This is a genomic window from Nonomuraea sp. NPDC023979, assembly GCF_040639085.1.
Lineage (GTDB): Bacteria > Actinomycetota > Actinomycetes > Streptosporangiales > Streptosporangiaceae > Nonomuraea > Nonomuraea ceibae.
On sequence record NZ_JBEZZG010000006.1, the window covers coordinates 281,081 to 334,319 of the forward strand.

At 71.9% G+C, this 53,239-nt stretch carries 52 protein-coding genes and 1 pseudogene (1 of these 53 only partly in view); 29 read left to right on the forward strand and 24 right to left on the reverse strand.

Translation table 11 applies throughout. The features are described from left to right. Positions 1-1,317 carry the 3' portion of a transglycosylase domain-containing protein gene (locus AB0G11_RS14870; protein ID WP_357586274.1) on the forward strand. It extends 795 nt beyond the left edge of the window, so only the last 1,317 of its 2,112 coding nucleotides appear in the window; its start codon lies beyond the left edge, outside the window; it ends in the stop codon at positions 1,315-1,317. A 147-nt stretch (positions 1,318-1,464) separates the two neighbouring features. Here AB0G11_RS14870 and AB0G11_RS14875 read toward each other — a convergent pair whose 3' ends face one another. Continuing rightward, the gene (locus AB0G11_RS14875) at positions 1,465-3,429 is read right to left on the reverse strand and encodes a thioredoxin domain-containing protein (protein WP_219505016.1); all 1,965 of its coding nucleotides are present in this window, start codon (positions 3,427-3,429) and stop codon (positions 1,465-1,467) included. 85 nt (positions 3,430-3,514) lie between these two features. Between AB0G11_RS14875 and AB0G11_RS14880 the strand changes: the two genes are divergently transcribed. After that, on the forward strand, positions 3,515-4,666 hold the full coding sequence (locus tag AB0G11_RS14880; RefSeq protein WP_219505015.1) for a hypothetical protein: 1,152 nt from the start codon (positions 3,515-3,517) through the stop codon (positions 4,664-4,666). Here AB0G11_RS14880 and AB0G11_RS14885 read toward each other — a convergent pair. The 3 genes from AB0G11_RS14885 to mca are packed head-to-tail and all read right to left on the reverse strand — an operon-like array spanning position 4,663 to position 6,049. Next, the gene (locus tag AB0G11_RS14885) at positions 4,663-4,956 is read right to left on the reverse strand and encodes a GNAT family N-acetyltransferase (RefSeq protein ID WP_219505014.1); all 294 of its coding nucleotides are present in this window, start codon (positions 4,954-4,956) and stop codon (positions 4,663-4,665) included. The two genes, AB0G11_RS14880 and AB0G11_RS14885, sit on opposite strands and share 4 nt — an antisense overlap. Then, positions 4,946-5,122: a hypothetical protein gene (locus AB0G11_RS14890; protein ID WP_219505012.1), complete on the reverse strand. Its 177-nt coding sequence runs from the start codon at positions 5,120-5,122 to the stop codon at positions 4,946-4,948. Before AB0G11_RS14890 ends, AB0G11_RS14885 begins: the two co-directional genes overlap by 11 nt. A 42-nt stretch (positions 5,123-5,164) precedes the next feature. Then, the gene (gene mca / locus AB0G11_RS14895; protein ID WP_308125748.1) at positions 5,165-6,049 is read right to left on the reverse strand and encodes a mycothiol conjugate amidase Mca; all 885 of its coding nucleotides are present in this window, start codon (positions 6,047-6,049) and stop codon (positions 5,165-5,167) included. A gap of 135 nt (positions 6,050-6,184) precedes the next feature. Between mca and AB0G11_RS14900 the strand changes: the two genes are divergently transcribed. From AB0G11_RS14900 to AB0G11_RS14960, 13 genes and pseudogenes are all read left to right on the forward strand, one after another. Further along, on the forward strand, positions 6,185-6,604 hold the full coding sequence (locus tag AB0G11_RS14900) for a DUF4307 domain-containing protein (protein ID WP_219505010.1): 420 nt from the start codon (positions 6,185-6,187) through the stop codon (positions 6,602-6,604). Positions 6,605-6,712: 108 nt separating this feature from the next. Next, positions 6,713-7,213: a transcription elongation factor GreA gene (greA, locus tag AB0G11_RS14905; protein WP_219505008.1), complete on the forward strand. Its 501-nt coding sequence runs from the start codon at positions 6,713-6,715 to the stop codon at positions 7,211-7,213. A gap of 41 nt (positions 7,214-7,254) precedes the next feature. Beyond that, the gene (locus AB0G11_RS14910; RefSeq protein WP_308125747.1) at positions 7,255-8,469 is read left to right on the forward strand and encodes a C40 family peptidase; all 1,215 of its coding nucleotides are present in this window, start codon (positions 7,255-7,257) and stop codon (positions 8,467-8,469) included. 72 nt (positions 8,470-8,541) lie between these two features. Continuing rightward, positions 8,542-9,063, forward strand: a complete 522-nt coding sequence (locus AB0G11_RS14915; RefSeq protein ID WP_219505006.1) for a hypothetical protein — start codon at positions 8,542-8,544, stop codon at positions 9,061-9,063. Between the two features lie 247 nt (positions 9,064-9,310). Continuing rightward, positions 9,311-11,104 carry a phosphoenolpyruvate carboxykinase (GTP) gene (locus AB0G11_RS14920; protein ID WP_357586276.1) on the forward strand — a complete coding sequence of 598 codons (1,794 nt, stop codon included), beginning with the start codon at positions 9,311-9,313 and terminating at the stop codon, positions 11,102-11,104. A 59-nt stretch (positions 11,105-11,163) separates the two neighbouring features. Then, complete coding sequence (locus AB0G11_RS14925) at positions 11,164-12,087, forward strand: TIGR04222 domain-containing membrane protein (protein ID WP_357586278.1); 924 nt, start codon at positions 11,164-11,166, stop codon at positions 12,085-12,087. Positions 12,088-12,304: 217 nt separating this feature from the next. Then, positions 12,305-13,129, forward strand: a pseudogene (locus tag AB0G11_RS14930) (TIGR04222 domain-containing membrane protein); the annotation flags it as partial. A gap of 171 nt (positions 13,130-13,300) precedes the next feature. Further along, positions 13,301-14,617, forward strand: coding sequence for a serine hydrolase domain-containing protein (locus AB0G11_RS14935; protein WP_357586280.1), 1,317 nt, complete (start codon positions 13,301-13,303; stop codon positions 14,615-14,617). Between the two features lie 113 nt (positions 14,618-14,730). Further along, complete coding sequence (locus AB0G11_RS14940) at positions 14,731-15,528, forward strand: DUF692 domain-containing protein (protein ID WP_308125746.1); 798 nt, start codon at positions 14,731-14,733, stop codon at positions 15,526-15,528. Then, entirely contained in the window at positions 15,525-15,878 is a 354-nt protein-coding gene (locus AB0G11_RS14945) for a hypothetical protein (protein WP_357586282.1), read from the forward strand. The genes AB0G11_RS14940 and AB0G11_RS14945 overlap by 4 nt, the downstream gene beginning before the upstream one ends. Positions 15,879-16,078: 200 nt before the next feature. Beyond that, the gene (locus tag AB0G11_RS14950) at positions 16,079-16,585 is read left to right on the forward strand and encodes a hypothetical protein (RefSeq protein ID WP_357586284.1); all 507 of its coding nucleotides are present in this window, start codon (positions 16,079-16,081) and stop codon (positions 16,583-16,585) included. Between the two features lie 53 nt (positions 16,586-16,638). After that, a complete protein-coding gene (locus AB0G11_RS14955; RefSeq protein WP_049573692.1) occupies positions 16,639-17,400 on the forward strand; it encodes an isoprenyl transferase in 762 nt (253 codons plus the stop codon). 260 nt (positions 17,401-17,660) lie between these two features. Then, the gene (locus AB0G11_RS14960) at positions 17,661-18,929 is read left to right on the forward strand and encodes a PhoH family protein (protein WP_219505104.1); all 1,269 of its coding nucleotides are present in this window, start codon (positions 17,661-17,663) and stop codon (positions 18,927-18,929) included. Here the strand turns inward: AB0G11_RS14960 and AB0G11_RS14965 are convergent. From AB0G11_RS14965 to AB0G11_RS14975, 3 genes are read right to left on the reverse strand one after another with little or no spacing between them, the layout of a single operon-like run. After that, positions 18,919-19,431: a hypothetical protein gene (locus AB0G11_RS14965; RefSeq protein WP_357586286.1), complete on the reverse strand. Its 513-nt coding sequence runs from the start codon at positions 19,429-19,431 to the stop codon at positions 18,919-18,921. The genes AB0G11_RS14960 and AB0G11_RS14965 overlap by 11 nt on opposite strands. Then, positions 19,428-20,852 carry a HAMP domain-containing sensor histidine kinase gene (locus AB0G11_RS14970; protein WP_246644893.1) on the reverse strand — a complete coding sequence of 475 codons (1,425 nt, stop codon included), beginning with the start codon at positions 20,850-20,852 and terminating at the stop codon, positions 19,428-19,430. Before AB0G11_RS14970 ends, AB0G11_RS14965 begins: the two co-directional genes overlap by 4 nt. Continuing rightward, on the reverse strand, positions 20,852-21,526 hold the full coding sequence (locus tag AB0G11_RS14975; RefSeq protein WP_219504991.1) for a response regulator transcription factor: 675 nt from the start codon (positions 21,524-21,526) through the stop codon (positions 20,852-20,854). Before AB0G11_RS14975 ends, AB0G11_RS14970 begins: the two co-directional genes overlap by 1 nt. Positions 21,527-21,853: 327 nt before the next feature. Between AB0G11_RS14975 and AB0G11_RS14980 the strand changes: the two genes are divergently transcribed. After that, positions 21,854-22,495: a lytic transglycosylase domain-containing protein gene (locus tag AB0G11_RS14980; RefSeq protein WP_308125745.1), complete on the forward strand. Its 642-nt coding sequence runs from the start codon at positions 21,854-21,856 to the stop codon at positions 22,493-22,495. A gap of 70 nt (positions 22,496-22,565) precedes the next feature. Beyond that, the gene (locus AB0G11_RS14985; protein WP_219504987.1) at positions 22,566-24,563 is read left to right on the forward strand and encodes a glycosyltransferase family 2 protein; all 1,998 of its coding nucleotides are present in this window, start codon (positions 22,566-22,568) and stop codon (positions 24,561-24,563) included. Here the strand turns inward: AB0G11_RS14985 and AB0G11_RS14990 are convergent. Genes AB0G11_RS14990 through AB0G11_RS15010 form a run of 5 tightly spaced genes read right to left on the reverse strand, consistent with a single transcriptional unit; the run spans position 24,548 to position 30,667 of the window. Then, entirely contained in the window at positions 24,548-25,705 is a 1,158-nt protein-coding gene (locus AB0G11_RS14990) for a tannase/feruloyl esterase family alpha/beta hydrolase (protein WP_357586288.1), read from the reverse strand. The two genes, AB0G11_RS14985 and AB0G11_RS14990, sit on opposite strands and share 16 nt — an antisense overlap. Further along, a complete protein-coding gene (locus AB0G11_RS14995) occupies positions 25,702-26,700 on the reverse strand; it encodes an alpha/beta hydrolase (protein ID WP_357586290.1) in 999 nt (332 codons plus the stop codon). Before AB0G11_RS14995 ends, AB0G11_RS14990 begins: the two co-directional genes overlap by 4 nt. After that, a complete protein-coding gene (locus AB0G11_RS15000; protein WP_219504981.1) occupies positions 26,697-27,968 on the reverse strand; it encodes an MFS transporter in 1,272 nt (423 codons plus the stop codon). The genes AB0G11_RS14995 and AB0G11_RS15000 overlap by 4 nt, the downstream gene beginning before the upstream one ends. A 30-nt stretch (positions 27,969-27,998) precedes the next feature. Further along, the gene (locus AB0G11_RS15005) at positions 27,999-29,921 is read right to left on the reverse strand and encodes a GAF domain-containing protein (protein WP_357586292.1); all 1,923 of its coding nucleotides are present in this window, start codon (positions 29,919-29,921) and stop codon (positions 27,999-28,001) included. Then, positions 29,921-30,667 (reverse strand): SDR family NAD(P)-dependent oxidoreductase, encoded by a 747-nt coding sequence (locus tag AB0G11_RS15010; RefSeq protein ID WP_219504979.1) that lies wholly within the window; start codon positions 30,665-30,667, stop codon positions 29,921-29,923. The genes AB0G11_RS15005 and AB0G11_RS15010 overlap by 1 nt, the downstream gene beginning before the upstream one ends. A 244-nt stretch (positions 30,668-30,911) precedes the next feature. Between AB0G11_RS15010 and trpD the strand changes: the two genes are divergently transcribed. From trpD to AB0G11_RS15025, 3 genes are all read left to right on the forward strand, one after another. Continuing rightward, positions 30,912-31,961 (forward strand): anthranilate phosphoribosyltransferase, encoded by a 1,050-nt coding sequence (gene trpD, locus AB0G11_RS15015; RefSeq protein ID WP_357586293.1) that lies wholly within the window; start codon positions 30,912-30,914, stop codon positions 31,959-31,961. A gap of 61 nt (positions 31,962-32,022) precedes the next feature. Next, positions 32,023-32,451 carry an Hsp20/alpha crystallin family protein gene (locus AB0G11_RS15020; protein ID WP_219504975.1) on the forward strand — a complete coding sequence of 143 codons (429 nt, stop codon included), beginning with the start codon at positions 32,023-32,025 and terminating at the stop codon, positions 32,449-32,451. A gap of 69 nt (positions 32,452-32,520) precedes the next feature. After that, on the forward strand, positions 32,521-32,838 hold the full coding sequence (locus AB0G11_RS15025) for a MerR family transcriptional regulator (RefSeq protein ID WP_219504974.1): 318 nt from the start codon (positions 32,521-32,523) through the stop codon (positions 32,836-32,838). Here the strand turns inward: AB0G11_RS15025 and AB0G11_RS15030 are convergent. The 4 genes from AB0G11_RS15030 to AB0G11_RS15045 all read right to left on the reverse strand — a co-directional run bounded on the left by AB0G11_RS15030 (position 32,835) and on the right by AB0G11_RS15045 (position 37,840). Beyond that, positions 32,835-34,223 (reverse strand): class II fumarate hydratase, encoded by a 1,389-nt coding sequence (locus AB0G11_RS15030; RefSeq protein ID WP_357586295.1) that lies wholly within the window; start codon positions 34,221-34,223, stop codon positions 32,835-32,837. The genes AB0G11_RS15025 and AB0G11_RS15030 overlap by 4 nt on opposite strands. A gap of 29 nt (positions 34,224-34,252) precedes the next feature. Next, complete coding sequence (locus tag AB0G11_RS15035; protein WP_357586297.1) at positions 34,253-36,013, reverse strand: protein kinase; 1,761 nt, start codon at positions 36,011-36,013, stop codon at positions 34,253-34,255. A gap of 35 nt (positions 36,014-36,048) precedes the next feature. Beyond that, positions 36,049-37,161, reverse strand: a complete 1,113-nt coding sequence (locus AB0G11_RS15040; RefSeq protein WP_219504968.1) for a serine/threonine-protein kinase — start codon at positions 37,159-37,161, stop codon at positions 36,049-36,051. A 70-nt stretch (positions 37,162-37,231) separates the two neighbouring features. Beyond that, positions 37,232-37,840: a superoxide dismutase gene (locus AB0G11_RS15045; protein ID WP_357586299.1), complete on the reverse strand. Its 609-nt coding sequence runs from the start codon at positions 37,838-37,840 to the stop codon at positions 37,232-37,234. Positions 37,841-38,350: 510 nt separating this feature from the next. Between AB0G11_RS15045 and AB0G11_RS15050 the strand changes: the two genes are divergently transcribed. Further along, complete coding sequence (locus tag AB0G11_RS15050; RefSeq protein WP_357586301.1) at positions 38,351-38,539, forward strand: DUF5999 family protein; 189 nt, start codon at positions 38,351-38,353, stop codon at positions 38,537-38,539. 34 nt (positions 38,540-38,573) lie between these two features. Here the strand turns inward: AB0G11_RS15050 and AB0G11_RS15055 are convergent, their stop codons facing one another. Next, entirely contained in the window at positions 38,574-40,226 is a 1,653-nt protein-coding gene (locus AB0G11_RS15055) for a fumarate hydratase (RefSeq protein WP_357586303.1), read from the reverse strand. Beyond that, on the reverse strand, positions 40,180-41,097 hold the full coding sequence (locus AB0G11_RS15060; protein ID WP_357586305.1) for a DMT family transporter: 918 nt from the start codon (positions 41,095-41,097) through the stop codon (positions 40,180-40,182). Before AB0G11_RS15060 ends, AB0G11_RS15055 begins: the two co-directional genes overlap by 47 nt. A gap of 68 nt (positions 41,098-41,165) precedes the next feature. Between AB0G11_RS15060 and AB0G11_RS15065 the strand changes: the two genes are divergently transcribed. Further along, complete coding sequence (locus tag AB0G11_RS15065) at positions 41,166-42,530, forward strand: PLP-dependent aminotransferase family protein (protein ID WP_357586307.1); 1,365 nt, start codon at positions 41,166-41,168, stop codon at positions 42,528-42,530. 22 nt (positions 42,531-42,552) lie between these two features. Continuing rightward, positions 42,553-43,509 (forward strand): Gfo/Idh/MocA family oxidoreductase, encoded by a 957-nt coding sequence (locus AB0G11_RS15070; RefSeq protein WP_357586309.1) that lies wholly within the window; start codon positions 42,553-42,555, stop codon positions 43,507-43,509. Here the strand turns inward: AB0G11_RS15070 and AB0G11_RS15075 are convergent. Together AB0G11_RS15075 and AB0G11_RS15080 are read right to left on the reverse strand one after the other, a co-directional pair. After that, positions 43,493-44,653, reverse strand: coding sequence for an MFS transporter (locus tag AB0G11_RS15075; protein ID WP_357586311.1), 1,161 nt, complete (start codon positions 44,651-44,653; stop codon positions 43,493-43,495). The two genes, AB0G11_RS15070 and AB0G11_RS15075, sit on opposite strands and share 17 nt — an antisense overlap. A gap of 44 nt (positions 44,654-44,697) precedes the next feature. Beyond that, on the reverse strand, positions 44,698-45,339 hold the full coding sequence (locus tag AB0G11_RS15080; protein ID WP_219504954.1) for a DUF998 domain-containing protein: 642 nt from the start codon (positions 45,337-45,339) through the stop codon (positions 44,698-44,700). 98 nt (positions 45,340-45,437) lie between these two features. On the opposite strand from AB0G11_RS15080, the gene AB0G11_RS15085 reads away from it, so the two are divergent. Continuing rightward, positions 45,438-46,085 (forward strand): DUF1707 domain-containing protein, encoded by a 648-nt coding sequence (locus tag AB0G11_RS15085; RefSeq protein WP_219504953.1) that lies wholly within the window; start codon positions 45,438-45,440, stop codon positions 46,083-46,085. 9 nt (positions 46,086-46,094) lie between these two features. Here the strand turns inward: AB0G11_RS15085 and glpX are convergent, their stop codons facing one another. Next, positions 46,095-47,129 carry a class II fructose-bisphosphatase gene (gene glpX / locus AB0G11_RS15090; protein ID WP_219504952.1) on the reverse strand — a complete coding sequence of 345 codons (1,035 nt, stop codon included), beginning with the start codon at positions 47,127-47,129 and terminating at the stop codon, positions 46,095-46,097. A gap of 81 nt (positions 47,130-47,210) precedes the next feature. Here glpX and AB0G11_RS15095 point away from each other — a divergent pair, with 81 nt between their 5' ends. The 3 genes from AB0G11_RS15095 to AB0G11_RS15105 all read left to right on the forward strand — a co-directional run bounded on the left by AB0G11_RS15095 (position 47,211) and on the right by AB0G11_RS15105 (position 48,715). Next, a complete protein-coding gene (locus AB0G11_RS15095) occupies positions 47,211-47,810 on the forward strand; it encodes a TetR/AcrR family transcriptional regulator (protein WP_219504951.1) in 600 nt (199 codons plus the stop codon). Positions 47,811-47,821: 11 nt separating this feature from the next. Next, complete coding sequence (locus tag AB0G11_RS15100) at positions 47,822-48,358, forward strand: DUF4245 domain-containing protein (RefSeq protein ID WP_357586313.1); 537 nt, start codon at positions 47,822-47,824, stop codon at positions 48,356-48,358. A 120-nt stretch (positions 48,359-48,478) separates the two neighbouring features. Further along, on the forward strand, positions 48,479-48,715 hold the full coding sequence (locus AB0G11_RS15105; protein WP_219504949.1) for an exodeoxyribonuclease VII small subunit: 237 nt from the start codon (positions 48,479-48,481) through the stop codon (positions 48,713-48,715). A 26-nt stretch (positions 48,716-48,741) separates the two neighbouring features. On the opposite strand, the gene AB0G11_RS15110 is transcribed toward AB0G11_RS15105, so the two are convergent. Beyond that, positions 48,742-49,149 carry a nitroreductase family deazaflavin-dependent oxidoreductase gene (locus AB0G11_RS15110; protein ID WP_219504948.1) on the reverse strand — a complete coding sequence of 136 codons (408 nt, stop codon included), beginning with the start codon at positions 49,147-49,149 and terminating at the stop codon, positions 48,742-48,744. A gap of 88 nt (positions 49,150-49,237) precedes the next feature. Between AB0G11_RS15110 and AB0G11_RS15115 the strand changes: the two genes are divergently transcribed. Next, positions 49,238-49,882: a TetR/AcrR family transcriptional regulator gene (locus tag AB0G11_RS15115; RefSeq protein ID WP_308125743.1), complete on the forward strand. Its 645-nt coding sequence runs from the start codon at positions 49,238-49,240 to the stop codon at positions 49,880-49,882. On the opposite strand, the gene xseA is transcribed toward AB0G11_RS15115, so the two are convergent. Together xseA and AB0G11_RS15125 are read right to left on the reverse strand one after the other, a co-directional pair. Continuing rightward, entirely contained in the window at positions 49,824-51,035 is a 1,212-nt protein-coding gene (gene xseA, locus AB0G11_RS15120) for an exodeoxyribonuclease VII large subunit (RefSeq protein ID WP_219504946.1), read from the reverse strand. The genes AB0G11_RS15115 and xseA overlap by 59 nt on opposite strands. Positions 51,036-51,061: 26 nt before the next feature. Further along, positions 51,062-52,045 (reverse strand): hypothetical protein, encoded by a 984-nt coding sequence (locus AB0G11_RS15125; protein ID WP_219504944.1) that lies wholly within the window; start codon positions 52,043-52,045, stop codon positions 51,062-51,064. Positions 52,046-52,146: 101 nt separating this feature from the next. Here AB0G11_RS15125 and AB0G11_RS15130 point away from each other — a divergent pair, with 101 nt between their 5' ends. Then, positions 52,147-53,112, forward strand: coding sequence for a 4-hydroxy-3-methylbut-2-enyl diphosphate reductase (locus AB0G11_RS15130; RefSeq protein ID WP_219504942.1), 966 nt, complete (start codon positions 52,147-52,149; stop codon positions 53,110-53,112). The last annotated feature ends 127 nt before the right edge of the window (positions 53,113-53,239 follow it).

A 53,239-nucleotide genomic window follows, 5' to 3' on the forward strand; every position in this document is an offset into this window, starting at 1 on the left:
ATGCTGGAGCAGGTCACCGCCGAGCTCAACCGGCGCGGCTACACCGACGAGGACATCAACGGCGGCGGCCTGAAGATCGTCACCACGTTCGACAAGGACCTCATGACGGCCGCCGAACGCGCCGTCAAGGAGACGCTGCCGGACAACCTGCCCAAGAAGCTGCGCACCGGCCTGGCCGCCGTCGACCCGGCCACCGGCGAGGTCGTCGCCTTCTACGGCGGCAGCCCCAGCAAGTCCAAGTACGACAACGCGTTCTCGGCCAAGGTGATGGCCGGCTCCACGTTCAAGCCCTACACGCTGGCCGCCGCGCTCGACAACGGGTTCGGCCTGTCGACCAGGGTCAACGGCAACTCGCCGATGCGGGTGGCGTCCGACCCGGACAACCCCATCCCCAACGACAGCGGCCGCTCCTACGGCCGGATCGACCTGGTCTCCGCCACGCAGAACTCGGTCAACACCGCGTTCGTGGACCTCGCGCAGAAGGTCGGCCCCGAGAAGGTCGCCGCCACCGCCGAAGCCATGGGCATCCCGGCCGCCCAGCTCGCCCCGCACGTCCAGGCCGCCACGTTCCCGCTGGGCGTGGCCTCGGTCAGCGCCGTGCAGAACGCCTCCGGCTTCGCCACCTTCGCCAACGGCGGCGTCCACATGGAGACGCACGTCGTCAGGAGCGTCACCGACGCCGACGGCATGAAGGACGTCGTCAAGCCCGAGGCCACCCGCGCCGTCAACGAGCAGGCCGCCGCCGACGCCGCCTACGCGATGCAGCAGGTCGTTCAGTACGGCACGGGCACCGCGGCGCGGCTGTACGACCGGCCGGTCGCGGGCAAGACGGGCACCACCGACGACTCCCGCGCGGTGTGGTTCAACGGCTTCACGCCGCAGCTCGCCGTGGCCGTCGACATGTTCCGCGACGACAACAAGACCGTGAGCATCCCCGGCTACGGCGTGCAGTTCGGCGGGCAGCTCCCGGCGCGGATCTGGCGGGCGTTCATGGCCGAGGCGATGGAGGGCGAGCCGGTCGAGCGCTTCCCCGAGCCGTCGCGCTACGGCTACCAGCCCGACTACGGCGAGCCCCGGCACGACCAGCGGCGGCCCGAGACGCTGCCCACCGACGGGCCGGAGCAGGAGTGGACGGAGACGCCCGACTCGCCCGACGCCACCGAGCCGCCGATCCCCGAGCCCACCACCGAGCCCGAAACGCCCGACGAGCAGTCGCCGACCGTCCCGGACGAGCAGCAGGGTCCGCCGACACAGGCGCCGGCCGAGCCCACGGGCGGCCCGCCCGACGACGGCGGCCGCCCGGAACCCGTCCTCTAGCCGGGCCGCCCACACGTCCTGATCGTGTGGGGACCGGCGTCCCTCCGGCCGCTGTGGAACGTTCTGCGGCTCATCCGCTGCCTCTCCCCGTCGGTGCGTTTCACCCCGACGTTAGAGAGCGCGTGTTGGGAACCTGTTGGTGCCCGGTCAGCCCCCGGAGCGGTCCAGCTGCGCCCGCAGGTCGGCGGCCGTGGTGACCGGCAGCTTGCAGGCGAAGCCCTCGCACACGTACGCGGCCGGCGCCCCGGCGACCAGCCCGCGCTCCTGGAGCAGCGGCACGGCGTCAGGCGTCGACCCGGAGCCCAGCGCCACGACGGCGCCCGGCGCCCCCGCCAGGTAGGCCGCCTTGTGCAGCTCGGCGGTGCGCGGGTCGTCCGGCGGACCGACGACCGCCACCTCGACCGGCCCGTCGAGCGCCGCCCGCGCCACGGCCAGCCCCCACCCGGCGAACCGGGCGTGCTTGCCGGCCAGGACCGACACGGTGCCGAGCGCGGCGTGGGCCGCCTCGCGGTGCCGGGCCGAGCCGGTCAGCGCGGCGTAGGACAGCAGCGCGCCCGCCGCCGCGTACTGGCCGGACGGGGTGGCGTTGTCGGTCGGGTCCTGGGGCCGCTGGAACAGCCGCTCGGCGTCGTCGGCGGTGTCGTAGAAGCCGCCCGTCCCGTCGCCGAACCTGTCGAGCACGGTGCCGAGCAGCGTCTCCGCCAGCCGGAACCAGCGCGTCTCACCGGTCACGCCGTGCAGCGCGATCAGGCCCTCGGCCAGGTTCGCGTAGTCCTCCAGCACGCCCGCGTTGGCCCCCGCCCGCCCGTCGCGGGAGGTGCGCAGCAGCCTGTCGCCCTCGACGTGCACCTCGTGGAGCAGCACGGCGGCCGAGGTGGCGGCCTCGACCAGGTCGGGCCGGTCGAACACGATCCCGGTCTCGGCCAGCGCGGCGATCGCCAGCCCGGTCCAGCCGGCCACCACCTTGTCGTCGCGGCCCGGCCGTACGCGCTCCTCGCGGGCGGCCAGCAGCCGGGCCCGCACGCTGTCGAGCCGGGCCGTGTCGGCGGGGTCGGACAGCAGTTGCAGCACCGACGTGCCGTGCTCGAACGTGCCCGTCACCTCGAACACCCCGGCCGCCCAGGCGCCGTCGTCGTCGCCGAGCACCTCCCGGAGCTGGTCGGGGGTCCAGACGTAGAACTTGCCCTCCTCGCCCTCGCTGTCGGCGTCGAGCGCCGAGGCGAACCCGCCCTCGGGCGTGCGCATCTCGCGCAGCAGCCAGTCGGCCGTCTCCAGCGCGATCCGCCGGGCCAGCGGGCCGCCGCCGGCAACCCACCAGTGGGTGTAGACGCGCAGCAGCAGCGCGTTGTCGTAGAGCATCTTCTCGAAGTGCGGCACCACCCAGCCGGCGTCGACGCTGTAGCGGGCGAACCCGCCGCCGAGCTGGTCGTACAGGCCGCCCCTGGCCATCGCCTCCAGCGTGCGGCCGCTCATCTCGCGCTCGCCCGAGCGCAGCAGGAACTCCAGCACCATCGACGGCGGGAACTTCGGCGCGCCGCCGAAGCCGCCGCGGACCGGGTCGTACGACTCGCGCAGGTTGGCCACGGCCTGCTCCAGCGTCCGCGCCGTCGGCAGCGGGCCGCTGGGCAGCGTGGTGCCGGAGCCGAGCACCTCGACGACCTTCGCGCCCTGCTGGAGCACGGTCTGCCGGTCCTCGGTCCAGGCCTGGTGCAGCCCCAGCAGCAGCCGCTGGAACTGCGGGCGCGGGAAGTAGGTGCCGCAGTAGAAAGGATGCCCCTCGGGGGTCGCGAACACCGTCATCGGCCAGCCGCCCTGCTGCGTCATGGCCTGCGTGGCGCTCATGTAGACGGCGTCGACGTCGGGCCGCTCCTCGCGGTCGACCTTGACGTTGACGTAGTGCTCGTTCATCAGCCGGGCGGTGGCCTCGTCCTCGAAGCTCTCGTGCGCCATCACGTGACACCAGTGACACGCCGAATAGCCGACGCTGATCAGCAACGGGACGTCGCGGCGCCGGGCCTCGCTCATCGCCTCCTCTCCCCACGGCCACCAATCGACCGGATTGGCGGCATGCTGCAGCAGATAAGGGGAGGTCGAGCCGGCGAGCCTGTTCACACAGCCAGGCTCTCACACGCCCGGGACCCACCCGTTATCGGCGGACCGGTGTTTGCGAAGGCGGCGGGGGCGTAGTTTACGGATCGTGGATCTCGACTTCGTCTGCGCGCACGCCGGCCGCGCCCCGGCCGCGCTCACCCGGCGCGACGTCGCCCGCGCCCTGCTGGCCGTGGCCTCCGGGGTGGCGCTGGTGGCGCTGCCCGACCTGCGGCGGGCGATGATGGCCGCGGGCAACCCGCTGTCCGCGCGGTTCTGGGACTCGGCCAGATCGGCGCTGAGCTCCATCGAGTCGGGCGCCGCCACGGTGGGCGACGTGCAGCGCTGGGTCGAGTCGACGGGCACCGAGCCGATCCTCATGACGCCGAGCTACTTCGTGTGGCCGGAGGAGGACGAGCGCGGGCCGGTGGCGCAGGAGATGTTCGGGCGGCTGGTGGCCTACCTGGAGGAGCGGGTGCGCTCGGGCGAGATCGACCCCGACGCGCTGGCGGCCGGCGACCAGGGCGCGCGGCGCGCGTACGAGGAGCTTCAGGAGCGGTGGCTGGCCACGCCGCTGGCCGACGGGCGGGTGCCCGGGTTCGCGGTCAGCGACGAGCAGGACGAGGAGCTGTTCGCGGCGTTCGACGAGGAGGAGGCGTTCGCGCTGTCGGAGCTGCGGCGCATCCTCGGCGAGCTGGACAAGCTGCCGGAGCTGCCGATCGCGGAGCTGGACCGGGCGGCGACCCGGCTGCGCGAGCTGCTGGGCGAGCCCGGCTATCCGGGCAACGTGCTGCGGGCCTGCGCGGGGTTCGACGAGCGGCCGCTGCCGGTCGACGAGGCGGAGTTGTGGCTGTCGGTGGCGGCGGGCATCGCCGGGCCGGTGTCGGACCTGTCGGAGGAGAGCGACCTGCTGGAGGAGTTCGCCGACCTCGACCGGGAGGTGAGCGTCGAGGACTCGGTGCTGGCCAACCTGTGCGCGCTCCAGCACGCCGACTGGCTGGCCGCGGTGGCCGCGCTGACGCGGCTGGGGCCGGGCGCGCCCGCGTCGCCGGAGCGGATCGCGGTGCTCATCGCCGAGTCGGAGGACATCGACGGCTACGACGAGGACCCGGGCGACCTCGACGCGACGGAGGCGCTGTTCGTGCCGGTGGTCGCGCTGTGGGCGCAGCTCGGCATCGTCGACGAGGACGAGAGGCTCACGCCGCTCGGCTGGTGGGGCCTGCCGATGGCGCTGGAACGCGCCTGGTCGCCCGCCGACTAGCTGCCGGGCTGGTCGCCGAGCAGGCTCTTGAAGTCGGGGTGGCGCTCGATGTAGGAGGCCACGTAGGGGCAGAGCGGCTGCACGGTCAGGCCGGTGTCACGCGCCGCCTCCAGGGCGTGCTTGACCATCCGGCCCGCCAGCCCCTGCCCCTCGTGCTCGGGCGCGACCTCAGTGTGGGTGAAGACGATCTTGGTGGGCAGCAGGCGATAGTCGGCGAACCCGGCGACCTTGCCGTCGACGAGAACCTCGAACCGGCTCTCCGCCGAGTTGTCGACAACTTCAATCGGCATTTTTCACGCTTTCCTGCTGCCGAAGCTCGGCCTCGTAAGGCACCTCGATCTTCGAGATCTGCTTGTTCATCGACTTGATCAGCAAATAGAGCGCGAAGCCGATGAGAGCCACGACGGTGAAGCCGAGGATGCCCGGACTGATGTCACCTGCTGCTAGAACGGTCACACCTCCAGTCTGCCACCTGGGGGTGGTGCTCCGACCGGCGCCTCAGTGGCAGGCGGGGGAGGTCTCCTCGGCGTGGATCCCGGCGAACAGGTCGTCCTCCGGCAGCTCGGTGTCGACCAGCGAGCGCGCCAGGTGGTAGTCCTCCGTCGGCCAGATCTCCTCCTGCAGCTCACGCGGGCAGACGAACCACCAGCCGTCGGGGTCGACCTGGGTGGCGTGCGCCTTGAGCGCCTCGTCGCGGATCGCGAAGTACTCGCCGCACGGCACCTTCGTGGTCACCTCCCACTTGGCCGGCCGGTCCTCCCAGCGGGAGATCCAGTCGGCGTACGGGGAGCCCATGTCGCGCGCGGTCATCGCCTCGTGCAGCGCCTCGAAACGGGCCCGGTGGAAGCCCATGTGGTAGTAGAGCTTGAGCGGCTGCCACGGGTCGCCGGTGCCCGGGTAGCGGTCGGGGTCGCCGGCCGCCTCGAACGCCTCCACCGACACGCGGTTGGTCATGATGTGGTCGGGGTGCGGGTAGCCGCCGTCGTCGTCGTACGTGATGATCACGTGCGGCCTGAACTCGCGCACGGCCGCCACCAGCGGCGCCGAGGCGTCCTCCAGCTTCTGCAGCGCGAAGCAGCCCTCGGGCAGCTCCTCCTCCTCGCTCTCCGGCAGCCCCGAGTCGACGAAGCCGAGGAAACGCTGCTGCACGCCCAGGATCTCGCGGGCCCGGTCCATCTCCGCGCGGCGGACCTCGGCGATGTTGGCCACGATCTCCGGCCGGTCCATCTTCTCGTTGAGCACGGAGCCGCGCTCGCCGCCCGTGAGCGTGCAGACCAGCACGTCAACGCCTTCGCGGACATATCGCGCCATCGTGGCGGCGCCCTTGCTCGACTCGTCGTCGGGGTGGGCGTGGACGGCCATCAGCCTCAGCGGTGCACTCACGGGCTCGATGTCTCCTCAGTAGGGACCGATCAGTTGCCCAGAGAGGTTAGTTTCTGCTGGGCGGTCGCGAGGGCGTGACCCCCGCGGGCGACAATTGTCTCGGATAACGCTCAGGGAGTGCAGGGAGATTCCGCCATGGCCACCAGAGATGTCGGGAACGGACCCGTTCTCGGCACACCCGCCGACTTTCCGGACCGTCCCGAGCGGGGCGGCCGGCTCGTCGTGCACGTCGTGATCGGGGTGCTCGTGGCCATCGTCGCAGGTGGCTGGGGTTACGTGATGTGGTCGATGACGGGCACCGCGACGGGCGCCAAGGCGCAGGTGGTCTCGTTCCGGATCGAGGATCAGGCCCGGGCCGAGGTAACCTTCACGGTGCACAAGCCCGACGACCGCTCGGCGGTGTGCCGGATCAGGGCCACGGACGTGAACCACGGGGAAGTAGGCAGCAAGGAAGTAAGAATTCCGGCTGGTGAGGGTAGTAAGCCCCGCAAGGAGCGCCTGGACACCAGTGCCCAGGCGACGTCTGTCCACGTCCAGTACTGCAATCTCGTATAGTGAGACATTTGGGGAAGCGTTCCAGCCGTTGACTTGTTAGCCTTTCGCAATTCAACCGTACGCGACCTTCAGTGATCTCAGGGCCCCCTAAGCAAGCAAGGAGAACCCGTGGCCGACTCTCGCGATGAGAACGTCACATGGCTGACGCAGGAGGCGTACGACCGCCTGAAGGCCGAGCACGAATATCTCTCGGGGCCCGGGCGCGTCGACATCGCCAAGAAGATCGAGGCCGCCCGTGAAGAGGGCGACCTCAAGGAGAACGGCGGTTACCACGCAGCCAAGGACGAGCAGGGCAAGATGGAGGCCCGGATCTTCCACCTCCGTCAGATCCTGGACAGCGCGCAGGTCGGTGAGGCACCCAAGACCGAGGGCGTGGTCGGCCCCGGCATGACCGTGACGATCCGCTTCGAGGGCGACGACGACGAGGTGACCTTCCTGCTGGCCTCCCGCGAGGAGAGCGGCGCCCCGATCGACGTCTACTCGCCCAAGTCCCCGCTGGGCGCGGCGATCAACGGCAAGAAGATCGGTGAGAAGGCGACCTACAGCATGCCCAACGGCCGCCAGAACACCGTCGAGATCCTCGAGGCTGTGCCGTACATCGGCAACTGACCCCCGCAGACCGGCACCGCCGGGCCCACGACGGCCCGGCGGTGTTCACGCGTGCCCCCTCGGGCATCCGGCAGGACCTCAGCTTCCTGGTCAACACCCCCAGGCGGCGTGACCACCGCAGGCTGATCCCGTTCATCGTGGTGGCGCTGGTGGCCGTGCTGACGGCTGACGTGCTGCTGCTGGCGGAGATCGAGCGCCCCGCGCCGCAGCCCGTCGCCGCCGAGCCCGTACGTCCCCGCCCGGCGCCCCGGCAGAGCCTGATGGCCGGCACGAGGACGGTCGAGCCGGTCAAGCCGCTCGGCACGCTGCACAAGCCGCACCTGTTCGTGGTGACGCGCAAGCCGTTCACCGCCAAGCAGTTAGCCAAGATCGCCAAGGTGCCCGGCGTGCGGGCGATGGAGCTCGCCGACGCCGCCAGCATCACGCTCGACGGCAAGCGGGTGCAGACGCTCGCGGTGTCGCCGTCCACGTTCCGGGCCTACACCCCGAAGGTGACGGCCGCCTCCGACCCGCTGTGGTCGAACGTGGCCGCCGGGGACGTGGCCGTGTCGTTCGTGCTCGGCAACGACGGCGGGCTGACGCTGCACAGCAGGGTCAGCGGGCCGCGCGGGCCGCTGCGGATCGGCGCCTACGCCACCACCGGGCTCGGCGCGGTCGACGCGGTGGTGTCGCGGGAGACCGGGCGGGCGCTCGGCCTGCCGCGCGACAACGCGCTCATCATCAGCGCGCCCAAGACCAACTCGGCCGAGCTCCAGCGCCGGGTGATGAAGCTGCTGCCCAAGGGCACCCAGTCGGCCATGGTCAACCCGGTCCTGCCGCCGACGCGGGCGCGCGAGCGCAACTGGCCGACCGGCTCGTTCATGACCGGCGAGCAGCTCACGGTCGCGCTGGAGGCCGCCGCCTCCAAGCTCGGCCGTCCGTACGTGTGGGGGGCCGAGGGGCCCGACACCTTCGACTGCTCGGGGCTGGTCCAGTGGGCCTTCGCGCGGGCGGGGGTGCGGATGCCGCGCGTGACGCACCAGCAGTGGCTGACCGGCCCGCAGGTGCCGCTCTCCCAGGCGCAGCCCGGTGACCTGCTGTTCTGGCGCAACGACCCCACCAACCCGGCCTACATCTCGCACGTGGCCATCTACTGGGGCAAGGGCAAGATGCTGCACGCGCCGCGCACGGGCGACGTGGTCAAGATCGCACCGATCAGCACCCGCAACCTTGCCGGCGTGGTGCGGGTGAGCCCGCAGGCCGCCGGGCGGGTCTGAGCGGTTCTCCCTACGGATACCCGATGGGCTTCGGCGCGTGCATTCGGGACGCAACTGTGTAATGGTGATTACATGGCAAGCGATGATGTGACGGCGCAGATACGCGGCTGGTTCACCGGGCGGCTCCCCGAGGGCTGGTTCACCGGTGCGCCCGAGGTCATCAGGGACCGCGAGGAGATCGCGGTGCTCGGCACGCTGCCCGACCCGCCGGCCGGCGCCGACGACGCCGAACGGGCCGCGCTCGTCGAGGGGCTGATCCGGCGCTTCCGCGAGGAGACCCGCGAGCGGCGGATCGAGATCGCCAAGGAGGCCGAGCACCGGTTCCGGCAGAAGGTCTCGTGGGGCGTCGTCTGCGGCGGCGAGACTGTGATGTTCACCACACTCTCTGTGCCCGTTATGACCAGATTGCGGCAATCTGAGCGGCAAGTTCTCGACACGCTCGTGGCCGCCGGCGTGGCCCGCAGCCGCAGTGACGCCCTCGCCTGGTGCGTCCGTCTCGTCGGCCGCAACACCGACACCTGGCTGGCCGAGTTGCGCGACGCGCTCCAGCACGTCGACCGCGTTCGCTCCGCCGGCCCCGATCTGCATTCCTGAGGCACGCAGGGAAAACCGTCCGGGCAATGGACTAAACCATTTCGGAAATTGGTTTAGACCATCCCGATTGGACTGAACCAGTGCCCGGACGAGTTTCTTTTAAATCGTGTCCCGGTGGGTAGGCTCCCCCAATCGTCGAGGCCGCTGCCTGCGGCGACACCCGAGTCAGAGGTCTATGCCAATTGGCTTTCGGGTGCCGTCGTCGTTAATGATGAGCGGGCCCTGAGAGAGTGGAGGAGCCGCAGTCGTGTCCGTTTCCGTGGAAGTCCACGCGCCGACCAGCAATCGCGAATTGGCCGCGTGGGTGAAAGAGATAGCGACCCTTACCGAGCCGGACCGGATCGAGTGGTGCGACGGCTCCGAGGAGGAGTGGACGCGCCTGACCAACCTCCTCGTGGAGCAGGGCACGTTCGTCCGCCTGGCCAAGCGGCCCAACAGCTTCTACGCCAAGTCCGACCCGAGCGACGTGGCGCGGGTGGAGGACCGTACGTTCATCTGCTCCGAGCGCGAGCAGGACGCCGGCCCGACCAACAACTGGATCGCTCCAGCCGAGATGCGCCGCACCTTCGGCAAGCTGTTCAAGGGCTGCATGCGCGGGCGCACCATGTACGTGGTGCCGTTCTGCATGGGACCGCTGGGCGGCGAGATCTCCCAGCTCGGCGTCGAGATCACCGACTCGCCGTACGTCGCGGTCTCGATGCGGATCATGACCAGGATGGGCGAGCGGGCGCTGCGGCTCATCGAGGAGCGCGGCGAGTTCGTCAAGGCCGTCCACAGCGTGGGCGCGCCCCTGGAGCCGGGCCAGGACGACGTGGCCTGGCCGTGCAGCTCCACCAAGTACATCAGCCACTTCCCGGAGACCCGCGAGATCTGGTCCTACGGCTCCGGCTATGGCGGCAACGCGCTGCTCGGCAAGAAGTGCTACGCGCTGCGCATCGCCAGCGCCATGGCCCGCGACGAGGGCTGGCTGGCCGAGCACATGCTCATCCTCAAGCTCACTCCGCCCACGGGCGAGACCCGCTACATCGCCGCCGCGTTCCCGAGCGCCTGCGGCAAGACGAACCTGGCCATGCTCCAGCCGACCATCCCCGGCTGGAAGGTCGAGACCGTCGGCGACGACATCGCCTGGATGCGCTTCGGCGACGACGGCCGCCTGTACGCCATCAACCCCGAGGCCGGCTTCTTCGGCGTCGCGCCCGGCACCGGCCAGGTCACCAACGCCAACGCGGTCAAGACGCTCTGGGGCAACAGCATCTTCACCAACGTCGCGCTCACCGACGACGGCGACGTGTGGTGGGAGGGCCTGACCGAGGAGCCGCCCGCGCACCTCACCGACTGGAAGGGCCGTCCCTGGACGCCCGGCAGCGGCGAGCCCGCGGCGCACCCGAACGCCCGCTTCACCACACCCGCCTCGCAGTGCCCGACCATCGCCCCCGAATGGCAGGACCCCAAGGGCGTGCCCATCTCGGCGATCCTGTTCGGCGGCCGCCGCGCCACCGCGGTGCCGCTCGTGACCGAGTCGCTGAGCTGGGAGCACGGCGTCTTCCTCGGAGCCAACGTCGCCTCCGAGAAGACCGCCGCCGCCGAGGGCAAGGTCGGCGAGCTGCGCCACGACCCGTTCGCCATGCTGCCGTTCTGCGGCTACAACATGGGCGACTACTTCGGCCACTGGATCAAGATCGGCCGTCGCAAGGGCGCCAAGCTGCCGCGCATCTACTACGTCAACTGGTTCCGCAAGAACGCCGAGGGCAAGTTCATCTGGCCCGGCTTCGGCGAGAACAGCCGCGTGCTGAAGTGGATCGTGGACCGGCTCAACGGCGAGGCCAAGGCCGTGCCCACGCCGATCGGCCTGCTGCCGGAGACGCTCGACACCGAGGGCCTGGACCTGCCCGAGGAGGACCTGCGCACGCTGCTCACCGTCGACCGCGAGGTCTGGCGCGAGGAGGCGGCGCTGATCCCCGCCCACTTCGACACCTTCGGCACCCATCTGCCCAAGGAACTGTGGGAGGAGTACAACGCCCTCCTCGACCGGCTCTCCTGACCTTGCGCGTGCGGTGCGGCCGTTCTAGCTTGGCCGTACCGCACCCGGGGGAGTCGTGGATGAACTTATCGATCGTCGCCGTCCTCGTGGCGGCGGTGTTCCTGATCGCCGCCGAGCCGTACGTCGCCGTCGCGCGACGGCGGGTCGCCGAGAAGCCGCCCAGCGGCATCGATCATCACTTGTCCCACTATGAGCTGGCCTATCTGGCCGGCGGGCCCCGGCGGGCCGTCAACACGGCGCTGACCGTCCTCGCGACGGCCGGCGCCGTCCGCGTCTCACGGGCCGGCGTCAGCCTCGTGTACGGCGCCGCGCCGTCGCCCGTGCCCGTCGAGCAGGCGGTGATCGACTACCTGGCGGCCAGGCCCGGCGGGTGCACCGCCGCGGAGGTGCGGCGCGGGCTCGCCGAAGACCGCGCGGTGACCGCGATGGCCGACGGCCTCGTCCGCCGCGGCCTGCTCGTGCCCGAGGGCGCGCTCGACCACGCCCGTTCCCGGATGCGCCTGCTGGTGACCGCGCTGTTCGTGGTGATAGGCGTCGACGCCGCCGCCCTCGCCCTGACCGCCGGCGGTCTGCTGGGCGACCCCGACGACGTCTCCGTCCTCACGCCCATCAGCCTGTTCACCGTGGTCTACGGGATCGCCACGGTCCTCCGCCAGCGCGAGAAGCTGCGCGCCGTGCTCACCCGCGAAGGGCGGCAGGTCCTGAAGACGGCGCGCTCGGCGCACCCGCGCACCGCCCGCGACCGCACGTCCGTCGCCGCGGCCGTCGGCGTTCCCGTCGCCCTGTACGGGCTCGGCGCGGCCGGCGACCCCGTGATCACTGACGAGCTGTCCAGAGGCGCCCCGGGCGGCGACGCGACCGGGGTCTGCGGCAGCCACGCCGACCATTCGTCGGGCTTCGGCGACAGCAGCTCCTCCTCCGACAACTCCTCCTCCGGCGGCGGAGGCTGCGGGGGTGGCGGCGGCTGCGGCGGCGGCGGATAGGTTCTTGAGACCTTCACGGCACAGCCGTCCGGCCGGGGCCGATCGTCTCTCCAACGACAGCGTCGTCCGCGGATACCTTCCATCGAAGAGGAGGCCGCTTTGGACAGCATCACCGGGCTCGTCCTCACCCTGATCGTCTGCGCCGCCCTGGCCGTGCCCATCTCCCGGGCCGTCTCCGCCCTGGCCGAACTCGACCGGCGGCGACGGCGACCGCACCCGCGACCTGACCCCCTACGAGCTGGCCTACCTGGCGGGCGGGCCCAAACGGGTGGTCAACACCGCCATCGCCGTCCTGGTCCGCTCCGAACGGCTGCGCGTCTCACGCGGCGGCCAGTTGCACCGCCTCGCCGGCTCCTCCCGCCCGAAGGAGCCGGTCGAGCGGGCCGTCCTCGACGCCGTACGGGCGCAGCCCACGGGCCTGGCCGCCGCCTCCGTACGCCACCAGGTCGGCAACGGCCCCGCCGTGGACGGCGTGCGGCACCAGCTCGTCCGGTACGGGCTGCTCGTGCCCGACGGCTCCCACGCGACGGCCAGGCGGCTGCTCAGGCGGCTCAAGGCGCTGTCGGCGGTGTCGCTCGTCCTGGCCGTGGCCGGGCTCGCCGTCTTCCTGGCCGTGCCGCACACGCTGGTCGTGGGGTTCGGCGCGGCGGCCCTCGCCGTGGCCGGCGTCACCGGCCTGATCGCGCACCGCCGCCGGCGGGCGCTCGCCGACCAGCTCACGGACACCGCCCACGAGCACCTGCGCCTCGCCCGCTCCGCCCACCCCGCGGGCGTCCTCGCCGCGTCCGGCATGGGCGCCCTCGCCGTCCCGGTCGCCGTGCCCGTCGCCCTGCACGGCCTCGGCGAGCTGGGCGACCCCGAGCTGGAAGCCGAGCTCGACACCCGAGGCCAGGACGTCCCGTACGGATCGAGCTGCGCGGGCGGCAGTTGCGGCGGCGTCGGCGGCAACGACTTCGGCGGCGGCGACAGCGGAGGCGGAGGCGGTGACGGCGGCGGCGGTTCCGGCTGCGGCGGCGGTTGCGGAGGCTGTGGCGGCGGCTGACCCCGCCACCCGCGGTCCCGTACGGGAGTCGCGTGTCAGCGGCGGCGTCAGGCCGATGACGGCCCGGCGTCAGCGCGACCGGCGACCGTGGACGTCATGGACGGTGCAGCGAGTCGCTGACGACAGTCCATGACCGCCACCTGGGACCGAACACCGTAGGCAGGGACAGTCATGAGGGAACAACGCAACCACGGCTCCTCCGCAGCAGGACACGCCGGAGCGACCGGGACGATCCGCCGCGACGGCGGCGCGCCGAGACGCCGGCACACCGTCTTCCGGCCGATGGCGGTCACAGCGCTGGCGGTCGGGCTGCTGGCCGGGGCCATCGCGCCCCCGGCTGTCGCGCCGGGCGCGGCCGCCGCCACCAGCAGCGCGGCCGTGTCGCACGACGCCGGCCAGGACCGCCCGGAGCTGCAGCAGGCCGTCCAGGCGTTCGTCGACGCCGGGTTCCTCGGCGTGCAGGTGCGCGTGCGCGACGAGCGGGGCGAGTGGACCGGCAGCGCCGGGCGGCGCAAGCTGGGCGCGAGCGCGAAGCCGCCCGCGAACGGGCACACCTGGGTGGGCAGCGTCACCAAGACCTTCGTCGCGACCGTGGTGCTGCAACTGGTGGCCGAGGGCGAGCTCGGGCTGGACTCCCCGGTGGACGGCTACCTGCCCGAGTTCGGGCTGGACCGGCGGATCACGGTCCGCATGCTGCTGCAGCACACCAGCGGCCTGTTCAACTACACCGGCGACCTCGCCCCCGACGGCTCATGGGTGCCCGGTCTCCCCGCGACGGGCAAGGAGTGGCTGGACAACCGGTTCCGCTCCTACCGGCCGCAGGAGCTGGTGCGGTTCGCGCTGTCCAAGCCGGTGAAGTTCGCGCCGGGGGCGGACTGGAGCTACTCCAACACCAACTACACGCTGGCCATGCTGCTGATCGAGAAGGTCACCGGCCGTTCGTTCGACGCGGAGCTGAAGCGGCGGGTCGTGCGGCCGCTCGGGCTGACGGGCACCGTGGTGCCGGGCGACCGGACCCGGCTGCCCGGCCCGTACGCCCACGGCTACTTCCGCTACCAGGACGCCGGCCAGTGGAAGGTGGCCGACGTCTCCCGCCAGAACAACACCCTGCTGGCGGGGGCCGGTGACATGATCTCGACCACCGAGGACCTCCGGACGTTCTTCTCCGCGCTCAACGGCGGCAAGCTCCTGCCGCCCGGGCTGCTGACCGAGATGCGCGAGCCGCACGCCAAGAGCGACCCCCTCTACGGCCGCTACGGCCTCGGGGTGTTCGTCAAGGACCTCGGTCCCGGCTGCGGCACCGTGGTCAACCACAACGGCAGCCCCCCGGCGGGCTACGCGGCGCTGATGTACAGCTCGCCCGACGGCGGCAGGACCGTGACGGCCTCGCTGACCGCCGGAGACGCCGAACTCGACATGGCCGCCTACCCGAAGCTGCTGGACGGGCTCGTCAAGGCGGCGCTCTGCGACGGACAGCCCACCGGCTGACCAGGCGCCGGACGACGGGAGGGACGAAGGTCACCCGCCCGGGGGTTTCCCCGGGCGGGCAGGTGGCGGTTTCATGGGCGGCGACGCCGGAACCTGACGATCGGGGAGGGTGCGTGAAGCGGCTGGGTGTGGGGATCGGCTGGCGGGCGGAGATCGACCTGACCGTCGAACGGCTGCCGGGCGTCGAGTTCGTGGAGGTCATCGCCGAGAACGTGCGCCCGGCGGCACTCCCGCACTCACTGCGGCTGCTGCGCGAACGCGGCCTGCCCGTCATCCCGCACGGCGTCAGCCTGGGCGTCGGCGGCGCCGAACCGCCCTCGCCCGCCACGCTCGCCCACCTCGCCGCCTGCGCCCAGGCCCTCGACGCGCCGCTGGTCAGCGAGCACCTGGCGTTCGTCAGGGCGGGCGGCATCGAGGCCGGCCACCTCCTGCCCGTGCCCCGCACCCGCGACGCGCTCAAGGTCGTCACCGAGAACGTCCGCCAGGCCCAGGACGCCCTCCCCGTGCCGCTCGCCCTGGAGAACGTCGCCGCCCTCTTCGGCTGGCCCGACGACGAGCTCACCGACGCCCAGTTCCTCACCGAACTCGTCGAACGCACCGGCGTACACCTGCTGATCGACGTGGCCAACCTCTACACCAACCAGGTCAACCTCGGCCTCGACGCCGCCCACGCCCTCGACACCCTGCCCCTGGAACGGCTCGCGTACGTCCACGTGGCCGGCGGGTACGAACGGGACGGCGTCTGGCACGACACCCACACCACGGCCGTCCCCGATGCCGTCCTCGACGTCCTCGCCCAGCTCCGCGCCCGCGTCGACCCGCCGGGCGTCCTGCTCGAATGGGACGACCACTACCCCAGCGACGACGCCCTGGCCGCCGAGCTCTCCCGCATCCGGGCGGCACTGGCATGACCGGCGAGCGCGACGACCTCGCCCGGGCCCAGCAACGGCTGATCGCCGCCCTGGTCACCGGCGCGCCCCCGCCCGACGGCTTCGACCCCGAACGGCTGCGCATCCAGGCGAACAGCCTCGTCGCCAAACGCCGTAGCGTCGTGGCCAGGCTCCGCCCGGACGCCGCCGCCGCCTCGGGGCCCGACCTGGCCGCCGACTTCGCCGCGTACGCCGCCTCCCGCATCACCCCGCCGCCCGGCTACCGCGCCGACGCCGACGACTTCGCCGCCTGGCTCACCAGCCAAGGCAAACTCCTCCCGCCCCCCAAGCCCCCGTGGTGGGCCCGTTTCCTCCCCCACCGCCACCGATGACCCCGGCGTGCGCGTGAGGACGGGCGGCGCCGGCCGGGCCGCAGGCGCGCCCTCCCGGCTGCCTGCGGCGGTCCTGCCAGGGGGGCGGGCGTGCCCTCCCACCTGCTTGCGGCTGCGTACGCCCTGCCGGGGAAGGGGTTGGTTGGTGCTGGGTGGGAAGGGTGAGCGGGGTGGGGGGATTGCGGTGTGTGGACGGGTCGGTGCTGGATGTGACGCCCGTGGCGTGCGTGGACAGGGCGGGCAGGCCGTACGAGGTGACGCTGGCGTTGTGGCGTGACGGGCTGCCGTACGGGACGGTCGGGGAGCGGTGCGGCTGGCTGCTGGCGAGGCTGGCGGGCGGTGTGGAGGAGGCGCGGCGGGACGAGGGGGAGGCGGGGCGGTGGCCGGATCCGGATGACCGGTTCCCGGAGGGCGGGGAGCTGTTCTCGTTCCGGTATCGGACGCGGCGGGGCGGGGCGGCGGGGGGCGAGCTGGGCTGCTGGTTGCGTACGATTCCGGTGTGGGAGCCGCGGCCGGGCGGGCGGGGCGCGTGGCGGTTGACGCGGCGGGCGTTCGTGGAGGCCTGGGGCGCCGGCGGGCAGGGGGCGCGGGCGGTGCTGACGTCGGCGGAGCTGGCGGGCTTCGTTCGTGGCCTGGTCGACGAGGCCGAGATCATCTGTTGTGAAGAACTATCGCGTTCAGGCACGGGCACGGGCGAAACGCGGTGATAATTGCCTGTTAGGTCATCCGACCTGAGGCACGCCAGCGCTGGAGGGACTCCGTGGGCCTGCGCGATCTGGTCTACCGGCTGTATGAGCGCCGGTTGGAGGCCAAGCTGTCGAAAGACAGCATTCCCCGGCACGTCGGGGTGATCATTGACGGCAATCGCCGCTGGGCGCGTGCCATGGGCATGAGTGACGTGGCCAAGGGCCACCGCAAGGGCGCGGACAAGATCTCCGAGCTGCTCGGCTGGTGCCGTGAGACGGGTGTCGAGGTCGTCACGGTCTGGATGCTGTCCAACGACAACCTGAACCGGCCCAGCGAGGAGCTGGAGCCGTTGCTGCGCATCATCGAGGACGTCACGCAGGAGCTGGTGGACCAGGGCTGGCGGATCAGCCCGGTCGGCGCGCTCGATCTGCTGCCGGATCGCACGGCTAATGTCCTAAAAACTGCGAAAGAAGCAACATCGCACCGTCCCGGCCTGATTGTGAACGTTGCAGTTGGGTATGGAGGAAGGCGTGAGATTGCCGATGCGGTGCGCTCACTCCTGCAGGAGCATGCGAGCAAGGGCGCGAGCATCGAGGACCTCTTCGAGGTGCTCGATGTCGAACATATCGCGGAGCATCTCTACACCCGCGGCCAACCCGACCCGGATCTCCTCATCCGGACCTCGGGCGAGCAGCGTCTGTCGGGCTTCATGCTGTGGCAGAGCGCTCATTCAGAGTTCTACTTCCACGAGGCATACTGGCCCGACTTCCGCAGGGTCGATTTCCTGCGGGCGCTGCGCGATTACGCTGCGAGACACCGGCGTTACGGTTCCTGACGGGACATCTGGGTATCCAGGACGTAACGTTGGAAGTGTCCGGCCGCAGGCCGGACGCTCCGGAAAGGGCCCGCCTTTGCGCCAACACTGCCGAGGGGGGCCGGAGTCCGGCGCCCCCGGTGGCATGTCGCGGTCGGGGACACGGGCCCGGTCCGATTCCCGCCTCGTCTGCAGGGCGCCCGTCCCCATGGGCGCCCGGGGGAGAACGTGTGGCAGTGTCCTCGAGCAACCCTTCGTCCAACTCGGCCAAGCGCACGTACGTGCTCGACACATCGGTCCTGCTCGCCGACCCGGCGGCCATGACCCGCTTCGCGGAGCACGACGTCGTTCTGCCGATCGTCGTCATCACTGAGCTGGAGGGGAAGCGGCACCATCCCGAGCTGGGCTACTTCGCCAGAAAGGCCCTGCGCTACCTTGACGACCTGCGGGTTCAGTACGGCCGGTTGGACGAGCCGATGCCGACCGGCGACGGCACGATCAGGGTTGAGCTCAATCACAGCGATCCGTCCATCCTGCCCGTGGGCTTCCGCCTGGGCGACAACGACACCCGCATCCTGACGGTGGCCCGTTCGCTGGCCGCCGAGGGGTGTGACGTCGTGCTCGTCTCCAAGGACCTGCCGATGCGGGTCAAGGCGGCCTCGATCGGCCTGGCCGCGGAGGAGTACCGCGCCGGGCTGGTGATCGAGTCGGGCTGGACGGGGATGGCCGAGGTCCAGGTGACCGCGGAGGACGTCGAGACGCTGTTCGACAGCGGCACGGCCGATCTCGAGGAGGCCAGGGACCTGCCGGCGCACACCGGGCTGCGGCTGCTGTCGGCGAAGGGTTCGGCGCTCGGCCGGGTCCAGCCGGACAAGTCGGTCAAGCTGGTGCGCGGCGACCGCGAGGTGTTCGGGCTGCACGGCCGGTCGGCGGAGCAGCGCATCGCGCTGGAGCTGCTGATGGACCCGGAGATCGGCATCGTGTCGCTGGGCGGCCGGGCCGGCACCGGCAAGTCGGCGCTGGCGCTCTGCGCGGGCCTGGAGGCCGTCCTGGAGCGCCGCCAGCACCGCAAGGTGGTGGTGTTCCGCCCGCTGTACGCGGTGGGCGGCCAGGAGCTGGGCTACCTGCCGGGCACCGAGGGCGAGAAGATGGGCCCGTGGGCGCAGGCGGTCTACGACACGCTGAGCGCGGTCACCACGCCCGAGGTGATCGACGAGGTGCTCGACCGGGGCATGCTGGAGGTGCTTCCGCTCACCCACATCCGCGGCCGGTCGCTGCACGACGCGTTCGTGATCGTGGACGAGGCGCAGTCGCTGGAGCGCGGCGTCCTGCTGACCGTGCTCAGCCGGGTCGGCGCCAACTCGCGCGTGGTGCTCACGCACGACATCGCCCAGCGTGACAACCTGCGCGTCGGGCGGCACGACGGCGTGGTCGCGGTGGTGGAGAAGCTCAAGGGCCATCCGCTGTTCGCGCACGTGACGCTCACGAGGTCGGAGCGCTCGCCGATCGCCGCGCTGGTGACGGAGATGCTGGAGGACATCACCCTCTAGGGCTCACCTGCTCCGGGCACTGGAGACCGCCCTCGCGCCTGGCCGGGCGGCGGTCTCCGTACGTCTGCACGATCCTGATGTCCTCGACGGAGGGGTCCTGCTGGGCCGTGCAGACGATCTGGGCCTTGCCGACCCTGGTCAGGGTTCCATCGCCGCGGATGTAGATGGTGAGCGTCGAGGTCCTGGGCAGCCTGACCTCGTCGCGCGGGACGGGGTTCAGCGAGTCCTCGATGCGTTCGAGCGTGAAGCCGCGCAGCGCCGTGTCCAGGTCGCCGAGCGGCTTGGTGGAGGCCGCGAACAGGGCGTTCAGCAGGCTGCTCACCGAGTCGGACTGGACGTCGGCGGGCTCCAGCGACAGTTCGCCGTCCTTGAGCAGGTAGATGGTCTTCGAGGGCGGCGGGATGTCGACGACGGGCGCCCGGGCCCGGTCGACCACGTCGGTGGGGGCGATGCCGCACGCCGCCGTCAGCAGCAGCAGGGCTCCGGCCAGGGTCCGTCTCATGCCAGCGGGCTCCTGTTGTGCGGGAGCCAGACGGTGAAGAGCGCGCCGGGGTGCTGGGCGCGTACCGAGATCGTGCCGCCGTGCAGGTGCACGTTGGCGCGCGCGATCGCCAGGCCCAGCCCGCTGCCCTGGCTGCGGGCGCGGCCGGAGCCCGCCTTGAAGAAGCGGTCGAAGACGTGCGGCATCGCCTCCGGCGGGATGCCCTTGCCGTGGTCGCGCACCTTCACCTCCAGGCCGTTGTCCGTGGCTCTCGCGCTGACCATCACGGGCGGTTCGCCGTGTTTGAGGGCGTTGCCGACGAGGTTGGCGACGATGACGTCGAAGCGTCTGGGGTCGAGGCTGACGAGGAGGCTGCGGGAGGAGTTCACCCGGACCTTCTCGCTCCAGCCGCGCACCTCCAGGCAGTCCTGGATCGCGTCGGCGACGTTGACCTCCTCCAGGTTGAGCGTGGCGGTGCCCGCGTCGAAGCGGCTGACCTCGATGAGGTGCTCGACGAGCTCGCGCAGCCGTTCGATCTCGCGCAGGACCAGCCGTACGGCCTCGGCGGGGGCCTGCGGGAGCCGGTTGGCCTCCTCCGAGAGCATGTCGGCCACGGCCGTCATGGCGGTCAGCGGGGTGCGCAGCTCGTGCGACACGTCGGCGACGAACCTGCGCGACATCGCCTCCAGGGAGCGCAGCTCGGACACGCTCAGCTCCAGGGCCGCCGCGGCGTCGTTGAACCGGGCGGTGAGCTCGGCCAGCTCGTCCTGCCCGCGTACGGGCAGGCGGGTGTCGAGGCGGCCCTCGCCGAGCGCCTGGGCGGCCGCGCTGAGCCGCCGTACGGGCAGCAGCACCTGCCGGGCCGACAGCAGCGCCACGATCAGCGCTATGCCCACGATGGCCGAGCCGCCCTGGGCGAGCTTGGAGCGCAGGGTGGCGAGCTGGCTCTCCTCGTCGCGCATGGGGAAGAAGACGAACGCGCGCAGCCCGGTGGCCTCGGGGCCGGCGCCGTGGTCGCGGTAGACCTCGGCGCCGACGATCAGCCACAGCTCGCCGCGCAGGAGCTGGCGCTGGGAGACGACCATCTGCTTGGCGCGGCCGTGCAGCTCGTTCGGCACGTCGGTCATGGTCATCGGGCCGTCGGCGTTCGTCAGGTTGCCGTACTCGATCACCACGCTGCGGCCGGGCCCGTCGAGCGCCTGGGTCAGGTAGCCGAGCTCGCGGGTGCTGGGCGCGGCCTCGCCGGGCCGCAGCCGGCCGATGGGGAAGGTGATCCGGCTGAGCTCCCGGGAGATGAGGTCGACGGCGGAATCCTCGGCCCGCTTGACCAGCGCCGACTTGGCCAGTTCGAAGCCGATGGTGGCGACCAGGACCGACGCGGTCACGGCGACCAGGGTGAAGGTGATGACCAGGCGCGCCCGGAACCCGGTGGGCAGCCTCATCACGGAGGGCTGAACCGGTAGCCGAACCCGCGGACGGTGTGGATGAACACCGGCTCGGCCGGCCTCGGCTCGATCTTGGCGCGGACCCGCTGTACGCAGGCGTCGACGAGCCGGGAGTCGGCCACGTGCGTGTGGTCCCAGACGGCGCGCAGCAGGTAGCGCCGGTTGAGCACCTGGCCGGGGTGGCGCACCAGCTCCAGCAGCAGCCGCAGCTCGGTGGGCGTCAGGTGGATCTCCTTGCCGGCCAGCGTGACCTTGAGCGCGCCCCGGTCGATCATGAGGTCGCCGAACGTGATGCGGTCGGAGGAGGCGGATTCGGCGCGGCGCAGGATGGCGCGGATGCGGGCGTCGAGCACGCGTGGTTCGACGGGTTTGACCACGTAGTCGTCGGCGCCGGCCTCCAGGCCGACGACCACGTCGAGGTCGTCGCCGCGGGCGGTGAGGAGGATGACGGGGAGCTGGTCGAGCTTGCGGATGCGGCGGCACACCTCGACGCCGTCGATGCCGGGCAGCATGACGTCGAGAATGGCGATCTCGGGACGGCGTGACCGGATGTGGTCCAGGGCCTCCTCACCCGTCGCGTAGGAGGTGACGGAGTGCCCCTGCCGGGCCAGCGCCAGCTCCAGAGCTGTGCGGACCGAGGGGTCGTCTTCGACGAGAAGGATGCCTGCCACTCGCACATTATTCCGGCTTGTCAGGTATATCCGGGTTGTGTCATGAAACTGTGACGCGCCTCTTGCCTGATCCTTAAACCCCTGTAACAGCGTATGAATCGGCCCTCCCCTCGGTTACGGGTGCCCGAGGGGCGGGCCAACCAGTGTGACCAAAATCACAGTTGCCGGTAACCTGCTGGTTGGCCAAGGTACGGCCAAGCGAATCCCCGGTTCCGGTTGCGCAGCACCCCCCAAGTCACGGCAAGCTCATGGATCGTGAGCCCAGGTCCCAGGTTGAGTGAGCGCCCGTCGCGCAGCGTCCCCCGCTCGGCACGCCGACGCTCGCGGGTGACCCCCAAGCGAGTCGTGATCATCGGCCTCTCCGCCGTGATCGTCTTCGGCGGCGGCGGCTTCGTCGCCTACCGCGCCATCGAGAACGCCAGCGCCCCGCCGGCCGACCCGCTCTCGCTGGAGGACCTCGGCCGGATGGCCAGCGGCGACTTCTACTCGCCCGACCCCGAGGCCGACCAGCTCAAGGAGGCCGCGCTCCAGGCCCACAGGGCCAAGAAGCTCAAGGAGGGCCGGGCGGCCAACGACGACCCGCTCGACGTCATCGAGATCAAGAAGCAGGCGCCCGGCGGCGACGGCTTCCCGCCCGCCAACTTCCCGCCCGGCAGCGACCCCTCGCCCGGCAGCAACAAGGCCACGGCCAAGGCCATGCTGTCCTCGTTCGGCTTCGGCACCGACCAGTGGGGCTGCCTGGAGAACCTCTGGCAGAAGGAGAGCGGCTGGAACGAGCGGGCGATGAACCGCTACTCCGGCGCCTACGGCATCCCCCAGTCGCTGCCCGGCAGCAAGATGGCCAGCGCCGGCGCCGACTGGCAGACCAATGCCGCCACCCAGATCAAGTGGGGCCTCGGCTACATCAAGGGCCGCTACGGCACCCCTTGCGGCGCCTGGGGGCACTCGCAGGCCAGGGGATGGTATTAACAGGTCAGCATTCCTCCTGTAATCGGCAAGCCGTCAGGCCCCGCCGTGTATGACCGCGCACGCTGGCCGCATGGGTGTGAAGGTCAGTGTGATCGTCAATGTCCACAACCCGGGGGATTCCGCCGACGCGTGCATCCGCTCCACACTGGAGCAGACGCTGCCGCCGGACGCGTATGAAGTGATCTTCGTGGACGACGGGTCCACGGACGGCATCGCCGAACGGCTCGACACCGTCGCCGCCGTGCGCCGCAACGTGCGTGTGCTGCACCTGCCGCACACGGGCTCGCCCATGCGCGGCCGCAACGTCGGCATCGCCTCCGCCCGGGGCGACTACGTCTACCTGCTCGACCAGCACGACCGGCTGGAGCGGGACGCGCTGGAGCGCATGCACGAGCGGGCCGTCGAGACCGACGCCGACGTGCTGGTGGGCCGCCTGGTGCGCGACGGCGGGCCGCCGATGACCGCCTTCGGCCGCAGCAAGGCCCGCGCCGACATCCTGCGCGACCGGCTGCTCACCCTGCTCACCCCGCACAAGCTCTACCGCCGCGCCTTCCTGGAGGAGCACGAGCTCGGCTTCGCCGTCCCCGGCGGGGCCATCGCCGAGCAGGCGTTCGCCGTCCGCTGCTACCTCCAGGCCAAGGTCATCGCCGTCCTCGCCGAACAGGTCTGCTGCCACCTCGGCGAACGCCCGCCCGCCCCCGAGGAGCCGCGCGCCGCCGTCCGCGAGCTGCGCGCCCTGCTGCGCGACATCGACGCGTACGTGGGCGAGGGCCGGCAGCGGGACCGCATGTACGCGTTCTGGTTCCGCTCGGCGGTGCTGCGGCCGTTCCTGTCGTCGGCGTTCGCCGGGTCGTCCACCGACCGGGGCGCCTACTTCCGCATGATCCAGGAGCTGGTGGCCGAACGGTTCCCGGACCGGCTCGACCGCTACCTGCCCGTCCAGCTCAGGGCCGTGGCCGCGCTGATCCGCGCCGGCCGGCTCGACCAGCTCGTCATGCTGGCCAACTCCACCCGGCGGGCCGGGCTGAGCGCCGGGCTGACCGAGGTGCGCTGGGACGCCCAGGTGCTCGTGCTCGGCCTGGAGGTCGAGGTGCTGAGCGGCGACGGCAAGCCCGAGCGCTTCCGCGTCGACGACGATCGCCTGCACTGGCGGCCGCCCAGGGCCGTCGACCCCAAGCTGCTCCCGCAGAGCGTCACCGACGTCAGCGAATCCGTCGAACGTGCCCGCATCGAGGTCTACCTGCGGCACGCCGAGTCCGGCGACGTGCACTTCCTGCCGGTGGCCTACCAGGTCGAACGGGTGCCTGACGGCCGCAAGCACGCCCGGGTGCGCATCGTCGGCGAGGCCAGGGTCGACGTGACCGCGGCCGCGCAGGGCGAGCCGCTCAGGCCCGGCCAGTGGGAGGTGCACGTGCGCATGTTCGGCGGCGCCCACCAGGCGAGGAGCCGGGTCGGGCGGCCGGAGGGCCCGCTCAACTGCCTCGGCGTGCTGGCCCAGCGGCCCAGGATGCGGCTCGTGGTGCCCTGCTGGACCGACGCGGGCGAGTTCGGCCTGGCCGTGGAGCCGCGCACGTTCACCGAGTCGATCGCGCTGGTGTCGCCGGGCGTGGAGACCAAGCTGGTCGGCGAGAGCCTGTTCGTGGTGCTGCCCGTGCCGTACCTGCCGCCGAGCGGCGGGCCGCCGCTGGAGCTGGTGCTGCGCGGCACCGGCCGCAGGCCGCGCGAGGTGTCGGCGCCCGCGCTGGCCGAGGCCGGGGTGCCCGGCAAGATCGCCGGGCAGCTCGTGGCCAAGCTGCCGATCAAGCGCAGGATGCCGGGCCGCGACGAGCTCGGGACCGGCGTGTGGCTGCCGGTGCTGCGGGGCCCGGAGGAGGAGGTCGGGCTCCGGTTCGCGCTGGAGGTGCGCAAGGGCCGGGTCACCGTGCACCCGGCCACCGCCGCCGACCCGAAGCGGCGCTCCCCGATGGGCCGCGACACCCGGCTGCACCGGCTGGGCCGGCGGCTGCCCGGCGCGCGGCACATGGTGCGGCTGGCCCGCGCGCACAAGCACCGCTACCTGCGGGACTGAACCCACGCCTCCAGCTCGGCGAACGACTCGCGGAACACCGGCAGCATCGGCGTCAGCCTGCCGGGGTGGGCGTCGACCAGGCCGTCGAGATGGTTGCCGCCCTCCACCCGGTGATAGCGGAAGGGGCGGTGCGGCCCGACCATCTCGGCGTACACGTCGGAGGAGCGCGAGATCGGCAGCAGCGAGTCGAGCGTGCCGTGGATGGTGATCAGCGGCTTGGTGATCCTGCCGGTCAGCGCGATCCTGGCCACCGCCGCGTACGGCCTGCGCTCGGCGTAGTCGTAGTCGGCCGGGGCGCCCTCGTAGGACGGGTCCAGCTCACGCTGGTAGAGCTGCTGGGTGAGCTCCCAGTAGTGCTGCCGGTGGAACGGCCACAGGAACTCCGAGCCCGCCGCGAACCCGGCCCGCCGCACGCCCTCCGGGTCCGGGTACGCCTTCAGCGCCTCCGGCAGGTAGCCGAGCAGGTTGTCGCCCTTGAGCCGCCAGAGCGTGCCCTCCCAGTCGAGGCCGCCGTCGTAGAGGTGACCGCGGTTCTCCAGCTGCCACCTGACCAGGTAGCCGCCGTTGGAGATCCCGGCCATGAACGTGCGGGCCGGCTTCCTGCCGTAGCGCTGCCTGACGACGGCCTTGGTGGCGAGCGTGAGCTGGGTGACGCGCTCGTTCCACTCGGCGATCGCGTCGCCGGGGCGGCGGCCGTCGGTGTGGAAGTCCAGGCCGGTGTTGCCCTTGTCCGTGGCGGCGAACGCGTAACCCTTGGCCAGCACCCAGTCGGAGATCGTGAAGTCGTTGGCGTACTGCTCCCGGTTGCCCGGCGTGCCGGTGACGACCAGGCCGCCGTTCCAGTCGTCGGGCAGCCGGATGACGAACTGGGAGTCGTGGTTCCAGCCGTGCGTGGCGTTGGTGGTGGAGGTGTCGGGGAAGTAGCCGTCGATCTGGACGCCGGGCACGCCGGTGGGGTTGACCGTGGCGGCCGGGTGCAGTCCGGCCCAGTCGGCGGGGTCGGTGTGGCCGCTGGCGACCGTGCCGGCGGTGGTGAGGTCGTCGAGCCGGGCGGTGACGGCGTGCTCGGCGCCCGGCACGGTCAGCCCGCCGGGGCCGCCGGGCACGAGCAGGCTCGCCACGAGCGACATGGCCACGATCATCGTGCCTCCTCGAGGTGCGCGGCCAGCAGCCGGTCGAAGTCGGCGGGCCGCTCCAGGTGCGGGCTGTGGCCGCAGTCGTCCAGCACGGCCTCCCGGTAGCGGCCGTAGCGTTCCAGCACCGCCCGGGTCTGGGCGACCATCGGCTGGGCGGGCGTGCCGGGGGAGCCGGGCACCACGCCCAGCGCCCCGAGGTGGGCCAGGTCGTACAGGGAGGTGTCGGAGACGATCAGGTCGTCGGCGCCCCTGATCCACAGGATGGGCGGCCTGGGCTCGACCTGCGGCAGGCCGTCGAGCCGGAAGTGGGTGGGGGCCAGGGCGTTGAGCACGCCGTGCTTGCCGGGCGCGACGTGCGGCCAGGCCGCCGAGGTGGCCGGGTCGCCCGGGTAGTTGGCCTCGCCGACGCGGATGGTGAGCATGGCCCGTACGTAGAAGTCCTCGTCGGGCACCGGGTGCTTGACGTAGGTGGCGCGGAAGACCGAGCGGGGCGAGGCGGGCGACTCGTCCGACAGGTCGCCGGCCTTCAGCCGGGTGACGAAGTCGGGGTTCGCGGCGCCGGCTCCGGCGCCCGCGCCGTCGGGGTGCGTGAGCGTGCCGTCGGGGCCGTGCGTGCCGCCCCAGCCGTACGGGGACACCGGGTTCACCAGCGTGACGCTCCTGACCAGGGCCGGGTGGTCGAGCAGGAGCTGCAGCACGACGCCGCCGCCCATGCTCCAGCCGACCAGGTGGAGCGCGGTCAGGCCGAGGGCTTCGGCCAGCTCCGCCAGGTCGTCGGAGAAGTCGCGGACGCCGCGCGTGGCGTCGACCGGCTCCGGGTCGCTCTCGCCGAAGCCGCGCAGGTCCACCGCGAGCGGGCGGAAGCCGCCGGGCAGCGCGGCCATGCTGTCGCGCCAGAACGCGCCGGAGGAGACGTTGCCGTGCACGAACAGCACCGGCTCGCCGGTGCGGCCCTCGACGGTCCTGACGTGCTGGGTGAGCCTCGGCGTGGTGATCTTCACGCGCGGATCCTCTCTGCCAGGTCGCGGCCCTGGGTCTCCTTGGCGGCGTAGACGGCGGCCAGGGTGAGCGCCGACGCGAGCGCCAGGTAGGCGGAGATCGGCAGGCTGCTGCCGAACTCCCGCAGGAGCTGGACCGCGATGATCGGGGCCAGCGCGCCGGCGACGATCGCCGAGAGCTGCGCGCCGATCGACACGCCGGTGTATCGCATCCTCGTCCCGAACAGCTCCGAGAAGAAGGCCGCCTGCGGGCCGTACATCATGCCGTGGAACAGCAGCCCCACCGTCACGGCCAGCGTGATCGCCAGGAAGTTGCCCGTGTCGATCAGCGGGAAGAACGCGAAGATCCACAGTCCGACGCCCGCGGCGCCCGCCAGGTAGATCGGGCGGCGGCCGAACCGGTCCGACAGCGCCCCCCACAGCGGGATCGTCACGAAGTGGATCGCCGAGGCGATCAGCACCGCGCCGAGCACGGTCGAGTTGTCCAGACCGGTCGTCTTGGCGTAGGTGATGACGAACACCGTGATCAGGTAGAAGGAGATGTTCTCCGCCATCCGGGCGCCGATCGCGATGATCACGTCCCGCCAGTGGTGCCGCAGCACGCCCACGATCGGCGGCGCCTTCTCCGGGGCGGCCTGCTGGAACACCGGCGACTCGGTGATCGTCAGCCGGATCCAGAGCCCGATCAGCACCAGCACGCCCGACAGCAGGAACGGCACCCGCCAGCCCCACGCCAGGAACGCCTCGTCCGACTGGAACGCCGCCAGCGCGGCCAGCACGCCGGTGGCCAGCAGGTTGCCGCCCGGTGCGCCCGCCTGCGGCCAGGACGCCCAGAAGCCGCGCCGCTTCGCGTCGCCGTGCTCGGAGACGATCAGCACCGCGCCGCCCCACTCGCCGCCCAGCGCGAACCCCTGCACCAGGCGCAGCCCGGTCAGCAGCAGCGGCGCCGCCGCGCCGATGCCCGTGTACGTGGGCAGGCAGCCGATCAGGAACGTGGCGACGCCCATCATGAGCAGGCTGACCACGAGCAGCGTCTTGCGGCCGACGCGGTCGCCGAAGTGGCCGAACACCAGCCCGCCGAGCGGGCGGGCGACGAAGCCGACGGCGTAGGTGAGGAACGCCAGCAGCGTCCCGGTGAGCGGATCGGACTCGGGGAAGAAGAGCTGGTTGAACACGAGTGCGGCTGCCGAGCCGTACAGGAAGAAGTCGTACCACTCGATGGTGGTGCCGATCAGGCTCGCGCCGACGATCTTCTTGATGGAAGTGGCCATGCCGTCACGCTAGGGAGTGACCCGCGTCACTCATATGGTCGCGGGCCCCACACTCTGGCTGGAGGGTGTGTGGCCGAGCCGGTGCAGGCGGAGGGCGAGCTGGATCTCCAGGGCGCGCTCCGGCTCCTGCCAGCCGTCGCCGAGCAGCTTGGCGACCCGGTCCAGCCGCTGGGTGACGGTGTTGACGTGGATGTGCATGGTCTCGGCCGTGCGTGACGGCGACATGCCGGAGCCGAAGTACGCGGCCAGGGTGGCGGCCAGCGCCGTGCCCCGGCGGGCGTCGTACTCGATGACGGGGCCGAGCGCGCCCGCCACGAAGCCGGGCACGTCCCTGCCCTCGCCGATGAGCAGCCCGACGAACCCCAGCTCGCCGGCGCTCGCGCCGTCACCGGCGCGCCCGAGCGCGACGAGCGCGTCCGCGCACCGCCGCGCCTCCCGGTAGGCCCGCGCGACCCCGACGGGGCCGGTCTCCGGGGCGGAGGCGCCCGCGGTCGCGGGGGTGCCGAGCGACGCCGACAGGTCGCCGGCGGTGCGCTGGGCCAGCGCGCCGGGGTCGCGGCCGGGCAGCAGCAGCACGACCTCGCCCGGCCGCGCGGCGGCCAGCCCGTGGCGCTGAGCGGCCTGCGAGGAGGCCCAGAACGCGGCGCGCTCGCGCTGCCCGTCGTGCCGGGCGACGACCACGACGTGCGGGGCCGTCAGGTCGATGCCGAGCCGCCTGGCCCGGTCGGCCAGCCCGGGGGAGCCGGGCCTGGAGATCAGGTCGTCGAGCAGCTCGCCGCGCACCCGGCCCTCGGCCTCGGCGACGCTGCGCCGGAACAGCAGCAGCAGCGCGCACACCAGCGCGGCCCGCTCCAGGATGCGCTCGTCGGCGTCGTCGCTGCGCAGCACCAGCGTGCACAGCGGCTCGCCGCCGACGTCCACCGACGCGATGCACAGGTCGCCCCGCCGCACGGTGCGGCCCAGCGCCCGCGACGCCTGCGCCGCCTCCAGCACCCCCGGGTCCACCCCGCCGGGCGCGTCCGCGTCCGGCCCGGCAGCCCGTACGGGATCGGTCAGGCCGGCGACGTGGCCGGTGAGCGGGCGGCCGAGGTCGTCGAGCACGGCCAGCGAGCCGCCGAGCACGTCGGTGACGACGGCGGCCACGTCCTCGATGCCGCCGCCGCGCAGCACCAGCGACGTCATGCGGTCGTGCGCCGTGGCGGCCCGCTCCACCGCCTCCGCGTGCGCCCGCGCGGTGCGGTGCGCCTGGGAGAGCTCCTCCAGCGCGTTCCTGGTCTCCTGCAGCAGCCTGGCGTTGTCGATCGCGACGGCGGCGTGCGCGGCCAGGCTGGCCAGCAGCGACACCTCCTCCTGGTGGAACGGCCTGGCGCTGCGGTTGGCCGCCATCAGCACGCCGATCACCCGCTGGCCCAGCCGCAGCGGCACGCCCAGGATCGCGACCAGCCCCTCCTCCTGGACGGCCTCGTCGATGTCGTCCTTGTGCCGGAACCGGGCGTCGGCGAAGTAGTCGGCGGTCGAGTACGGCACCGCCGTCTGCGCCACCAGCCCGCCCAGCCCGGCCCCCATCGCCAGCCGCAGCGACCGGAACTTGGCCGAGATCGACCCGTCGGTCACCCGCATGTACGTGTCGCCGCGGTCGGGGTCGTGCAGCGTGAGGTAGGCGGTGTCGGTGGCCAGGAGCTGCCTGGCCCGGTGCACGATCGCCTCCAGCACCGCGTCGAGGTCACGCAGCGCGGCCAGGTCGCCGGCCGTGTCGTAGAGCGCCGACAGCTCGGCCTCGCGCCGGGCCCGGCGCCTGAGCAGGGCGCGCACGCGCAGCGCCTCGACCTTGGCGCGTTCGAGTTCCTCGATCGCCGCCGGGTCGGCGCCCGCGGCCCGCGCCTCGATGACCGGGCCTTCGAACTCGACCGCCGACGCCTCCCTGGCCAGCAGTTCGAGGAACCGCCTGACCACTACCGCGCCGTCCAGCCGCCGTCGACCGGCAGCGACACGCCGGTGATGAACGACCCGGCCGGCCCGCACAGGTAGGCGACCAGCTCGGCGACCTCCTCCGGCTCGATCAGCCGCTTGATCGCCGCCGGCCTGAGCATGATGTCCTCGACGACCTCGTCCGCCGCGATGCCGTGCGCGCGTGCCTGGTCGGCGATCTGGCCCTCGACCAGCCCGGTCCGCACGTACGCCGGGCACACGCAGGTGGAGGTCACCCCGTGCGGCGCCCCTTCGAGCGCCAGCGTCTTGCTGAACCCCTCCAGCGCGTGCTTCGCGGTCGTATAGGCCACCTTGTACGGCGAGGCGCGCAGCCCGTGGACCGACGAGATGTTGACGATCCGCCCCCAGCCCCGTGCGTACATGCCCGGCAGCACCCGGCGGGCGATCAGGAACGGCGCCTCCACCATCACCCGCATCATGGCGGCGAACACGTCGGGCGGGAACTCCTCGATCGGCGCCACGTGCTGGAACCCCGCGTTGTTCACCACGATGTCGACCGGCTCATCGGGCAGCGCGCCGGCGAACCCCGGCTCGGCCAGGTCGGCCTGCACGGCCAGCCCGCCCACCTCGGCCGCGACCTCGCGCGCCAGGTCGCCCCGCCGGTCGACGACCAGCACCCGGGCCCCGCCCGCGGCCAGCCGCCGGGCGCACGCCGCGCCGATCCCGCCCCCGGCCCCCGTCACGAGCGCAGTGCGCCCCGTCAGCTCCATGCTCCGACCCTAGGCGGTCGCGGCTCCGGCACGCATGGGCTGGGACGACATACCTGACCGCTTCCCTATGTGGTCCGGCGCACCTGATAGCCTGTCCGCGTGATCGCGTATCCGTCCCAGTGGTGGCCCGCCTCCTAGGCGGTCCCACCAGCGCATACGCATCCCTGGCCGCCTCGACGAGGCGGCCCGCCGGGAGCTCCCGCGACGCCCTGTCGAGCTCCCCGACACACGAAAGGGCGTCCTCATGACCGTCACCTGGTCCGCACTGCTCACCACGCTTCTCGGCGGCAGCTCCCTGTCGGCGCGCGAGGCGGCCTGGGCCATGTCGCAGATCATGTCCGGCAGGGCCACCGACGCGCAGATCGCCGCCTTCGCCGTCGCGCTGCGCGCCAAGGGGGAGACGGTCGAGGAGGTGGCCGGCCTGGCCGACGGGCTGCTCGCCGGCTCGTCCGCGATCAGGATTCCCGGTGACACGGTCGACCTCGTCGGCACCGGCGGCGACCGCGCCAACACCGTGAACGTGTCCACCATGGCCGCCGTCGTCGCCGCCGCGGCCGGCGCCAAGGTGGTCAAGCACGGCGGCCGGGCCTCGTCCTCCACCACCGGCGCGGCCGACGTGCTGGAGGAGCTCGGCGTGGTCGTCGATCTGCCTCCGGCGGCCGTGGCGCGGGTGGCCGAGGAGGCGGGCATCACGTTCTGCTTCTCCGCGACCTTCCATCCGGCGCTCAGACACGCCTCGCGGGCCCGCCGGGAGCTGGGCGTGCCCACGGTGTTCAACTTCCTGGGGCCGCTGACGAACCCGGCGCTGCCCGCCGCCCAGGCCGTCGGTGTGTTCCATCCGCGCATGGCGCCGGTGATCGCGGGCGTGCTGGCCGAGCGCGGCGGCTCCTCGCTGGTCTTCCGGGGTGACGACGGGCTCGACGAGCTCACCACGTCCGGGCCGTCGTCGGTCTGGGTGGTGCGGCGCGGCACGGTCACGCCCACCTCCTTCGACCCGGCCGAGCTGGGCATCCCGCGCGCCACGCCCGACGAGCTGCGCGGCGGCGACGCCCGGCACAACGCCGCCGTCGCCCGCGCCGTGTTCGCCGGGACGCCGGGGCCGGTGCGCGACATCGTGCTGCTCAACGCCGCCGCCGCGCTGGTGGCCGCCGACGGCGCGCCCCCGGCCGAGGGGCTCACCCAGGCCCTGGAGGGCGCGTACAAGCGGGCCGCCGACGCCGTCGACTCAGGCGGCGCCGCGGATCTGCTCGCCCGCTGGTCAGCGGCCACCCGGACACTTGCTTCCAACTCGTAATGGAGTTAACCTGCAACTGCAGTTGGAGGTTACAGCCACTCCGAGTTTCAAGGAGGTTCGGATGCTGCTCACGTCGATCGACCCGTTCTTCCAGGAGTTCGAGCGCCAGTTCAACCGCCTGGCCCGCCAGACCTTCGACGACGGAGCCGCGATGGCCATGGACGGGCTCCGCCGCGACGACGACGTCATCCTGCGCTTCGACCTGCCCGGCGTCGAGCCCGGCTCGATCGAGGTGACCGTCGACCGCGGCGTCCTGAGTGTCAGCGCGCGCCGCGAGGAGGAGATCGGCGAAGGCGAGCGGCTGTTCGTCCGCGAGCGCCCGATGGGCACCTTCACCAGGCGCGTCTACCTGTCGGAACACCTCGACAGCGAGCGCATCGACGCGGGGTACGACAACGGCGTCCTCACCGTCCGCATCCCCGTCCTCGAACGCGCCAGACCGCGCAAGGTGGAGATCCAGCGGACCACGCCCAAGGCCATCAACGCCTGACACCGGCGACCGGGGCGGGCGCCACCGTCCGCCCCCGCCCGCCCCCCGTTCGAAAGCGAGAGAGGCCGCATGCCCCAACTCCCCTTCGACAACGAGCACGCCCCGCTCTACTCGCTCGGGCAGGTGGCCGAGATGCTCCAGGTCCAGCCGGCCTACCTGCGCCGGCTGGACCGCCACGACGTCATCAGCCCCGGCCGGTCCAACGGCGGCCAGCGCCGCTACTCACGCCACGACATCCTGGCCGTCCAGCACGTCACCCGCATGGTCGACGAAGGCATGACGCTCATCGCCATCCGCCGCATCCTGGAGCTCGAACGCGAGCTCGCCCAGGTGCGCGACGAACTCGACCAGGCCCGCGCCCGGCTGGCCGAGCTCGACCGGCCCTAGCCGGGCCGCGTCATCGACAGCACGTCCAGCAGGCCGTCGAGCTGCTCCTCCGTCAGCGTGCCGTTCGCGACGTGGCCACGCTCGATCACCACCTCGCGGATCGTCTTGCGCTCCTGGAGCGCCTGCTTGGCGATCTTGGCGGCCTCCTCGTAGCCGACATGCCGGTTGAGCGGCGTCACGATCGACGGCGACGACTCCGCGTACTCCCGCAGCCTGTCGACGTTCGCCGTGATGCCCATGACGCACCGGTCGGCCAGCAGCCGCGACACGTTCGCCAGCAGCCGGATCGACTCCAGGATGTTGCGCGCGATCAGCGGGAGCTGCACGTTCAGCTCGAAACTGCCCGACGCGCCCGCGAACGTGATCGCCGCGTCATTGCCGATCACCTGCGCCGCCACCATCGCCGTGGCCTCCGGGATGACCGGATTGACCTTGCCCGGCATGATCGACGAACCCGGCTGCAGATCCGGCAGGTTGATCTCACCCAGCCCCGCCCGCGGCCCCGACCCCATCCAGCGCAGATCGTTGGCGATCTTGTTCAGGGAGACGGCCACCACCTTGAGCTGGCCCGACAGCTCCACGACCGAATCCTGCGCGCTCTGCGCCTCGAAATGGTCCATCGCCTCACGGAACCCGATCCCCGTCGCCTCACGCAGCCGCGCGATCGCCAGCTCCGCGAACCCCGGCGGCGTGTTGATCCCCGTGCCGACCGCCGTGCCGCCCAGCGGAAGCTCCAGCAGATGGCCCAGCGCCGCCTTCACCCGCACCGCGCCGTGCTCCACCTGCGTCGCGTAACCGCCGAACTCCTGGCCCAGCGTCACCGGCGTCGCGTCCATCAAATGCGTGCGCCCCGACTTCACCGCATCCTGGAACTGCAGCTCCTTCGTCCGCAGCGCCGTCGCCAGATGCTCCAGCGAGGGCAGCAGATGGTAGGTCACCTCCGTCGCCGCCGCCACGTGGATCGACGTGGGGAAGACGTCGTTCGACGACTGCGAGGCGTTCACATGGTCGTTCGGATGCACCGGGCGGCCCAGCCGCTCCTCCGCCAAGGAGGCGATCACCTCGTTCGCGTTCATGTTGGACGAGGTGCCGGAACCCGTCTGGAAGACGTCGATCGGGAAATGCTCGTCGTGCTCGTTCTCCGCCACGTCGGCCGCCGCCTGCGCGATCGCCTCCGCCAGATCCTTGTCGATCACGCCCAGCTCGCCGTTGACCTCCGCGGCCACGGCCTTGATCAGGCCGAGCGCGGCGATGTGGGACGGCTCCAGCGTCCGGCCCGAGATCGGGAAGTTCTCCACCGCTCGCTGGGTCTGCGCGCGCCACCTGGCGCCCGCCGGGACGCGCACCTCGCCCATCGAGTCACGTTCGATACGGTACTCGCTCATGCCTCCCAGTCTGGCTCACGGGCAGGCGATCAGCTCTGAAGCAGGGCCACGATCAGGATGGCGATCACCACGGCCGCGGCGGCGGCGACGCCCATGAGCATGAGCATGCCCTTGCGGTTGCCGCTCGCGGGCTCGTCGGGGCCGGCGATGGCGAACAGGTCGGTGCCCAGGCCGTGGGAGTCGGGACGCTCCGGCTGCTGGGGCCCCGGCGGGTACGGGCCCTGCTGGGGTTGCCCGGGAGCGGGCTGCTGGGGGCGCTGCTGCTGCGGGGTCGGCGGGTACACCTGGAGGCCCGGCGCGCTCGGCAGCTGGATGCGCGTCGTGACGATGGTGCTCTCGTCCCCGGCCTTGCCCACGGGCCCGGGCCGCCCGGCGCCCTGCGGCCCAGGCCCTTGCGGTCCCTGCGCCTGCGGTCCGCGTCCCTGAGGCCCTTGCGGTCCGGCCGCCTGGGGTCCGGTTCCCTGTGGTCCGGGGCCGTGAGGGGCGGGCGCCTGGGGTCCCGGCCCTTGGGGGCCGTTCGCTTGGGGCCCCGGTCCGTGGGGTCCCTGTCCCTGCGGTCCCGGTCCCTGGGGGCCTGGGGCGTACGGGCCCTGGGGGGACGGAGGCTGAGGGGACGGAGGCTGGGGGGCGTGCCCGGGCCCGCCGTGCGGGGGTGTGCCCTGCGCCGGGCGGCCCTGCGGGGGCGACTGCGGCGCGGGCGGCGTCCGGGGAGGGGCGGGCTGGGGGAAGGGGCTCTTGGGCCGCTGCAGGCTGACCGTCCTGTCGGAGTCGGCCACCGCGCCGGGCCCGCCGAGCTGTACGGGCGCCGCCGCGCCGGGCGCGAACGCCGAGCCGACCTCGCTGCTCGCCGGCGTCCCCGCGCCCGGCCCAGGTGTGGCAGGGGGTACGGGCTGGGGGCGGGAAGCGGGCTGGGACAAGGGGGACTCCTGGTTGAGGGCCTCGCCGGTGATGGCCGGCATCTCGCTCGTCGGCGTGTCGGCGACCATGCGCAGCATGGTCTCGGCCTTGGCGGCGTTGAGCCGTTGCTTGTAGTTCTTGTGCAGGAGCCCGTCGAGCACCGGGCGGAGCTGGCCGGCCTGGGTGGGCGGGTCGGCGCTCTCGCTGAGCAGCGCCGCCAGCGTCTCGGCGATCGTGGAGCGTTCGTAGGCGGGCCGGCCCTCGACGGCGAAGTAGAGCGTGGCCCCCAGGGACCAGATGTCGGACTCGGGCCCGGTGTATTCGCCTCTGGCACGTTCCGGGGCGGTGTAGCCGGGGGAGCCGATCACCATGCCGGTCCGGGTGAGCCGGGAGTCGCCCTCGGCCTTGGCGATGCCGAAGTCGGTGAGGACGACGCGGCCGCTCTCGGTGATGAGCACGTTGCCGGGTTTGACGTCGCGGTGGGTGATGCCCTGGGCGTGCGCGGCGCGCAGCGCGCCGAGGAGGTCGACGCCGATCTCGGCGACGAGCCGGGGCGGCAGCGGGCCTTCCTCGTCGATGACCTGCTCCAGGGAGCGGGCCTCGATGAGCTCCATGATGATCCACGGGCTGTTGTCGTGGACGAGCACGTCGTGGATGGCGGCGACGGCCGGGTGGCTGATGCGGGCGGCGATGCGCCCTTCGCGGACCATGCGTTCGCGCAGCTCGGCGCGTTGCTCCTCGGTGAGCCCGGGATCCTGGCGGATCTCCTTGACCGCCACTTCGCGGCCGAGGGCGCGGTCGCGGGCACGCCACACGGTGCCCATGGTGCCCCGGCCGAGGGGCGAGATGAGCTCGTAACGCTCCGCTAGCAGGCGCGTCTGCTGTTCCGGCATGAGAAGAAGATATCGATTCTCGCTTGGGAAGTGCTTTAACCTCGCTTGCGAAGTTCTCTTGGCCAGAACCGCCGAGGAAGGAACAACTTTATCACCGTCGATTTCAAGCGGGCATAAGCCGACGGGGCGGGCCTGGCTTCCCCTCTTTTTCTGTGAACTCCCTCACCTGGCTTGCGTTCCTGCCGCTGGACGGGCACGCTCACGGTCGCCGAGGAGGTGACGTCGGCCCGGTGGAGCCCGCGGTGCGCGGGCCGGCGTGGGAAAGACGGCGCGTGGAGCGCCATGGCCGGGCGCGGGGCCTTGCGCGGGGTCAGCGGCTCCTCGGCGGAGCCGCCCGCCGCCACGCGGGCGAGCATGAGGGAGGCGCGCACCGAGTCGAGCCGGGTGTGCGGGTTGATGCGCAGCAGCGCGTCGAGCACCGGGGCGAGCGGCCCGGCCTTGGCCATCGGGATGGGCTCGCCGCTGGTCAGCGCGGCCAGCGCGGCGGCTGCCGTACGGCGTCCGTGCAGGCCGCGGCCCTCGACGGCGGTGTAGAGGGTCGCGCCGAGCGACCACAGGTCGGCGGCGGGGCTGGCCTTGGCGCCGAGCACGCGCTCTGGAGCGATGTAGCCGGCGGAGCCGAGCACGATGCCGGCCTGGGTGATGGAGACGTCGCCTTCGAGGGCCGCCAGGCCGAAGTCGGTGAGCACGGCGCGGTCCTCGGTCACCAGCACGTTGCTGGGCTTGACGTCGCGGTGCAGGATGCCCTTGGCGTGCACGGCGCGCAGCGCGCCGAGGATCTGGCGGCCGATCTCGGCGGCGTGGCGCGGCTGGAGCGGTCCCTCCTCCTGGATGAGCTGCTCCAGGGACTTGGCCCGGAGCAGCTCCATCACGATCCACGGCCGGTCGTCCTCGGTGACCACGTCGAAGACGGTGATGACCGACGGGTGGGCGACCATGGCGGTGGCCCGGCCCTCGCGTTCGGTGCGCGCGCACAGCTCGGCGCGCAGCTCCTCGTCGAGCACGGTCGGAAGGCGCACTTCCTTGACCGCGACCTCGCGGTTGAGCAGCTCGTCATGTGCCCGCCACACGGTGCCCATGCCGCCGCGTCCGACCGGTTCGACGAGCCGGTAGCGCGCGGCGAGGAGGTAACCGGAGGGCGCACGCATGCCTGGCAGCTTACCTATTTGTGTAAACCGACCAGTAGAGGCGTGGCCGATAATTTGTTGCGAATCCAAGTCAACCGGTCTGACCGGTGACGTCAGCAAAGCGGGCGGCCACATCCTCCCAGTTGATCAGGCCCCAGAGCTTCTCGACATAGTCCGGGCGCACGTTGCGATACTGCAGGTAGTAGGCGTGCTCCCAGGCGTCGAAGACGAGCAGCGGCGTGGTGTTCATGCCGACGTTGCCGTGGTGGTCGTACACCTGTTCGATGACCAGCCGCCGGCCGAGCGGTTCCCAGGCCAGCACGCCCCAGCCGGAGCCCTGCACGGACGCGGTGGCGGTGGTGAGCTGCTTCTGGAACGCCTCGAACGTGCCGAAGTGCTCGTCGATGGCGTCGCGGAGCGGCCCGTCGGGGCGGTCGCCGCCGTCGGGGGAGAGGTTCTGCCAGAAGATCGAGTGCAGTACGTGCCCGGACAGGTTGAACGCGAACGTCTTCTCCAGCCCGACCAGGCCGCCGAACTCGCCCTTGTCGCGGGCCTCGGCCAGCCGCTCCAGCGTGTCGTTGGCGCCCTTGACGTAGGCGGCGTGGTGCTTGGCGTGGTGCAGCTCCAGGATCTCGCCGGTGATGGCGGGCTCCAGCGCCGCGTAGTCGTAGGGCATGTCCGGAAGGGTGTAGTCGCCCATGAGTCCTCCTTCGGTGGTGATCACGACACTATTGCAAGACATTCGCAGTTGCATCAGCCTTGCGACCTAGGACTCAAGTCGGGCAGCATGGGAGGGCAGTTCGGTCCTGTCCGGGCGGGCGGCTCGCCCCGCCCGCCCGGGTGACCGCACTCCGCTCCTCTTAGACACGCCGCCGGGTAACGGGCAGGCAGTGATTGCTGACGGGAACTCTGGGGACGCGTCAGCAAGTTGTAAGGCTGTGGTAAGGGCACGCAGGCATGCTGGATCCATCGGGCAGGAAGGCACATAAGGAGGCCGAATCTGTCGGTGCCGATCGTCACAATGAAGGCATCAGCCCGAAGCTCGACAGCAACTGACAACCGATCGAGGGACGTGGTGAAGATGCGCCAGATCCAGGTTCGCCGCCGGCCCCGCAGGCCGAGCGGGGCCTCGCTGGACCTTCGCACGCCGTCCGGGCGCCAGCTGCCCTACTGAGATCAGAACCCAGGAGCGCCATCTGAGAGGTGCACGATGTGCAGTCACGTCCCCACTTGTCCGAGTTCCGATTCCCCCGACCGTGAAGCCGCGCACGTGATCTCGGCCCACCCCGACCAGGGCTGGAGCCTGCTCTGCAACGGTGTCGTCCTGTTCGAGGACACCGGCCTGCTGCTGCCCGACGGCAGCGTCGTGGCGCCGCATCGGGTGCCGGTGGCGGCCTGACCGCGCTGCCCGGCACCCTGGGACGTCAGGCGGCTCAGCGCCGCCCGATGCTCAGCACCGGCCCGGTGCGGTCGGTGAAGAAGTCGTCGCCCTTGTCGTCGACCACGATGAACGCCGGGAAGTCGACGACCTCGATCTTCCACACCGCTTCCATGCCGAGCTCGGGGTATTCGAGGACCTCGACCTTCTTGATGCAGTCCTGGGCCAGCCGCGCCGCCGGGCCGCCGATGGAGCCCAGGTAGAAGCCGCCGTACTGCTTGCACGCCTCGGTGACCTGCTTGGACCGGTTGCCCTTGGCGAGCATCACCATCGAGCCGCCGGCCGCCTGGAAGCGCTCGACGTAGGAGTCCATGCGCCCCGCGGTCGTCGGGCCGAACGACCCGGACGCGTAGCCCTCGGGCGTCTTGGCCGGGCCCGCGTAGTAGACCGCGTGGTCCTTCAGGTATTGCGGCATCTCGCCGCCGTTGTCGAGCAGCTCGCTGATCTTGGCGTGCGCGATGTCGCGGGCGACCACGAGGGGGCCGGTGAGCGACAGCCGCGTCTTGACCGGATATTTCGTGAGCTCGGCGAGGATCTCGGGCATCGGGCGGTTGAGGTCGATGGAGACGACGTCGTCCGACAGGTGCTCGTCGGTCGTCTCGGGCAGGAACCGCGCCGGGTCGGTCTCCAGCTTCTCCAGGAACACGCCCTCCGGCGTGATCTTGGCCAGGGCCTGCCGGTCGGCCGAGCACGACACCGCGATCGCCACCGGGCAGGACGCGCCGTGCCGGGGCAGCCGGATCACCCGCACGTCGTGGCAGAAGTACTTGCCGCCGAACTGCGCGCCGATGCCCAGCTTCTGCGTCAGCTCGAAGACCTTCGCCTCCAGCTCCAGGTCGCGGAAGCCGTGCCCGGACGCCGACCCCTCGGTGGGGATCGAGTCGAGGTAGCGGGCGCTGGCGTACTTGGCGGTCTTGAGCGCGTACTCGGCGGACGTGCCGCCGACGACGACCGCGAGATGGTACGGAGGACACGCGGCGGTGCCGAGCGAGCGGATCTTCTCCTCCAGGAAGGCCATCATCCGCTTCTCGTTGAGCACCGCCTTCGTCTCCTGGTAGAGGAAGGACTTGTTGGCCGAGCCGCCGCCCTTGGCCATGAACAGCAGCTTGTACTCGTCCGGGTGGCCGTGCGGGTCCTCGGCGTAGAGCTCGATCTGCGCGGGCAGGTTGCTGCCGGTGTTCTTCTCCTCCCACATGGTCAGCGGGGCCATCTGGGAGTAGCGCAGGTTGAGCCGCGTGTAGGCGTCGTAAACGCCGCGCGAGAGGTGCTCGGCGTCGGCCCCGTCGGTCAGCACGTGGCGTCCGCGCTTGCCCATGACGATCGCGGTGCCGGTGTCCTGGCACATGGGCAGCACGCCGCCGGCCGAGATGGAGGCGTTCTTCAGCAGGTCGAGCGCGACGAACCGGTCGTTGCCGCTGGACTCGGGGTCATCGACGATCTTGCGGAGCTGGGCGAGGTGCGACGGCCGCAGGAAGTGGGAGATGTCGTGGATCGCCGTCTCGGTGAGCAGCCGCAGCGCTTCGGGCTCCACTTCGAGGAAGGTCCGCCCGGCCGCTTCGATCTTCTTCACCCCATCCGACGTGATCAGCCGATATTCCGTGTCATCGGCGCCCAGGGGAAGCAGATCGGTGTAGTCGAAGTCCGGCATGGTCAGTAGGGTACGCGCTCTCCCGCGCCGTCCGCCGCGCGGTGGTCAGGCCGATGAGGATGCCGATGATGACCAGCCCGGCGCCGAGCAGGTCGTAGCGGGACGGCGTGGCGATGCCCAGCACCAGACCGGTGCTGATGGCCCCCACCGGGATCAGCCCGGCGAACAACCCGGCCCGCCCCGGCCCGAGCTTCGGCAGCGAGGTGTACCAGAGCAGGAACGCCCCCACGGTCACCACGACCGCCAGGTAGCCGAAGCCCAGCGACTCGGCGAGCGTCGGCATCCGGAGCATCCCCGTGCCTTCCCGGACGAACCCGGTCACGGCCAGCAGGGGCACGGCCAGGACCGTCGAGTACGTGGACACCCGGATGGCCCCCAGCTTCGGCAGCAGCGGCAGCGCCAGCAGGGAGAAGCCCACCTCGCCCACCAGGGCGACGAGCGCCCACAGCAGGCCGGGCAGGTTGCCGCTGCCGAGCCCGGTGGCGAGCGTGGCCCCGGCGACGACCACCACGGAGCCGGCCAGCAGGCGCGGCGCGGGCCGGCCGCCGGCGATGGCCAGCGCGAGCGGCACGGTGCCGAGCACGGTGCCGACCAGGGCCGGGCCCGCCACGCGGGTGGACTCGATCACGGCCACGTTGAAGATCACCAGCCCGACCGTGGTGAGCGCGCCGAGCAGCAGCCACTCGCGGCCCGTCAGCCGGACGAACCGCAGCTTCATCACCCGCGTCACCGCGACCAGGACGACGGCCGCGAGCAGATAGCGCACGGCCTGCCCGCCGTACACGGGATAGTCGTTGACCAGCCCGGACACCCCGGCCAGTGTCCCGACGAGGAACATGGCGGCTGTGGCCCCGGCGACTCCGTTTCTCATGTACGGCATGCTAGGAAGCCAATGGTCTCCGCAAATAGTCCAAAGAGCCGAGGTAAAACAGGACCATTATGGCCGACCTTCATATCGCGATAAATCGCGGCAAGGGGGCGATCGCTGGGCAGATCGCCTCCGAGGTGCGCGACTCCATCCGGCTCGGCAGGCTCACCTCCGGCACCCGCCTGCCCGCCTCCCGCGACCTGGCCGCCGACCTGGGAGTCTCCCGGGGCGTGGTGGTCGAGGCGTACGAGCAGCTCGTCGCCGAGGGCTTCCTGATCTCCCGCGTCGGCTCCGGCACCCAGGTAGCCCCGGCCGCCGCCCGCGCCCCCAGCCCCACGCCGCCCCGGTCAGGGCCGCGCGCCCCCTACTACGGCCACCGCCCCACCTCCCCGGAGCTCGGCCACTTCCCGCGCGAACGCTGGCTGGCCGCCGTCCGGCACGTCCTGGCCACCGTGCCCGCCGACGCCCTCGACTACGGCGACCCCGGCGGCGTCCCCGAGCTCCGCGAGGAGCTGGCCGGCTACCTGCGCCGGGTGCGGGCCGCCGACGTGCGCGCCGAGAACCTGGTCATCGTCGGCGGCGTCGCCCAGGGCCTCAGCCTGATCCTGCACGTGCTCAGCCCCGCCGGGCTGGCCGTCGAGGACCCCAGCAGCCACCGCCAGGCGCCCCTGCTGCGCCGCGCCGGGGCCGAGCTGGTGCCCGTCCCGGTGGACGAGGACGGACTCGACGTCGCCGCCCTGCGGACCCGCCGGGCCGAATCGGTGCTGGTCACGCCGGCCCACCAGTTCCCGACCGGGGTGGTGCTCTCGCCCGCGCGGCGGGCCGCCCTGCTGGAGTGGGCGCGCGAGGGCGACCGGACGATCCTGGAGGACGACTACGACGCCGAGTTCCGCTTCGACCGCGACCCCGTCGGCTGCCTCCAGGGGCTCGCGCCCGACAGGGTGATCCTGTCCGGCAGCGTCAGCAAGGCGCTGGCGCCCGGCCTGCGCCTGGGCTGGGTGGCCGCCCCCGCCCACCTCGCCGACGCCGTCCGCCGCGCCCGGGGCGAGCTCGACCTGGGCTCCCCGGTCATCGAGCAGTACGCGCTGGCGCATTTCCTGCGCACCGGCGGCTACGACAAGCACCTGCGCCGCATGCGCCGCGAGTATCACCGCCGCCGCGACGCGCTGGTCCAGGCGCTGGCCGAGCACGTGCCCGGCGTCCGGGTGCGCGGCATCGAGGCCGGGCTGCACGCCTACCTGGACCTGCCCGACGGCTGGGACGAGGACGAGGTGGTGGAGGCGGCGCTGGAGCTGGGGCTCTCGGCCGAGGCCGTCGCGCCGATGCGCTCGTCCGCCGGTCCGCCGGCCGTCGTGATCGGCTTCGCCCGGGTGCCCGCACGCAAGGCTGCGGAGGCCGTACGCGGACTGAAGGTCAGAATGTCTGGACAGGAGTAGGGCGCTGGCCTAGAAAGAAGCCATGCGCGTGGGACTGCTCGGGCTGGGCCGCATCGGCGCCTTCCACGCGGCCACGCTGGCCGCGCATCCGCTGGTGGACGACCTGGTCGTGGCCGACCCGGTGCGCACCTCGCCGCACGGCAGGCCCGGCGACCCGTTCGAGGCCGACGCCGTGGTGATCGCCACGCCCACCGGCACGCACGCCGCGCTGCTGCGCGAGGCTTGCCGGCGCGGCGTCCCGGCCTTCTGCGAGAAGCCCGTCGCCGCCGGCGTCAAGGAGACCGCCGAGGTGCTGGAGGCGGCCCGCGGCCACCGGGTGCAGATCGGCTTCCAGCGCCGCTTCGACGCCGGTTACGCCGCCGCCCGGGCCGCGCTGCGCGCCGGCGAGCTGGGGGGGCTGCACCGGGTGCACCTGATCACCGCCGACCCCGCCCCGCCGCCCGCCGCCTACATCCCGCAGTCCGGCGGCATCTACCGCGACTGCCACATCCACGACTTCGACATCCTGCGCTGGGTGACCGGCCGCGAGGTCGTCTCCGTGTACGCGACCGGCGCGAACCGGGGCGCCGCCTTCTTCGCCGAGGCCGGCGACGTCGACACCAGCGCCGCGCTGCTCACCCTCGACGACGGCACGCTGGCCACCGTGCAGGGCTCGCGCTACAACGGCGCCGGGTACGACGTCCGCATGGAACTCGCGGGCACCCGGGGGACCCGCGCCGTCGGCCTGGGCCCGCGCGCCCCGCTGTCGTCGGCCGAGGGGCTGCAGCCGCACGGCGAGCCGTGGCCCGACTTCGTCACCCGCTTCGCCGACGCCTACGCGGCCGAGCTCGACGCGTTCCTGCGAGGCGCCCCCGGCCTGTGCCCGATCGAGGACGCCCTGGAAGCCCTGTACGTCGCCGAGGCCGCCGAGCTGTCACGCCGCGAACGCCGCCCGGTCGAGGTCGCCGAGGTGCGCGAACCGGTTACGCCCCGGCCCTGACCCGAGGCGCGAACCCGCGCGCCAGGACGATGATCGCGGCGGCCAGCACGAGCGGGGCGGCGAACGCGACCCGCATGTCGGCGGCCTCGGCGATCGCCCCCACCAGCGCCGAGCCGACGATGAACCCCACGTAGTTGAACAGGTTGACCAGGGCGATCGCGTTGCCGGTGCCCGCCGGGTCGAGCTTGCCCGCCGCCGAGAACGACTGCGGCGCCACCACCGACAGCCCCACGCCCGTCAGCCCGAACGCCACCACGGCCAGCGGCTGGCTGGGCGCCGCCACGATGCCCAGGAAGCCCAGCGTGGCGATCGCGCCGCCGAGCCTGACGATGCCCGCCGAGCCGTAACGCCTGACGGCCAGGTCGCCCGCGAGCCGCACCAGCAGCGTGGTCGCCTGGTAGGCGGCGTAGGCCAGCGGGATCACCCGGGCGTCGGCGGCCAGCGTGTCCTGCATGAAGACCGTGGAGAAGTTCGACACCGCCGCGTCGCCCACGTACAGGAAGGCCATCGCCAGGCAGAGCGGGAGGAGCGGCCGGAACGGGACGCGACCGCCTGCCGTGGCCGTCTCCGGGACGGCCCGCTCCTCGGTCGCCGTGTAGAGCTTCGGCCCCGCGACCAGGGAGCCCGCGACGGCCACGGCCATCGGGATCGCCATGGTCGCCTCCAGCGGCAGCCCGTCGCCCACCGCCGACACCCACAGCGCCCCGGCCAGGCTCAGCACGCTCCACAGGCAGTGGAAACCGTTGAGCACGGCCCGGCCGTAGCGGCGCTCGACCGCGACGCCCTGCATGTTCATGCCCGCGTCGACCGCGCCGACCGCCACCCCGAACAGCAGCAGCGCCGGCACCAGCAGCGGCACGCCCGGCGCGAGCCCGGCCAGCACGACGGCGGCGGCCACCAGCGGCTGGGCCACGCGCAGCAGCGCCTTGCTGCCCAGCCGGGCCGCGATCGAGCCGGCCGCCACGCTGCCGACCCCGGCGAAGACCGGCACGATGAGCAGCAGCACCGTCAGCACCCCCGTGTCGAGCCGGTGCTTGTCCTGGAGGTGGGCCACCTGGGTGAGCAACGTGGCGAAGGAGAGCCCCTGCACGGCGTAGACGGCGAACGTGGCGAGGCGGGCTTGGCGATCACGCGGGGACGGCACGGCGGCCTCCTGATGGGGGGAATCAAACGTGAGGCGGGGTCAGGTTAGCCCGCCGACGTCTCCTCCACCAGGCCCACCGGCTTGCCCGCCGCCCACACCCCGAGCGCCGTCAGCGCGATCACCTCGATCGCGGCCAGACACCGCTCGACCAGGCCCAGCGGCATCACCTGCCACCACGCCAGACCGCTGCGCGCCCCCACCATCACCACCGCGCCCATGCCCAGCACCCACAGCACCGCCACGATCCCGAACGCGAACGCCGCCAGCGCCGCCCGATGCCGCTCCGCCCGCCACGGCCTGGCGATGATCAACGCCGCCAGCGGCAGGCTCAGAAACGCGATCACGCTGCCCGCCCGATGGATGCTGCCGCTCAGCGACGGCCCCACCGACCAGTCGTGCTTCGGGAACCACGCCGTCACCAGCAGCCCGGCACTCCAGGCCAGCAACGCCACCGTGCCCACCACCCCCGCCAGCCGCCGCCGCGCCAGCGACACGCCGATCGCCGCCGACCCCACCGCCAGCAGCGCGACCCCCAGCCCGAACAGCCACCCCCGCTCACCCAGGCCGTGCTCGCTGATCGTGCGCCGGAACGGGTCCATCTCGCCCAGCGCGGCCAGATCCAGGCCCACGATCAACGCCGTCCCCGCGCCCACCGCGCCCAGCCCCCAGCGTGCCGACCGATGCACGAACACCCCTCCCGACGCCTGCCTGTCCGGCTCAACGGCCGCAATCTCAGGGAGATTCCGGGGTCCGCTCCCGCGGAGCGCCGGATATTGTCAGAACTGTGAACGAACGCCCCGGGTCCTGGTTGCCGCGCCTGCAAGAAGTCGGTGAGCGCCTGGCCGAGGAGTGGGTGTCCGCCCGCCGCCCGGCCCAGGAAGGCGCGCCCCAGCCCCACGAGCTGCGCGCCTCCGACGCCGACCGCGAACGCATCGCCCAGGTGCTCCAGGAGGCCCACGCCGACGGCCGGATCACGCTGGAGGAGCTCGAAGAGCGCCTCACCACCCTCTACGCGGCCCGCACGCTCGGGGAGCTCGCCCAGCTCACCGGCGACCTGCTGCCCGCCGACCAGCAGCCGCTCAACCTCGACGGCCGGCCCGTCTCCGCCGTCTTCAAGAAGCAGGAACGCGGCGGCCGGTGGGTGGTGCCCGCCGAGCTGTCGGTCACCGCCATGTTCGGCACCACCAAGCTCGACCTGCGCGACGCGATCCTGCAGAACCGGCGCATCGTCATCAACGCCACCCTCGTCTTCGGCGGGCTGGAGATCCACGTGCCCGAAGACCTGGAGGTCATCCGCGTCACCAAGGACAAGACCGTCAGGCTCACCAAGCAGCCCACCGAGCCCGGCGCCCCCGTCGTCGAGGTGCGCACCAGCAACTTCGCCGGCGAGGTCAAGGTCAAGGAGCCGCCCCGCCGCAAGCGCCGCCGCTGACGGTCCCGCTCAGCCCGCCGTGTCGAAGTTGATCGCGCTGTAGGCGCGCAGCTTCCACAGCTGGTGCTCGCTCTCCACCTTGCGGATCGTGCCCGAGCGCCCGCGCATCACCAGCGACTGCGTCACCGCCACCCCGCCGCGGAAGCGCACGCCGTCCATCAGCTCGCCCTGGGTGATGCCCGTCGCGGCGAAGAACACGTCGTCGGACCTGACCAGGTCGTTCGTGGTCAGCACCTGGCTCAGGTCGTGACCGGCGTCGATCGCCCTGGCCCGCTCGGCGTCGTCACGCGGCCACAGCTTGCCCTGGATGACGCCGCCCAGGCACTTGAGCGCGCACGCCGCCACGATGCCCTCGGGCGTGCCGCCGATGCCCAGCATCAGGTCGATGCCGGTGCCGCCGCGCGCCGCCATGATCGCGCCCGCGACGTCGCCGTCGGTGATGAACTTGATCCGCGCGCCCGTCTCCCTGATCTCCTTGACCAGCCGCTCGTGCCGGGGCCGGTCCAGGATCACCACCGTGACGTCGGCCGCCGAACAGTGCTTGGCCTTGGCCACCGCGGCGATGTTCGCCGCCACCGGCGCCTCGATGTCCACCACGTCGGCCGCCTCCGGCCCCGTGACCAGCTTCTCCATGTAGAACACGGCCGACGGGTCGTACATCGACCCGCGCTCGCTCACCGCGATCACCGACACCGCGTCGGGCATGCCCAGCGCCGTCAGCCTGGTGCCGTCGATCGGATCGACCGCCACGTCACACTCAGGGCCACCGCCGTCGCCGACCCGCTCCCCGTTGAACAGCATCGGAGCGTGATCCTTCTCACCCTCGCCGATCACCACCACCCCGTTCATCGACACGGTGTTGATCAGCTGACGCATCGCGTTCACCGCGGCGCCGTCGGCGCCGTTCTTGTCGCCCCTGCCGACCCAGCGGGCGGCCGCCATCGCCGCCGCCTCTGTAACGCGTACGAGCTCCAAGGCGAGATTCCGGTCAGGGGCGTGCTCGCCCGTAGCAAGTGCAGCCGGAACCGACGTCTGATCGGACATGATGAAGGGCCTCCTCGTGGACGACTATCCCGATCGTAGTTGTCCCTGTATCCCCGGTCAGCGGAGGATAATGTGCCAGCCATGAGCAGCGAAGTGGAACAGCCGGTCACGGCCCGCACCTCCGAGCGGGGCGCGGCCACGCGCAGCGCTCTCCTGAGGGCCGCCCGCGACGTGTTCGTCTCCAAGGGCTTCGCCGAGGCGGGCGTCACCGACGTCGTGGCCAAGGCCGAGGCCAGCGTCGGCAGCCTCTACCACCACTTCGCCGGCAAGGCCGACCTCTACCTGACGCTGTTCGAGGAGTTCCAGGCCCGGCAGACCCAGCGGACCAAGCAGGCCGCCCGCGACGTGCGCGACAGCGGCGAGAGCGACCCCATGCGGGTCTTCCTCGCCGCCGCCCGCGCCTACCTCGACGGCTGCCTCGAAGAACGCGAGCTCGCCGCCCTCTTCCTGCGCGGCGACGGGCCGCCCGGGTTCGAGGTCGTCATGCGCGACCGGCTGCGCACCTGGGCCCGGCGCAACGCCGCGCTCTTCGACGACTCCGAGAACGCCCTCGTCGTCGTCATCACCGGCGCACTCGCCGCCGCCGTCAGCGAAGTCGTCCAGACAGGCGACCGGGCGCTCGCCGACGACGTCCTCGCCATCGTCGGACGCATTCGCCCGACCGGCGACGCCACCGGGTAACCTCGCCAAGTGTGCGACGGTTCACCGAAGGTTTCTACGGCTACGCGGTAGCCCTGTTCGTCTGTTTCGGGGCGGTAGGGCTGTTCCTGCTCATCACCCCGCAGAGCCAGGGCGAGCACATCCCGAAGCTCGACTACACGATCACGGTGGCCAACTTCGCCCGCACCGTCCCCTACCAGGTGTGGGCCCCCGCCAAGGATCCCGAAGGCTGGATCCCCAACAGCAACCGGATCGCCAAGGGCGAGGGCAAGGCCCAGGTTCTCCACGTCGGCTACGCCACCAAGGCGCGCCAGCACGCCATGCTCATCCAGAGCGACGAGAAGCCGGCGGCGGGGTTCGCCAACCGCATGGCCAACTCCGACAAGCCCACCGGCACCCAGGACGTCAACGGTCAGCAGTGGGAGCGGCGCTTCCGCGAGGACAAGAACCAGCGGACGCTCATCCGCATGCTGCCCGACGTGACGCTCGTCGTGACCGGCACCGCCGACTGGACCGAGCTCGGCCAGCTCGCCGCCACCCTCCAGCAGCGCCCCAAGCCCGCCACCTGAGCCACCCTCCGAGCTTCCAGCGGGGGCCCGGTCAGGGGCTGGGCTCACGCGTTCGGGTGTTTCGGCCCCTGTGCGGGCGGTGGGGCGTGTTCTGTCGGGTGGGGCCCCTAGGGTTGGAGGGTGGCAGATGACAAGGCACCCTCATACGAGCAGGCCCGCGAGGAGCTGACCGAGGTGGTGCGCCGCCTGGAGACCGGCGGGCTCACCCTGGAGCAGTCCATCGAGCTCTGGGAGCGGGGCGAGAAGCTGGCCGCGATCTGCGAGGAGTGGCTCCAGGGCGCCCGGGTCAAGCTGGCCGCCGCGATGGCGCGCCGGTCCGACCCGTCGGCCACGCCGGGCGACGACGCCCCCTTCTAGCCTGCCCCGTTCCAACCTGTCGCGTACTAGCCGCGGTGCAGGGCCACGACCGGGATGCGGCGGGTGGTCCTGGCCTCGTACTCGGCGAACGTGGCGGCCACGGCCACCATCCGCGCGTAGAGCTCGTCACGCTCGGCGCCTTCGACGAACTCGGCCTTGACCTCGAACGTCTCGGTCCCGATCTCGGCCGTGGCCACGGGGTTGGCGCGCAGGTTGTGATACCAGGCCGGGTGGTGGTCGGCGCCCGCGTTGGAGGCGATGATCACGTAGCGGTCGCCGTCTTTCAGATACATCACCGGGGTCGTCGTCGGCTTGCCCGACTTGGCGCCGGTCGTGGTGAGCAGCACCAGGTCGGAGCCCTCGAAGTAGCCGCCCACGCGTCCGCCGTTGGCCCGGAACTCGTCGATGACCTGCTGGTTGAAGTCGTTCGCCATGATTCCCACCTCTAATCGGAGAACTCTCCGTTCTCAACCGCGGAGCCTAAACGGAGATTCCTCCGGTTGCAATCGCTATGCTCAGCGTGTGCGCCGACAGTTGCCAGTGGTCGGGCAGCCGCAGCCGGAGCGGGCCGACGCGGCGCGAAACCGGCAGAAGATCATCGACTGTGCCACCCGCCTGATCGCCGAACGGGGAGCCGACCAGCTCTCCCTCGACGAGATCGCCCGCGAGGCGTGCGTGGGCGTCGGCACCGTCTACCGCCGCTTCGGCGACCGCGCCGGGCTCGTCTACGCCCTCGTCGACGAGCGCGAACGGCGCTTCCAGGAGGCGTTCATGACCGGGCCGCCGCCGGTCGGGCCGGGGGCGGAGCCCGTCGAGCGCATCAGGGCGTTCCTCGCCGCGCTCGTCGACCGGATCGTCGAGCAGCTCGACCTGTTCATGCTCCTGGAGACCGGGCCGCCCAAGGCCATGTTCGGCGGGCCGTACCAGGTCCATCATCGGCATCTGACCACGCTGATCGCGCAGGTCAGGCCCGGCTCACGCGCCGGCTTCCTGGCCGACGCGCTGCTCGCCTCCGCCACCGCCCGGCTGATCTCCTATCAGCGTGAGGAGCGGGGGCTGAGCGTCGAGGAGATCAAGGCCGGGTTCGACGAGCTGGCGCTGGCGCTCGTCACTCCCCGGCAGGCTCCGCGCGCACCGTCACCCGGTCGTCCGGCAGCCGCACCGTGAGCACGGCGCCCGGCTCGATGTCGGCGGCCCGCCGCACCACCTCACCCGACGGGTGCTGGACGATCGCGTAACCGCGCTCCAGCGTGGCCGCGGGCGACAGGGCGACCAGACGCGCCCGTACGTGCGTGAGATCGTCGCCGGCCCGGTCGAGCGAGGACGTCAGCGAACGCCTGGCCCGCTCGCGCAGCGCGTCGACCTGCTCGGCGCGGCGCTCCAGCTCGCGCACCGGATCGGCCAGCGAAGGGCGGGAGCGCACCGAGGTCAGCCACGACATCTCGCGGTCGAGCCAGCCGCCCACCACCCGGCGGCCCCGGTCACGCAACTGGCGGACCAGCGTGAGCTGCTCGCCGACGTCGGGCACCACCTTCTTGGCGGCGTCGGTCGGGGTGGAGGCGCGTACGTCGGCCACCAGGTCGAGCAGCGGGCTGTCCTGCTCGTGGCCGATCGCGCTCACCACCGGCGTGCGGGACGCGGCCACGGCCCTGACCAGCGTCTCGTCGGAGAACGGCAGCAGATCCTCCAGCGACCCGCCGCCCCGGGCGATGACGATCACCTCGACCGAGGAGTCGGCGTCGAGCCTGGACAGCGCCTCGGTCACCTCGCCCACCGCGTAAGGGCCCTGGACCGCGACCTCCTCGACCTTGAACCGCACCGCCGGCCAGCGACGCCTGGCGTTCTCCAGCACGTCGCGCTCGGCCGCCGAGTCGCGGCCGCAGATCAGCCCCACCGTGCCCGGCAGGAACGGCAGCCGCCGCTTCCTGTCGGCGTTGAACAGGCCCTCGGCCGCCAGCAGCCGGCGCAGCCGCTCAAGGCGCGCCAGCAGCTCGCCGACGCCCACCGGGCGGATCTCCAGCGCCGTGAAGGCGAACGAGCCCCTGTTGACCCAGAAGTCCGGCTTGACGTGCACCACGACCCGCGCGCCGTCGGCCGGGCGCGGCTCGGTCGCCTCGTAGACGCCGCGCGGGGCCGTGACCCGGGCCGACACGTTGGCCACCGGGTCGCGCAACGTCAGGAAGACCGTGCCGCCGCGGGCGCTCAGGTCGGTGATCTGACCCTCGACCCACACCGTGCCCAGCTTGCCGATCCAGCCGCCCACCATCTGCAGGACGGTGCGGACCGGCAGGGGCGCCTCGGGGGTGGTCTTCGAGCTCATGCCCGAAGCCTACGGTGCCGCGCCGACTATTCCCCGGCCTGCAGCTTGGCCAGCCGGTTCTCGTACATCTTGACGACCTCGGGGCGGGCGGCCGTCGCCTGCTCGTAGGCGAGGCAGGCGCCGATCTGCTCGGCGGACTTGCCGCGCATCCGGGCGCGCAGCGAGGCGACGCTCAGCTCGGAGTAGCCGGGCATCGGCTCCACCAGGCCCGTCTCCTTCACCGGGGTGGCCACGGCCGGAGCGGTCTCCTGCGCGGGGGCCTCCTTGGCGGGAGTGGCCTCGACCGCCTCGGCCAGCTTGTCGGCCTTCGCGGCCTTGGGAGCCTTGGGCGTGCTGGTCTTGGCGGGCGCCTTCGCGGCGGGCTTGGCGGCGGCCTTGGGCTTGGCCTTCGGCTTCTCGGCCACGGACGGCTCAGGCGCGGCAGCGGCCTCCGGCTTGACCTCGGCGGCGGGCTCCGGAGCGGCCTCGGGCTCGGCGACGGGCTCCGGCTTGGGCTCGGTGGCGGGCTCGGCCTTGAGGTCGGCGGCGGCCTCGGGCTTGGCCTCCGGGGCGGCGGGCTCCGGCTTGGCCTCCGTGGGGGCGGGCTTGGGCTGGGGAGCGGCGGCGGCCTCGGCGGCGGGCTTGTGGACGGCCTCGGCCTGGGCCTCGTCCTGCTTGGGCGCCGGGGTGAAGATGACCGGGTCGGGCTTGGTCTTGGAGGTGCCGTTGGGCGCGGCGGCGTCGGGCCGGGGCGCGAAGATGACCGGCTCCCTGCGGGCCGGCTTGTCCTCCTCCTCGGCGGCAACCGCGTCGGCGGGACGGGAGTCGCGCTCCTCCTGCTTCTCCTCCTCTTCCTTGCTCCCCAGTCCCTTGATCGAGTTCTTCACCCGGTCGACGAACTGGAGGGCGTGCCCCGCGATGCTGAGCGTGCCCTGGACGAAGAGGACGGGCAGGTCACGGGCCTTGCCCTTGAGCTCGTCCTTGTCGGTGACGGTCTTGGTGATGTTGCGTATCACGTCGCTGAGGGACATGTACGTCTCCCTGGGAGGTCAGTATTGGACGGCCAGTCTGGCAAAAGGCGGGCAACCGCGCACGCTCGGGCTTGCTGGTCGTTCCACGTAGCATAAGAAGTATGGAGCCCCAGACGTCCACTTCCCGCCGCGTCCTCGTGGCCAGGCCGCGCGGCTACTGCGCCGGAGTCGATCGAGCCGTTGTCGCGGTCGAGAAGGCCTTGGAGCAGTACGGCGCGCCGATCTACGTGCGCAAGCAGATCGTGCACAACACGCACGTGGTCAAGACGCTCGAGGCCAAGGGGGCCATCTTCGTCGAGGAGACCGAAGAGGTGCCCGAGGGCGAGATCGTGGTGTTCTCGGCGCACGGCGTCTCGCCCGCCGTGCACGGCGAGGCCAAGGAGCGCGGCCTGCGCACCATCGACGCCACCTGCCCGCTGGTGACGAAGGTGCACAACGAGGCCAAGCGCTTCGCGAGCCAGGACTACGACATCCTGCTCATCGGGCACGAGGGGCATGAGGAGGTGGAGGGCACCTCCGGCGAGGCGCCCGACCACATCCAGCTCGTCGACGGCCTCGACTCGGTCGACCGCGTCCAGGTGAAGGACCCGAGCAAGCTCGTCTGGCTGTCGCAGACGACGCTGTCGGTCGACGAGACGACCGAGACCGTGGCCCGGCTCAAGGAGCGCTTCCCGACGCTCATCGACCCGCCGAGCGACGACATCTGCTACGCGACGCAGAACCGGCAGGTCGCCGTCAAGGAGATCGCCGCGCAGTCGCAGCTCGTGATCGTCGTCGGCTCGGAGAACTCGTCCAACTCCAAGCGCCTGGTCGAGGTGGCCAAGGACTACGGCGCCGACGCCTCCTACCTGGTCGACAACGCCTCGTTCATCCGTGACGAGTGGCTCGACGGCGTCACCACCGTCGGCGTCACCAGCGGTGCGTCCGTGCCGGAGGAGCTGGTCGAGCAGGTGCTCGAGCGGCTGGCCGGCCACGGGTTCGGCGACGTGGAGGAGGTCGAGCCGGTGCAGGAGAGCATGCGTTTCGCCCTGCCGCACGAGCTCCGCAAGGACCTGCGCGCGTCCTGACCCACGATCGGCCCGTACGGGATCCCGTACGGGCTAGATCGCTGATGTGAAATTTGGGTTAGTGATCGTAGGCGATCAGGGATCGTTTCACGGGTGCGCCGATGTTCCAGTTGTGCCAGATGACAGC

What these genes read in the sequence shown, in the direction of transcription:
- AB0G11_RS14885 (WP_219505014.1), bottom strand. Translation starts at nt 4,956, where the DNA reads ATGCCGATTGAAGTTGTCGACAACTCGGCGGAGAGCCGGTTCGAGGTT.
- AB0G11_RS14900 (WP_219505010.1), top strand. Translation starts at nt 6,185, where the DNA reads ATGGCCACCAGAGATGTCGGGAACGGACCCGTTCTCGGCACACCCGCC.
- AB0G11_RS14915 (WP_219505006.1), top strand. Translation starts at nt 8,542, where the DNA reads ATGGCAAGCGATGATGTGACGGCGCAGATACGCGGCTGGTTCACCGGG.
- AB0G11_RS14925 (WP_357586278.1), top strand. Translation starts at nt 11,164, where the DNA reads ATGAACTTATCGATCGTCGCCGTCCTCGTGGCGGCGGTGTTCCTGATC.
- AB0G11_RS14935 (WP_357586280.1), top strand. Translation starts at nt 13,301, where the DNA reads ATGAGGGAACAACGCAACCACGGCTCCTCCGCAGCAGGACACGCCGGA.
- AB0G11_RS14945 (WP_357586282.1), top strand. Translation starts at nt 15,525, where the DNA reads ATGACCGGCGAGCGCGACGACCTCGCCCGGGCCCAGCAACGGCTGATC.
- AB0G11_RS14965 (WP_357586286.1), bottom strand. Translation starts at nt 19,431, where the DNA reads ATGAGACGGACCCTGGCCGGAGCCCTGCTGCTGCTGACGGCGGCGTGC.
- AB0G11_RS14970 (WP_246644893.1), bottom strand. Translation starts at nt 20,852, where the DNA reads ATGAGGCTGCCCACCGGGTTCCGGGCGCGCCTGGTCATCACCTTCACC.
- AB0G11_RS14985 (WP_219504987.1), top strand. Translation starts at nt 22,566, where the DNA reads ATGGGTGTGAAGGTCAGTGTGATCGTCAATGTCCACAACCCGGGGGAT.
- AB0G11_RS14990 (WP_357586288.1), bottom strand. Translation starts at nt 25,705, where the DNA reads ATGATCGTGGCCATGTCGCTCGTGGCGAGCCTGCTCGTGCCCGGCGGC.
- AB0G11_RS15000 (WP_219504981.1), bottom strand. Translation starts at nt 27,968, where the DNA reads ATGGCCACTTCCATCAAGAAGATCGTCGGCGCGAGCCTGATCGGCACC.
- AB0G11_RS15010 (WP_219504979.1), bottom strand. Translation starts at nt 30,667, where the DNA reads ATGGAGCTGACGGGGCGCACTGCGCTCGTGACGGGGGCCGGGGGCGGG.
- trpD (WP_357586293.1), top strand. Translation starts at nt 30,912, where the DNA reads ATGACCGTCACCTGGTCCGCACTGCTCACCACGCTTCTCGGCGGCAGC.
- AB0G11_RS15020 (WP_219504975.1), top strand. Translation starts at nt 32,023, where the DNA reads ATGCTGCTCACGTCGATCGACCCGTTCTTCCAGGAGTTCGAGCGCCAG.
- AB0G11_RS15025 (WP_219504974.1), top strand. Translation starts at nt 32,521, where the DNA reads ATGCCCCAACTCCCCTTCGACAACGAGCACGCCCCGCTCTACTCGCTC.
- AB0G11_RS15030 (WP_357586295.1), bottom strand. Translation starts at nt 34,223, where the DNA reads ATGAGCGAGTACCGTATCGAACGTGACTCGATGGGCGAGGTGCGCGTC.
- AB0G11_RS15035 (WP_357586297.1), bottom strand. Translation starts at nt 36,013, where the DNA reads ATGCCGGAACAGCAGACGCGCCTGCTAGCGGAGCGTTACGAGCTCATC.
- AB0G11_RS15040 (WP_219504968.1), bottom strand. Translation starts at nt 37,161, where the DNA reads ATGCGTGCGCCCTCCGGTTACCTCCTCGCCGCGCGCTACCGGCTCGTC.
- AB0G11_RS15045 (WP_357586299.1), bottom strand. Translation starts at nt 37,840, where the DNA reads ATGGGCGACTACACCCTTCCGGACATGCCCTACGACTACGCGGCGCTG.
- AB0G11_RS15050 (WP_357586301.1), top strand. Translation starts at nt 38,351, where the DNA reads ATGTGCAGTCACGTCCCCACTTGTCCGAGTTCCGATTCCCCCGACCGT.
- AB0G11_RS15055 (WP_357586303.1), bottom strand. Translation starts at nt 40,226, where the DNA reads ATGCCGGACTTCGACTACACCGATCTGCTTCCCCTGGGCGCCGATGAC.
- AB0G11_RS15060 (WP_357586305.1), bottom strand. Translation starts at nt 41,097, where the DNA reads ATGAGAAACGGAGTCGCCGGGGCCACAGCCGCCATGTTCCTCGTCGGG.
- AB0G11_RS15065 (WP_357586307.1), top strand. Translation starts at nt 41,166, where the DNA reads ATGGCCGACCTTCATATCGCGATAAATCGCGGCAAGGGGGCGATCGCT.
- AB0G11_RS15070 (WP_357586309.1), top strand. Translation starts at nt 42,553, where the DNA reads ATGCGCGTGGGACTGCTCGGGCTGGGCCGCATCGGCGCCTTCCACGCG.
- glpX (WP_219504952.1), bottom strand. Translation starts at nt 47,129, where the DNA reads ATGTCCGATCAGACGTCGGTTCCGGCTGCACTTGCTACGGGCGAGCAC.
- AB0G11_RS15095 (WP_219504951.1), top strand. Translation starts at nt 47,211, where the DNA reads ATGAGCAGCGAAGTGGAACAGCCGGTCACGGCCCGCACCTCCGAGCGG.
- AB0G11_RS15110 (WP_219504948.1), bottom strand. Translation starts at nt 49,149, where the DNA reads ATGGCGAACGACTTCAACCAGCAGGTCATCGACGAGTTCCGGGCCAAC.
- xseA (WP_219504946.1), bottom strand. Translation starts at nt 51,035, where the DNA reads ATGAGCTCGAAGACCACCCCCGAGGCGCCCCTGCCGGTCCGCACCGTC.
- AB0G11_RS15125 (WP_219504944.1), bottom strand. Translation starts at nt 52,045, where the DNA reads ATGTCCCTCAGCGACGTGATACGCAACATCACCAAGACCGTCACCGAC.
- AB0G11_RS15130 (WP_219504942.1), top strand. Translation starts at nt 52,147, where the DNA reads ATGGAGCCCCAGACGTCCACTTCCCGCCGCGTCCTCGTGGCCAGGCCG.